This window comes from Endozoicomonas sp. ALB091, from assembly GCF_049310265.1.
GTDB lineage: Bacteria > Pseudomonadota > Gammaproteobacteria > Pseudomonadales > Endozoicomonadaceae > Endozoicomonas.
On the sequence record NZ_JBLYNQ010000001.1, the window covers coordinates 173,014 to 230,684 of the forward strand.

Below are 57,671 nucleotides of genomic sequence, written 5' to 3' on the forward strand. Positions count from 1 at the left end.
AACATGTTCAGGCAGTCGATTCAGTCAAGATCATAACGCCTGACGACCCGTGTAAGATCAACCCTGTATTGCAGATAATGGCTCGTCAGGCACAGCACGCTCTGTGTAATCAGTTGCTGTGTGAGGGTGGCCTGGTACAAGATAACCCTTATCTGAAATTCAGATCCTTTCCTAACAGGCTTTATACATTCGATGAATCCATTCAGGGATCATTTGAAAATAACAAAGGGCAGAGTCACCCGCGAAAGCCCTGTGCATTATGCAATAACGATTCCAGGCTACTGAAAATCCACACCGAGGGCATGACCATCATTTCCAATTTCCGGCCTTACAGTTCCGAATGCTGGTTGATAAAACCCACAGAACATCTTGATCAAAGTAACATATTTGTTAAAAGTTCAGAGCTCTTTGATTTGGCAACAGCCATGGGACCGGCCTATACGTTTGCCCATAGTGGCTACAGGGGAAACTCACAGCCGCATCTTCATATCCATGCAATGAAAGAGAATTTGCCCCTGCGAAAAGCGTTGTATAACGGACAACTCTCTTTGGAGGCTGACCTGCCGGTAATACAGCATGGGAAAACCACGATTCGTTGGATGACCGGTGATCAAGCCCATAACACGGCACATTTTTCAGGAATTCATATCGCGGGTGAGAATCCTGCTGAATTTGCGCAAGTCTTTAATAATACTCTGAAATACTTAAGCAAAAGCGATGTCTGCGGTACTGGCGGCTACAACGTGGTCTATTGGGTAGACGATAATAACTCTTTGCACTCTTTCATTTTTCCCAGAAATCAAAATGCCAATGTTAATCCTCAATATGTGCCTGAAAAGCAGAGTTATGGCTGTCTTGAAATGAGTGGATTGTTAATCATGGCTCCGGTGAATGACAAAAAAGTGGGTGAACCAGCCGCAGAGGAACTTGCCTCAATCCGAGATAAGCCCTACGGGGATTTTGTCGCCAGGGCCAGAAATGAGCTTACCCGTCTTACCCCGGAGCAATGGCAAGAATTGGCTATGCGTCTGGAACAGTATTGAATTAATTTCCCGGTTCAGAACTTGATCTCCACTCACCCTGAAGCGGAGTCGAAGAATACCAGGCACAAACAAAAACAGACCCATCCCGGATCTGTTTTTTTACCTATGGACTCTTGTCGTTAGGCATCCTGCCCGACTAAAGTCCCTGCCCAGCCTTCATCCTGAAAATCCGGACATCCTGTCCACTGGCTCCCTGCCATGTCACATCCCTGATTTGCCAGCCATCCACCTTCCTGGCTGCTTTGACCTCCTGTCTCAACTGACGGCTTCCATTTTGAGGCTTTTACTTATCATTTACAGTCAGGGAATTCCCATACTCCGTGTAAGACATTTGCCACTGGTAACCGCTCCTTCTTTTATATAGGCCCTGAAACCAAACAACCCGGTATTTCAGACGTTGTGCATAAGTACACTCGAAAACCGGAACCAATCAAAATGACTGACAAAAGTAATCAACTACTAGTCGATAAAACGGGTTAATTTGATTTGAGGCAGCTGTTCCTGCGTTGGCGTATCATCGCCTGAATACGGGCACTGCAAGTACCCGTATCACATAATAAAAAACCTTGCCAGAGACAAGGCTGCAAGTGCTGAACCATCAGCTGTTTGCGTTTTTTATTATTATTGGGGTGGTATTTATTCTTAGACAGAGAGTGAGTATTTGGTGTTCTTATTACCAGGCTCCGAAACAATCGTTACCGACTTCGGCAAACACTCAATGATTAAGCTCATGCTACGTATTTACCGAAGCAAAAGAATTGATCTACATCAATAAATACCCACTAATAATGCACGAATGATCGACCAGTCACTGCTGAGACCCGGTTCAGGGTTGACCAGCTTTTGACCAAGCAGAAAATAAGCAGGTCTTTCATCATGCATTAATAACAATACAATAACCTGAAAATATTAAATTTTAGTTAATATTTACCCATCGAATCCGTTTACAGCAGCAATTGATCGAGCTTTTCCTGATTATCAGCCGATAATTCACCTGCAAGACTGAGTTTATGTTTACAGATAGCTTTATGAAGCCCTTTATCGCACGAAAGCAGTTGGTGTAATGCTTCAAACCGATGCTCAAACAGCCAGTCATATAATCTAATGTCTGAATGGTGAATAGAGTTGTTGTTTTCAGAGTCCTCTGTCTCATGGCAATTGGATTCGCCCCAATCATGACTGTCCCGTACGGCAGAATCATCCGACTCTGGATCTAACCCAACCCTGGCAAAATCACTTCTCGGTGCGTTATAGGTAGCTTCCATCTGGCTTATGAAGGAATCTTTGCATGAGTGGGCAAAAGGTTCACGGGGCAGGTAGACGAAAGGGTAAAGACTTATATCCGGACTGTGCATATCTCTGGCTTTTGCCAGCAACGCTGCCAGTGTCATTTTATTTTGCGCACTCAAATTGTCGGCAATGACGTCAGAGGTGTTATCAATCAGATAAAAAACATCCGCATCACTGGTTAACAGTTTTCCAATATCACCTGCCCGGGTTTCTATTAACGTATCTGAAATAGCGCCTTTCAGAGTGTCGATATTTCCCGGAAAATTGTATTTATACGCGGCTTTCAGGACATAAGAACACAATTCCAGCTTGCGAAAATATTCACCATGATCTTCAAAAACACTGAAACATGTGGCAAGCAGGGACTGGCCATTATGATCAAGGCGGTTCAGATGCAACCCGGATTTTATCAAATAGAGAAGCGTGTCAGAAACACGATAGAAGTAATAGGTTTTAATGTTCCGCACCAGTTCATTGAAAGGGAGTTTTCCTTCGCTGGTGTGTTGATTGATATCTAACCCATGGTGGGTCAGCAAATTGATTTTTTCACTGTCGAGAAACCGACTCGCCATCATTGCATGAAGCGGACTGTTTTCGTAACGATTGTCAGCGTTGTCGATACTGGCTCCAGCCCGCAACAGAAGCACAGCAAGACCGACCCATGACGTTAAGCTCAACGTTTCTGACAGTGCTGTCTTCCCACTGCTGTTCACGGCGTCTAGGATTTCCTGACGGCCACCGGCCTTTTCCAGTAACCTGTCCATAAGCGCCAGGGAGGCACCACCAGTTTGACAGGCAACGTGTAATGGCGTGTTACCAAAGCGATCAGCAACCAGTTCGGCACCACGGCTCAACAGCAATTCCACCACGGTATCAGGATTCGTTGTGTACTTTTGTCCACCACTGCGTGAATGAAGACAGCTCGCTCGACAAAACTGGTGCAGTAAGGTTTGCCCCGCCTGATTGATGGGCTGATTGATATCAACACCTTCTTTACTCAAATACCATTGCAGGTGCTCCAGTATTTTGGGATCGGCTTCTCGCGGTGGAGAATTCCAATACACGGTATCATCGGGCCCATACGCCGAAGCTTGGGTTATGTGCTGAACTTTTTTCGCACGAATATCAATACCCCTGCTCTCTAACAGCGTATCCAGTTCCTGAATGTCAGCATTGCCTCGAAAGAGAGTATTGCATTGGCAATCAGGGCTACGGATTAACCATGTACCCGGGGTTTCGCACACAATCACCTGACGTCCATTAAATATCTCTGTCGTCTTAGGCTCCAGTGTCAGGTGGTGACAGACCACGACGGGTAATGCAATGGGCTTGAATGCCTTGAGATCATCAGGGGTGACTGAACGCATAACTGGTCCTCCAAAGCGGCTGTAACTATTAGCTCCCGACTTCTTGTCGTTGATAAATTCACAGTAATGATCACCGTTGTCTGGAAATGGCGAATCATCCCGGATATTTATCTCAACATGGTCGCACTCATTCCCTGGCCTGTATTGATCATCAGAAAAATCACGCCGTTCAGAGCGGGCCGACATATGCAGGCTTTGTATGGCTTGCCCAAAAACAACCCGCCCCGAAAACAATTTGTTACCGGCTTCATTTCGAAGTGAGTTGGCAGCCATTGCTGAAAATTGGCTGTTGGTGAGTTGTCTTGTATGTTTGAGAATGTTTAAAGCCTGTGTGTACATTGAATACCTCTGGAAATTTTTTACGATATTCGTTGCTCTCCAACCGTTATGGAGAGACTTCTGCAAATCACCCTGAAAACATTCATTCAAGTACATGACCATTTCAGACAACTCTCAAACCCTGCACTGACTGAGGACAAAACAGTAGAGAATTTTAATGGGTCTTAACACTCACCAACCAAGGTAGTCTCCCTGAGCAATTGATCAAGTTTCTCTTTATTGTCAATGGATAATTCACCCACGAGCTTGTTTCTATACTGACTGATAGTCTTATGAATTTCTTTATGTGACAAAAGCAGTTGACGTAATGCTGCAAACCGACAGTCAAAAAGCCAGTCATATAAATGAATATCTGAATATCGTACTGAATGATTGTCCTGATGGTCTTCAGTATCATCACAATCAGATTTCTCATTAATCTCTAGCTCTAGTGCTAATGATTCAAAATAATCCAGATCTGATTCCAGTAACCCAACCCCGGCAAAATCGGTGCTTGCCGCATTGTAAACAGCGTCCATATGACGCATGAAAGAATTTTTACAAGAGTGCGCAAAATGTTCACAGGGCTGGTAGACAAAAGGACGAAGGCTCCTATCCGGAGGATAAATATCTCTGACTTGTTTCAACCACCCTTCCAATTTCTTTTTATTTTGCTTACTCAAGTTGCTGGCAATGATTTCGACGGTGTTATCAATGAGATAAAAAACATCCGAAAAACTTGTTAACAGTTTACAGATATCCTTTGCGTGTTTTTCCATTAATGCATCCGAAACCGCGCCTTTCAGAGCATCAATATTTCCTGGAAAATGGTATTTATAGGCAGCTTTCAAGACAAAAGCACACAATTCAAGCTTTCGATAATAATCGATATTTCCGGCAAAAACATCGAAACACATGGAAAGCAGGGACTGACCATAACGATCGAGGCGGTTCAGGGCCAGCCCTTCCTTTAACAGGTAAAGAAGTACATCGGAATCAAAGTAGAAGTTACAGTAATACATATCCCTGACAAACTCATTGAAAGGGAGTATGCCTTCACTGAAGCAGTTATTGATATCTAACCCATAGCGGGTAAGGAAGTACAGTTTTTCACTGGTAAGCTGTTGATTTTCGATCATTGCATGAAGCGGACTGTAATGATACCGGTTGTCGGCGTCACCGATACTGGCTCCCGAGCGCAACAGAAGCACCGCTATACCAACCCATGCTGATGAACTGAGCGCCTCGGACAGGGCTGTTTTCCTGTCGTTGTTAACTGCATCAAGGATTTCCGGGCTGCCATTGACCTTTTCCAGCAATATTTCCAAAAGCTCCGGGGTAGCTCCAACATTGCAGGCGAGGTGTAATGGTGTGTTACCAGCGCGATCAGGAAGCAGTGAGGCCCCACGGCTCAAAAGAAATTTCACCACCGTATCAGGATGCACAGGGTGCAGCGTTTCCGGCTCCCTGTGATAGAGACAGCTCGCTTTACAGAACTGATGCAACAGGGTTTGCTGCGCCTGGTTGATGGGCTGATTGATATCAACCCCCTCTTTACTCAGATACCATTGCAGTTGCTCCAGTATATTTGGGTTAAGTTCTTTCAGCGGAGAACGCCAATACACCATCTCTCGGGGCCCAAACGCTGAAGTCCGGGTTATATACCGGGCTTTTTTCGCATGAATATCAACACTCCGGTTCTGTAACAACGTATCTAATTCCTGAATGTCAGCATCATCACGAAACAGCGTATCGCATTGACAATCAGAGGAACGGATGAGTCGTGTATTGGGGTTTTCGCACACGACCAACTGACGACCATTGAATACCTCGGCAGTGCAAGGCTGCATGGACAGGTGGTGACAGACCAGAACGGATGAAGCAGTGGGCGTGAATAACTTGAGATGTTCAGGAGTGACGGAAGTCATAGTAAATATTTTAAAGTGCGTTTTTTATACATTTCATTTAAAAATGTTCACTCATAAAAGTCCGTTAAAAAAATACTGGCTGTCTCCCGAATATGACCAGAAACCGAGTCTGGTATAAAAACGGAAATAATCAAGTCTTTCCTGTTTACTGACTCATTCTGATTTTTCCTGCTAAACAAGTTTCTGCTGCATTTCAAGTACTTCCTGTATTTTATCAGCGCCAACTGATGGGTCTGCTACAGCCGCCAATTGCTGTTGGGACTGCCGGAAAGACAAGGGATGCCAGAGTGATCGTGATAATGCTTGCCCTGTTGGTAATGTCGGAGCAGCCCGCTTAATGGCCTTATAGCTTGCGTAGGCACAAAGGGCATACGAGCCGACTCCCACTGCCAAGACAGCGGGTATAGCGAACAAGGCATAGGCTGAGAGTTCGCTGGAGGCGTCTGCCGGGTGTTCAAATTCTGTATAGTTAGAACTGGTTTCAAGAATGGTTTGTGTGGGGGTTGTGAATTGTTCCGACGTTGTGAGTTGTTCCGGTGTTGTGAGTTGTTCCGGTGTTGTGAATTGTTCCGACGTTGTGAGTTGTTCGGGCGTTGTGAATTGTTCCGACGTTGTGAATTGTTCCGACGTTGTGAGTTGTTCCGACGTTGTGAGTTGTTCGGGCGTTGTGAGTTGTTCGGGCGTTGTGAATTGTTCCGACGTTGTGAGTTGTTCGGGTATTGTGGTTTGTGCTGGTGTTGTAAAAGTACTGCACCCCCGCTCATCCGAGTGATCAGCACAATCGTAATCTCCATCGCATATAACATAGGAAGGAAGACATTCACCGTTATTGCAAATAAACCGCCCTAACTTGCTGCATACATCCTCTGTGCAGTTATCTAGATGGGAGCCATCATCACATTGCGTGTTCGCACCAGAAAGTCCACTACATTGAAACCTTAACGAAATACATTTGGTGCCGTCAGCACAAATAAACCGCTTTAATTGGTTACATACATCCGGTGTGCAGTAGTCTTCATCGGAGCCATCCTCACAATCCATATAACGCACTCCCTTACTTCCATCACATTGATGCTCCTTACCGATGCACTCGCCATTGTCACAGGTGAATTGATCATCTGCGCATGCCGCCTGAGGCTCTGTGGTTGGGTCGGGCGTCGGGGGAGAGGCAGAAGCTGTCATTGCTTCTGGCGTTGTTGTTTGTGCAGACGTCGTTGTTTGTGCAGACGTTGTTGTTTGGCTGGATGTCGGGGTTTGAACGGAAGCTGTTATTGCTTCTGGCGTTTTGGTTTGGCCAGGAGTTGTAAAGGTTGAGGGTGTCAATTCCGTATCGATAGCAGTAGTTACAGGGGTAGTTGTTGCAGGTAAGGTTGAGTGAAATTGACTGGATCTGGATGCCGCTTGAGCCATCTGCTGCTGATTATACAAAGCCGCAAAAAACAGCATTGATTGTTTTAGCCCCGGTGCCACAGCACCAACATAGGGTGAATTCATCACCTCGCTGAAAGCAAAACCTGCCGCACGGCGCATCAAAATTGTGCCTGCCTTCAGGGCAACACCGGCAAGTTGCCTTACCTGATAGTCAACGATCGGTTTGTGTTCATGCTTCTGCGCCAAATCATTCCCACACAGGATATACCCCTGGCAAACACTGAGACCTGCCTTCTTAGAGGTTTGTGCGGCCATGGTTTGAGGGTTGAATGCGTTTGGTAAGGAAGAATCAATTTTCATTTGATAACCTTTTGGATAGACAGATCATCCCTCCATGCAAATATACCCATGGCATGATGTGCAGTTACCAGAACAGGACTGTTGATTATTGAGCGCCTTTCTGGTCAGTCGCCAAAGGCTAACCAATCCATGGGTTATGGCAGTAAAATAGATGTTTTTCTAATACTTGCCGCAAATATTTAATATCGTTAAAGCTGAGCACGCAGCGAAGCATCAACAGGCCCTGACAACACCCAATTTTTATCTTCAATTAGTCTCTGTTTATACGTTGTATGGTTGGCATGTGCAGAGTTATGGTTCTGTTGCTGTATCCTATTCCTCCTGTATTTATCCGATAAGGTTCGCTCAGAGAATCTCCATATAATTTGGCCAGGAATGCACCTATCATACACCCTTCAACCGCATGCCCTGAACAGCAACCAATAACACCACCAGCAGCAGCGCCAACTAATTCGGGCTTGCCAACACCTGGATAGATAATATCAAAACTGTAAACGTTATTATTTTGAGGTTGCATATCAACGGACTCTTTGATTGGGTTCCTGGAGGCTTACAGTTTCTCTATAAAATAACCAACAAAGCGGAGTAGTCATTTTTCTGAACCTGACTGCTGGATAATAATACACTGTAGATTTCCATGTTTTACCAGCCTCCGGCAGTCAACGAGAAACTGAGTTGATAATATTGACCGTTGAATCATTGAATAGTTCAATCTTTGCAAGTATGGAAATACAGTTTTCAAAGACCCTCGGGCATTTGAGCATTCGACTACTCAAGTCCAAACGGAATATACTCGGCCCTTATGACAATCTCATCATTAAATTTATAAATAGGTTTGCCAAGATCCTTTTGATCCTCTTTAAGCATCATTAAAGTAAAGAAATCTACAGTTACCGTTCGTGCTTTATGTTCGTCATAACAAGATTGAACTTGTACCACTCTATTTTTCGACTTCACTGGTATAACAGTTGATATGTCCTTTTTTTGATGGTCTTCGATGGTATGTCTTCTATCCAGTAGTGAAACCTTTATTCCTCCGGATACCGGCCAGGTCAGTTTTTCGTCATGCTTGCCTGGCATAACCTGTGCACAAACTGTCGCCCTGGTATGATTTGATTGGTAGGTACCTTCGAAATCCAGAATGAGTTTGAAGCAGTATCCTTCATCTGACGTATAAAAAACCGGGCTATGTAATACATGATCACTGTGTCGGGTACCGTTAACTAATTGTTTGCAATTTCGGATGGGCCAGCTGATCAGGCCGCTACCTTCGATCACGTCGTATGGTGAATTTAAAAAATTGGGTTTAATCTGAGCGGCTGACAGCACATCTATCGTTGTTTCGCTATTGGAATCCAAATAGCAGGATTGATAATCCCACTTCGGGGGTTGTAAACTGGACAGACTGCAAAATTCTTTAAAGCCTACGAGAGGATGTGGGGTCTTCCCCGGGGATCTTCGGCACTCACCCGGAGCTCTTGATAGATGAATCGTCCTTATAATGTCTTTCTTATGTTTGCTGTGATCTTTCATAATAAATTTCATGGATTCACTGCAGGGCCATTCGGCTTTGCCATCATTGCCTCCGTTGATCACACGAACATACAAAGACAGGTATTCATGACTTTGTTTCACTAATAACAACTGAAAGGTATGGTTGTTGATTTGGAATGGCTCACTCTTCTGTATTACCCCACCCGTTTTATTTAAGTTTTCAGCATGATCAAATTGCCATGAATAGACAACATCCCCAACTCCTGCTGATGCAGATGGTTGAGCGACAGTTGCCGGTGGAACCACCTTTGATACATTATCCATTTTGACCTTCGGCGGTCCGGCTTTCGTTTCGATGTTGGAGGTATGGCTGTCATATCCGGAACGTACGGACAATTGTTGGTCATTAACAATTGTGCTTATGACGGTTGACAATGAGCAATTCTCAGATTTAGCTGTTTCCAATTCCACATCAAGTAATTTGATTTTCTGGCTTTGTGACTGGACTTGCTCTGTCAGCCTCTTATTTTCCTGAATCGTATTCTCCAGTTCTTCCTTTAAGGCGTCTGAATCAGTGTTACTTTCAGGCTGTATTTTTATGTTGTGTTTATATCGCTCTTTTAAGTATTTTATTTCTTCTGTCAGATACTTTTTTGATGTTGGTCCATTACAATTATAGACATGAACTTTCTGATAATTTTGAAACTCCCCTTTCCAGCTGCATTGTGGTTCCAGGCACTCGACAATAAGACCATTGATCTCCCTCGCATAAGCTGCATCGACAAAAATATCTTTTATATTTATGCGGCTGTTACATTCAGCCAGGGGGCAGGTTATCTCTCTGTCTTTAATATTTTTTTCTATGCATGGCTTACAAATAATGTGTCCGCATGGCAGCTGATAAGGATCGGAAAGAATATGTGGCCTTGGCTCTGAATATAAACAGGCAAACTTTTTTTGCTTGGAAGGATCCAGAATCAGAGCCGGTGGATACGGATAGACACGTTCAAATTCAGGCATTGGTGTATCACGATTCAGTGTTCCTGATAATGTGTTCATATTGAAATACCTGAGTTCAATGTCAACGTGTTTGTTTGACCTGTTTTCTTCAACCAGGTTCCCTGTATTTTTATTCCAATCGATATCGCCATCACAGCTCTTGCAAAGGCTATTACCATTGAACCCTGGTCATCACGCTCCTTGTTCCGTGTGTACGAGAATGCAGCAAGTCCGTGTATTTGGACGTTCATTAATAAGTCCCATCTTTTATTGCATTTTGAACATTAATAGCTTGAGACATTAACTTTAGCATCATAGACTTTGCGCGAACGCTTTATTTTATCATGATGCTTTTCCGCCCAGGAAACCAACTGATACAGGGGTTTTACTAAATCTTTGCCCATTCTGGTAAGCTCGTACTCTACTCTTACTGGCACTTCAGGGTATACAGTTCTGGTAACATAACCTTCTCGCTCAAGGTCTCGGAGTGTTTGAGTAAGCATACGCTGTGAGATGCCTACTACTCTGTATTTAATAGAGTTAAACCTGTCAGGACCCTCGACCAGTGCAAATAAAATGAGTACTGACCATTTGTCGCCTATCTGAGCCACAACATTACGAATAGGACAGTCTTCGGTGTTATAAAATACCCGCTTTTTGTCTTTATCTCTGTTTTCGCATTTTACAGTCATACCACAGCCCTTTTGCCAAGATAGGTCAGAGGGTTACCAAAATGTGCCTAGATGACATTTTGGTACCTTCTTGTAGAGCAGGTTACTAATATATACCATGATATTCAAATAACATGCTGAACAACCAACGACATTGGAAGGAGCACTATATGTGGAAGACCATTGCATCAACTCTGCTACTGTTGGTAAGTCTTACTGCACCTGCGGGTAATGCAGACGAGTTGATTATAAACCTGCAATCTTTACAAAAAAATGATTGGACAGAGCAAGAGTTGGCTAATGCTACTTTAATTACGGACTTCGTACAAAATCTGATGAATAACCATAATTTTGATTACATTCTCGAGAAGTATAACGATAGCTCGTATGTTCAACACAATCGTAATTTACCTGATAAAGTCACTGGCCTGGTTGGCTTTTTAAAAGAGTTTGTTGAGGATTATCCCGATTACACCTATGACGTGAAGCATATTTATGTTGATGGTAATTACGTAATTTTTCACTCACATGCTACTTTGAAGAAAGAAGACAGGGGTAATGATAAAAAAGGAATGAATATTGTTGATACTTGGCGGCTTGAAAATGGCAGGATCGTTGAGCACTGGGACTCAATTCAAGCACTGGACGGCTTTATGCGACTTTACTCTCTAATTAACGGTGGCGATATTAAGAACAATAACGGCGTCTTCTGATTTTACATTATATAGGTGCTTACTGTTGCACATTAAGTACCTACCCCCGCTTGTTCGGCGCAGTCCACACGAAGAAGTTGTTGTTATAAGAATTTCACTCGGAGTACTTTCGTAAATTGGCAGGTAGAAATTTATCCATCTCTTGACTAGAAAAGTCATTTTTCCATTTGCTGTAATACAGGTAAATATATGCAAGCCCAGAGCTCACTAGCGATAGCAAAATCACCCATTGGAAGCAGTAGAGAAGTTAATACTTCCCAGGAAAGTCAAGCACTCGAATTTAAATTTTCAAATTACAAGGTGATGCATTTAATCGGCTCAGGAGCAAATGGCAAGTGCTTTGTTGCTAAAAAACAGGATGCCGATGAATATATTGCAATAAAAAGAACGAAAAAAGATATAGGATGCTATGAAGTTGAATGTTTGAAACAACTTAACCCCCATACAAACATAGTACGTCTTTTAGGTTTTCAGGACACAGCAACCTCATATTATCCATATAATATCGCATTAGAGTTGGCTGACTGTGACTTGGCTGACATGATAGGTTTATTTGGTATAGACTCTATCACCCTGAAACCTGATCAAATTGCTCACATTTTCAAAAACATTATCGCAGGATATTTATATATAAGAGAGAAAGACCTTATAGATTATGTGGATCTAGATGATTCTAATACACTGTATTTTTCTAAAGATTGTCATTTCAAAATATCAGATTTTAATAATAAAATAAAAATAGATAGTGATCCAGAAAGAATAAGGTCACTTTCTTACATACTTTATAAAATAGCATCAAAATTTTCTCATAAGTGCAAAGCAATCCAATCTGCAAATCAGAGAGCAGTATGTCAACCTTTTTGTCGTGAAGCCAATACCTCCACTCCATTATTAAGCAAAAATAATTGGCAGAGTGTTCTAACAAGACGTGAAACGGAAATTATTTTAAAGATGTTTGAGTTAAAAACAAGCTTTAGTGAATTAAATGAATACATATTAGAGTTAGAAGGTAGATCCTCACCCTTTGAAAAACCACCATCGTTAAAGCCAATGCGTATGATTTGATGCTGCCTTATAACCGGGATAGAGCAGAGCTTTATGACTCTGCTCCTTTCACACTATGAGCCATATAGATCACGTAGCATCGTGGTTCAAATTACTTTGTTTTCATCTTGCTGCCAGTTATGGCAGCCCAAGATTATTGAAATATCTGTTTGACAATGAACGGGTTAACACCGGACTGCTGTAATGCAGTGATCGGGAGACATTCATCCTGTATAAAATAGCGTTCAGCAGAAGTGCTCTGATTTAAGATTATGCTTGAGTAAGTGATTAATATTTCAAGCGTATCTGAACCACTTCCAGTTTTGAATTTATCTTTTACTGAAGAAGCAATAAAACTTGGCGTTCCATTTACAGATGCATCCATTCTTTGAAAACCCCTTGGAATATAGAAAATCTTTGAGAGAAAATCTATAAAAGGTCGGCGCTTATGGGCTTCTTCATTAGATAGCACCAAGCAGGATGGTCTCAGTGGCTTCAAATTAATGATCGTTGAGCTGATCAATCCCTGCGAGCAGGAAATCGGCCAGTCACTGGTGGCCGTTGATACCGTTGGTGTCGGCATAGGTGACCTCGTCCTGGTCGCCAGAGGTGGTGCTGCCCGAAAAGCTATAAACCCTTGCGAAGGCCCGGTTGACGCAGCGATTGTTGGCATTGTCGATAATATGGAGGTGAGCCGCCTGATTACCCGACAAAACCTGCACGACTTCGTTTCTGATTGATTTCCCCCATGATCCGTGAGATATACCTACTCGTATAAACAGAAAAGTTTTAAACCTTGATACTATCAGGTTTAAAAAACATAAAAGTACGATGAGGTACTCCCATGTCTGAAAAACCATTCGATTCTGAAAAGCGTGGCCCCACCCGGCGTCGGTTTTTACAACTGGCCGCAGCCTCCGCGCTTATTCCCCTTCTTAATATTCCCAGCCGCCAGGCCCGGGCTGATGCGCTCCCCGCACTTGATGAGTCCAACCCTACCGCAATAGGGCTTTCCTATAAGAAGACACAGGCAGACGCTAAATCCATAGATGGCTACCAGGAAGGACGAAAGTGTGAGAATTGCGCGCTCTATACCCCGGATAACCAGGGTTGCAGGCTTTTTCCGGCAAACTCCGTAGAACCGGAAGGATGGTGTAAAGCCTGGGTGCCAAAACCTGCCTGATGCTGTTGAGTTAGTAAAGAACACCACTAATACCCACACCCTCGTTCCTTCAAAGAAACCCGGGAACGAGGTAATTCTCTGCTATTCTCAACGCATCAAAAATAATCAGAAGTTGTCCTTATGAACCACGATAAAGACAGTGATGCGCTCTGGAATGCTATTCATCAAATAGAGATCAGCGTTAAAAACTCACAGAATGATATTAAAAAACTGTTCCTGCACAGTGTGCGGCAAGAAATAGCGATCGAAACACTCAACAAAAAGGTGGATGCCCACCAGCTGGAAAACCGTGAACGCTTCAACAGGATTGAAAATCGTCTGGATACGGTTGAAAACCGACTCGATAGAGTTGAAAGCAGGCTCGACAAGATTGAAAGCCGACTCGATAACATTGATAACCGACTCAATAACATTGATAACCGGTTTGACAAGGTTGAAGAGACACTCGCCATTATTATGAACCACCTCAAGCCATGATCTGTAGTAAGGAATTGCCCCGAAATAATTTCCACATTTTGGACTCGATCTCCGTTCATCCTGAGTGCTGAGCTTGTCGAAGTATCGAAGGGTGATTGGCACAATACATGAGGCCGGAGTTCACGCCCTTCGATACTTCGACAAGCTCAGCACTCAGGACGAACGTAGTTTTGAAACTCAGAAATGTGGAAATTATTTCAGGACAGCTCCTAACCAGGATCTGGTTCCCACGCTCTTGGGTCCTTCACTCCATTGCCCAACAATACCCTACCGATAAGCCTCCCTCAGCGGCGGCTCTATCAGGCTATCAAATGTTTACAGCGCGTTCAGATGATTAATACACCACCGGGCCCGCTTCAGGATGGCATTCCTGTCCGCTGAGCCCTTTTTGTCCCACCCTTTATAAACCAGGGCGGTCCGTGGATTGCTCTGCAACATCTCCCGGTGTTTCTCCATAAAATGCCAGTAAAGACTGTTTAAAGGGCAGGCACTTTCTGTCTCTTTTTCCTTCACCTGGTAAACACAGCCTGGGCAATAGTCACTCATTTTCTGCACATAATTACCACTGCCTGCATAGGGTTTTGATGCCACCATGCCGCCGTCGGCATACTGCGACATGCCCCGGGTATTGGGCAGCTCTACCCACTGAATCGCATCGATATAAATGCCCAGGTACCACTGGTCGACCTGATCAGGATCAATACCCGCCAGCAGGCAGAAGTTGCCGGTAATCATCAACCGCTGAATATGATGCGCATAGGCATACTGCAATGACTGAGTAATGGCATGGCGCATACAGTTCATTTGTGTCTGACCGGTCCAGAACCAATCAGGCAGATCGCTGGTCGCTTTCAGGTAGTTCATGGACTCGTAGTCCGGCATATTGCTCCAGTAGACACCCCGAATATATTCACGCCACCCCAGGATCTGACGGACAAAGCCTTCTATTTGCGCCAGTGAAATCGCTTCAGGGTTTTCCCGCCAGGCGCTGATCGCCTTATCGATCACCTGTTTCGGGTGGAGCATTTTGGTATTCAGGGCAAAGGAGAGCCGGGAATGGTAAAGACTCCACTGATGGTCACTGTTCGCGGTCATGGCATCCTGGAACTGACCAAAATGCGGCAAGCAATGGGTGCAGAAATAATTGAGTAATGTTAATGACTGCTGGCGTGTAATCGGCCAGAGCAGATGAGTGCTAATATCACCAAAGCTCTGTACCTTATGGCGTTTCAGCCGCTCCAGTACTGACGCGGTTGAACTGGCAAACATTAAGGGTTCCGGGATCGCATCAATATCAGCAGCTTTGAGCTTACAGCGATTATCTGCATCATAATTCCATTGCCCGCCTTCCGGCTGGCCATCATGCATCAGGACATTATGCTGCTGGCGCATCTTTCGGTAGAACGTTTCCATTCTGCCGGGCTTACCGGGCTTGAACCGTTTGCCAAGCGCCTCAAACGGAACCAGAAAGTGTTCGGTATCCCACTCTTTTTTAAAGAGGGCTTTATCGGGTTCAAAATCTCTTAACTGTGCCAGCAAACGGTATTCATCAGGCCTCTGGTATTCAAAACGGGTCACTGCATATTGCTGGCACAGGTGAAGAATCAATGATGGCAGGTCGGCAAAGTCTTTGGTTTCATCCAGCGTCAAATGCAGAACCTGATGCCCCGCTTTCTGCAATGCCATGGCAAATTGTTCCATGGCGAGAAAAAAACCACAGATTTTTTGTACATGGTGCTTAACGTAACCGGTTTCCTGAAGCAGTTCGGCAATCACATAAATACACTCGTCATCCTGCTTGCTGAACCAGCTATGGCGGGCGTTGAGCTGGTCTCCAAGAATCAGCCTTAGGGTAGAGTAGTGTTTATTGTTTTTCATCAATCACCCGGTTTCGTTGAGATCGGCAGCGCCTTGAACAGTAGCGAACCTCCTCCCAACAGCGCTCCCACTTTTTTCGCCAGGTAAAAGGACGATGGCAGACGGGACATTGCTTTTGTGCGGTTCGATCAACCTTGTTGTCAGCAGTTCTTGCTCTTTGAGAGTGCTTCATGCCTACTTTACGTTAAATTGACCGGTCCGGCTCAGAACAACCTCATCGTTACTCTCCATGTCCAAAGAATATTCAAGGCAACTCAACACCGGGTATTCAGTAAAAGTCAGGGCATTGTTATACCACAGAAACATCATATTCACCGGCAGAGGCATTGACAGATCAGGATTCATAAACTTGACTGGACAATTCGTGATCTGGCTATGGTGGCTGCCTGGCCAGACATTCTCAATCTCTTTTAATAAATCAAAAATTGAGGACAATTGATGTCTAATCCTCTGAGTCCCAACTTTTGTGGTCATACCCCGAACAATACTCAGCCGATACCTGACGCAGCAGCAAATCCCTGCTCTGCAGGATTTGGTCCCCACCGTATCACCAGCACTGACGGCGGGACAACCGGATGGCTTGATTCCGGACTTGAACTACCTGAGGGTGGTGATGTCAACAAAATGCTGGGAGACTCTCGGATTACGACAGTGTCCGAGGCTGACTGCAGGCAACAACTCAACCCGTCACATTCATTGCCCCTGCCCGCATCCGAAATCCTGAGTGTGCCTGCTAATGCTGCTTCAGTAACGTGCTGTGAAGGCGAAGACCAATCTCTGCAACCCGCCCAGACAGCAGCAGAAAATATTCGTGGGACCGGTTCAGATGCCACGGCCTCAGGCCCTGAGTCAGAGGCAACCGGACTGGATCATAGAGGCTGCGACCACAGGCACACCGACGCATGCTGGAAGGATACCCGATGGATCGAACTGAACCAGAAAAGGTTTGATGAAGCCGATCAAAGGGCGTGCTCCCGGTTGTATTCATACTTACCCTTGGCAACGGTAACGCGGCTGGATCAGAAATATCAACTGGAGTCAGGTTTTTACCTTCCGGTCATAAGAGATGATCGGGAGGAAACAAGCCACAGCCGCATCAAAATAACACGGTGCAGTGACGGTCAGGTCCTGGTGGATCTCATTCGGCATGGCTTGAACCCAGTACACAATTTCTTTCAGTGCAAGAACCAGGACTGGGTTTTGACGGGTAAGTCAGTATATTCAACGCTTCTGGTCAATCTATCCACTGGAATACATTACCCACAACGGGGCGATCATTTCAATTTGCTTAATTTTTGCTGGGGCCAGGCCATTCCCAGTCCCGATGGGAATACGCTGGCCGTCAATGGACAGTTTCCGCGTTACAGTAGTAGTGTAGCGCTGCAGTTTTTTGATTTCTCCAATCCTGAAGAAGGCTTCAGAATGCTGAAATCAGAACGCTACTTTTATCCACTCCTTGCAGAGTACACTGTGCCAACCTGGGACTTCAGCCGTGACAATGAAACAGTCATTACCTTTAACGCGGAGGAAGAGGAATACGTTGACACGGACGATTTGAGAAAAAGAAGAGCCTTCACCGTCTACTCGGTCACTTTACGCCGGGCAGGTGACCGGATGGTCGAAGAACGGAGAGAACAGATCAAGAAAAGTTGACTGTAGAATTGGCTACTGACTGAAAGTGATTATATTTGATCTCGTGATCGTTGACAGGCTCTACCCCGTTTGAATTTTTCATTAACAAGCTGGTCAGAGTCGCTAACTAAAACTAATCTCTTCATTTAACCGGTTCTATTTCAAATGCTTACATTGCGAAAACTGCTATCCCAATGGATAAATCGCCGTATGCCGGTTATCCCCGAAACCTGTTAGATTCCCCCCTTTCAAAAGGCACGACTTCCACCTGACCCAGGGCTTTCAGATCCCATGCTGAGCTATCAACACCACTACCACGCGGGTAATCAAGAAAATAAAGGGCACCCAAAAATTTGCTCAGGCTCAGGTTGTACTGAAGCACAGTACTTAATTCAATCACTTCTTTCTCGGTCAGGCCTTAATTAGAATAGTGCCTCATTAAACCGGCAACTACTTTACACGTCGCTTGTATTATATGTAGAATCGAATCACAAAAATAAATAAAAGTTCATACTGGAGTTGACGTTGTCTTTTAGGGATGAGTTGTTGAAGCGAGTTGGCAATCGAGCAGTACATCTCTTGATTCTGTCGGCTATGATTCCTTTACCAATGTAAGGCTACGCTAATACTCCTAACCCCACCAATGAAATCCAGCGCCAGCAAGAGCGTGAAGAGGTAATTCGTAAACAACAAATCCCTGAACCGGATGTTCGCCTGCAAATTCCACAGGCCGTCGCTGAATCCTTACCTGAAGAAACCAACTGTTTCATGATCGACATTATCCGTTTAACCGGTGATGAAGCAGATCAGTTCCAGTGGGCTCTTTCCGCTGCGGATCAGCCGGGTGACGAGGCCCTTGGCCGCTGTCTTGGTGGCCAGGGCGTCAACCTGATCATGAAACGTATCCAGAATGCCATTATCAAAAAAGGCTATGTAACTACCCGGGTGCTGGCGAAGCCTCAAGACCTAAATAATGGTGAGCTTGAATTATTCATAGTGCCAGGCCGCATCAAATCTATCCGTTTCGATAATTTTTCCCAGCGCGGCACCAATCTATGGACAGCATTCCCAGCATCGCCCGGAGACTTATTGAACCTGCGAGACATTGAACAAGCCCTGGAGAACTTACGACGCCTGCCCACTGCAGAAGCGGATATCCAGATTGTGCCGGGAGCACAACCGGGAGAAAGTGACCTGGTCGTCTTATGGAAGCAAAGGCAACCGCTTCGATTCAGTCTCTCCGCTGATGATTCCGGCAGTGAAGCGACAGGTCGCTACCAGGGATCTGCCACTCTCTCTGTCGACAATCCCTTCCTGTTGAATGATCTGTTCTATGCCTCATTCTCCAATGATCTGGGCGGTGGCGATTCAAGAGACTATGGAACAGAAGGCTACTCACTGTATTACATGATTCCCGTGGGGTATTGGACACTGAGTTTTTCTTTCGGCAAGAGTGAGTATCATCAGACCGTCGCTGGTGCCACAACCGATTATATCTACCGTGGTGACAGCGAAACTGGCAGCGCCAAATTATCTCGTTTGGTTTATCGGGATGCCTCCCAGAAACTCACTCTCGGTCTTGAAGGTTGGCTCCGTCGCTCCAGGAACTTCATCAATGACACCGAAGTATTGGTTCAACGCCGCCGCACCGCAGGATGGGCTGCGGATATTCAGCATCAGGCGTTTATTGGTCAGAACGTTCTCAATGTCTCAGCGGCCTATCGCCGGGGAACGGGTGCCTTTGATACCATGCCCGCACCGGAAGAAGCCTTTAACGAAGGGACCTCCCGTTTTACCTTGATTACTTTAAATGCCGGCTTACAAGTTCCCTTCACCTATTCCGGACACCAGTTCAGCTACTCCCTGGGTTACCGTGGCCAGTGGAACAAAACCCCTCTGGTACCACAGGATCGATTCTCCATCGGTAATCGTCAAAAATAAAGGACACCCAAAAATTTGACTAATCGGCCACACCGTCTATTTTTCTTCTGGAGCCTCTTATGGCATTAAGCACATATACCCAGTAACCAAAAAAAATGACATGACGACCGCCCGAAAAAACCTCATAGATCCAGCCAGTACGCCCTACTACCACTGCATGGCACGCTGCGTTCGCAGGGCTTTCCTGTGCGGCCAAGACAATTTCTCAGGCAAAAACTATGAGCATCGCAGGCAGTGGGTGGTTGATCGGTTGAAAGCGCTCTCTGGTATTTTTGCTCTGGAAGTCTGTGCTTATGCGGTGATGTCCAATCATTATCATGTGGTGCTCCATATTAATAGTCAGCAAGCCAAAAAATGGGACACTAAAGAAGTCTTACAACGCTGGACGCAGCTGTTTTCTGGTCCACACCTGGTTCAGCGTTATCTTGCCGGCGACCAGCCAGGCAAAGCAGAGCTGCTGCGCATCGAAGAATATGCCCAGGAGTACCGAGGTCGTTTAATGGATATCAGCTGGTTCATGCGCTGTCTCAACGAATACTTAGCCCGGCTGGCTAATAAAGAGGATGAGTGCAAAGGACGCTTTTGGGAAGGTCGTTACAAAAGTCAATCCCTGTTAGACGAGGCAGCATTGCTGACTTGCATGGCCTATGTCGACTTAAACCCCATCCGGGCAAAAATTGCCGCAACGCTGGAAACCTCAGAACATACCTCTATTAAAGAGCGCATTGAGTCATACGACAGTGCAAATGGAAAAAAACAAAAGCCGCACTTGAAACCGTTAAAAGCTCAGGGTCAAAACCCTGAACAGGCGATTCCATACCCACTCAGTAGCTACTTTGAACTGGTTGACTGGTCTGGCCGAATTGTCCGCAAAGGCAAATGTGGCCGTATAACTGACGATGTACCACCTATCCTGGAACGCTTGGGTATTGACCCAAATGAATGGCTGGAGACTATGCGATGGCAGAATCGTTTTCACCGAGCAGTCGGCAAGCTGGCTTCACTGAAGGCTTATGCAAAAAGCACCGGAAAATGCTGGGTTCATGGGATGTCTGTGAGCGGTAATCTCTATCCTGCCTGATCAACACATTTTCATTTACTTTAATGTGACCAGAGTTTTCTGTAGGGCTCTTTCTTATATTGTCTCGATAGTATCTTCCAGGCTCTTCCTGCTTGGTATGAATGAGGATTTCTTAAAACGATCAATACTATCATTTTAAAAAATGGATAAATGACGCACCCTCTCTTCACTTTTTAAAAAGTGGGTGTCCTTTTTTGCTCTTAAAAAGTGGGTGTCCTTTTTTGCTCTTCTCTTCACTTTTTAAAAAGTGGGTGTCCTTTTTTGCTCGGTGTCCTTTTTTGCTCTTGTCTTTTTGTCTTTTTGTCTTTTTGTCTTTTTGTCTTTTTGTCTTTTTGTCTTTTTGTCTTTTTGTCTTTTTGTCTTTTTGTCTTTTTGTCTTTTTGAACCGCTGGATCTTCGTTGGAATTCCTCGCAATACCCGAGGGCACAAGTAGCCCTGCTATTACTCGTCATTCCGCCTTGCCCAGCGGTCCAAAACGACTTGCTCGTTATCATATTTAGAAGGCGGAGTTGGTATGATCACGGCATAATAGGCCAGTCAGCCGCATCAACACTGTCGAGAGGGTAGGTTTTATGCCCTCCCCAACGGTTGATATAGCTGCCATCAGGATCGAACTGCTGAGCCTGTTTATCCAAATTAAAATGGCGACTCCCTCTCGGGTCAGCACCCACGCCCGCCAGATACTGCCAGTTGCCCCAGTTGCTGCCCACGTCATAATCCACCAGTTGCTGCTCAAACCAGGCAGCCCCGTAGCGCCAGTCCATCCCCAGTTCATGAATAAAGCAGCTGGCCACTATTTGCCGCCCACGGTTGGACAGGTAACCGGTGGCCTGCAGCTCTTTCATGCAGGCGTTCACAATGGGCCAGGGTGTATTACCAGCGCACCATTTCTGAAACCGTTCCGGGTAAAAGCAGGACAACCGACACTTATCCCGGATGCCTCTGGATGAAAACAGCCGAACACCATGCTTCAGGGCGTACCATTGGAAATATTCACGCCACAGCAATTCAAATTGAATCCAGTAGGTGGATTCATTGGCCATAATCAATGACTCATAATGCCGGAGTGCCTGGAAAATCTGCCGGGCGGAGAGACAGCCATGGGCCAGCCAGGGTGAAAATTTGGTTGAGGTCTCCCAACCCTGCAAGGCGTTTCGCGTCTCTTTATAGGTGGTTGGCAGCAGCGCTGAGAAATAGTGCTTCAGATGCTCTGCCCCTGCCGTTTCACCACCGGTAAACGGGCTGTTGGTTTTGGCCTTTGCCGGCAACCTGTCGGAATGGTAATTCAAACCGGGCATGGGCCCTGGCATGATATCCGGTGCGGTAGCGGCTTCGGTAATGGGCAGATTTTCGACGTGCTTTCGGAACTGAGTAAATGTTTCCGGCAGCTCGTCCAGGGCAAATGGCAGATCGTTCTGGTGGAAGAGCGTAAATGTTTCAACTTCATTGAAGGTGACTGCCGGGAAGTTCTGCTTAAGACTTTGCCAATAGGCACTCTCCTGAAAACCCGTATTACGGCTGCGATAGACTGCATCGATTTTATGGGCTTTCAGCATTTGTTCGATTGCTTGATACGGACTTTGCAAACGCACCAACAGTTTTTGCCGTCGCTGTTCAAGCTGTGATTCAAGCTGTTGAATACTCTCCCACAGGAAACGCCAGCGATGCTCGCCCATTACCCTTGACTGGTAATGGCCTGGCTTAAACCAGGCAGGGTCAACACAATAGACACACACAAGGTGTTTACAGCTGGCAGCGGCCTGCATCAAGGCCCGGTTATCACTCAGCCTCAAATCGTTGGTAAACAAAAACAGCGTTATTCCCTGCAAGAGCGATACCCTCCAAACCTTTTAGCACGAATACCCTTTTGTACGTTAATTTTCACAAACCACGGCAAACAGCCACCAGCGGCTGATAACTCCATGTAATTTGTAAAAATTTAATCTTTTATAAGTAAACACATCAAATCTGTTTTGGTTTTAAGCCCTCTCAGGTAAAGTAGCCTGTGCTGCCAAATGATTGTTGTATTCCTTCCAGCCATAGACCGAAATGTTCAGACACTTTACCGGTAATCAGTCTGTAATGATGATTGGCCTCGACTTTGGTTCTACCACCAGCCGTGCCATGATCGCCTCTGCATACCTTGAGTGAAATCCGATAACCGAGCGGATGGAGCTGGGCAAACCAGAACTGATCTATCGCTCCGACGCCGTACTGACACCCTTTGAAGAGGGTGAACTCTGCACGGAGGCCATTAATAACTGTCTTGAACAATGGTTAGAAGAAAGTGGCATTGATTGTGATCAGCTCTTTTCCGGTGGCGTCATTATCACCGGCCTTATCGGTGCCCGCCACTTTCAGTTTGAACCGGGGACCTACCGGTTGCTGGAAGTATCCAACCATGGTCAACAACTTCTGGAGCAACTGAATCTGCAGTTAACCATCGGTGACGAGTGCAGCCAAAACGATATCGACCAGATCGTCCGCTATTATATCCGGGCACTGGAAGCCATGGTCACCGGCGATCATCACTGGTTCGACCAGGGCGATGGACAGCAGCTCTGCCAGGTAGCCTTTCAACCGGATGCCAAAGCCGGGTTTGTCAGCCTCGGTAAAGTGAAAAACTTTGTCATACTCGTTTACTTTTATGGGATGCATTAAGTAGTTAAAAAAGAAGGATGCAACGCTTTGAGAACGATTAAAATTCTGTCCCTGATCGCACTGCTTACTGGCTGTACAGGAATCCCGGAAGGCATTACCCCGGTAAAGCCATTTGAGGTTAATCGCTATGTGGGCAAGTGGTATGAGATAGCCCGGCTGGATCACCGCTTTGAACGGGGCCTCTCCCACATCACTGCAGAATACTCAGGCAACCCTGATGGCAGCCTTCGGGTCATCAACTCTGGTTACTCGGTTGAAGCAGGTGAACGCAAACAGGCGGAAGGCAAGGCAAAGTTTGTCCGGGAACCCGACGAGGGATATCTGAAAGTCTCTTTTTTTGGTCCTTTCTACGGCTCCTACATTATTTTTGAGCTTGATCAGAAGGGCTATGAATACGCCTTTATCTCCGGGAACAACAAAGACTATCTCTGGCTGCTGGCCAGAACACCCACCGTCAGTGATCAGGTTAAATCGGACTTTATCAACAAAGCCAAAACACTTGGGTTTGCTACTGAACAATTGATCTTTGTTGACCAGAGCAGTCCTCAATAGCCCGCCACCATTCCGTAAATAAAGAGTGTATATTTACGGAATGTAATCCCCCCCATTTGTAGTCTTATAGCCCTTCCTGACGTTTTTTGACACAGACGATCATCACTTAGGTGAATCAATCCCCCGGCAACAACATTCTATACCATGCCGGATTCGATACCCGCTGGAGTGTGAGCGATGCCCAAACCAACGATGCCCCCACTGGACCAGATTCTGGTGCCGACAGCAAAAACGGATGAAGTTTACCGTTCAAGGGTCATTGGACAGAGTTTCTTCAGCTTTACCGGGCTCAAGGCTCTGCTGGGGGCTGCCGGTTTCCATACCAGTGGTGATCAGGTTGCCGGGCTTGTTGCAGTTAACAAAAACCTATCTATAGTTACTCGAACCTATTCAAAATGAGTAAGTTCTGTTGTGAATGATCGATACTCCATCTCCCGGGCCGCTGACCATTTAGGGGTATCCCCTTCTACTCTGCGTCGCTGGGAGGCTTGTGGAAAACTCGTGCCTGAGCGTACTGCCGGTGGTAAACGACGTTACAGCGCCAGTCAGTTAATGACGCAACAGACTCCACAGGTACAGCACAAAACGGTAGCGTACAGCCGGGTTTCCAGTCATGACCAGAAAAAAGACCTGGAGCGGCAGCAGGAAGTGTTTATAAACACTATGGTCAGGCACTGTCCTTTCGGTTTGCCCGCGATAAGAAGGGGTGTCAAAGAGATCCTGCTCAGTCAGAGAACCATTATCTCACCGCTGGCTGGGGATCTGCTGAAACAGGAAGGCATTAAGCTGCGGTATAATGATAATACCAACTCCACCTTCTAAATATGAACTGCGCAGCCATTTTGAACCGCTGGATCTTCGTTGGAATTCCTCGCAATAGCCCTGCTATTACTCGTCATTCCGCCTTGCCCAGCGGTCCAAAATGACTTGCTCGTTATCATATTTAGAAGGTGGAATTGGTATAATTTGGCAAAATAAGGCGCAATTCTTAACCACCTGGTACGTTGGCAGGAATTTTCCAGAGTAACGCAATGCCAGCTTCTGAATGGAAAGGCTCTTGCCGAACATCGTTGCAATAAATCACTAAATGTTCACTATCAGGGCTAAATTTGGCATGTTGAATGGGATAATCCACTATTATCTCCTCTTTTTGTTTCCATTTGCCATCATCACCGATGCCCCAGAGTTGCACAAGGCCAGACTGGTCTGTGTCTTTCCGGTTTATTTTGTTGCCATAGGTCAGAAAATGGTTTTCCAGTGCATTGAAATGGGCACCATGGATGCCATAGGCACCAGGTTCTGTCACGGCCAGTGTCGTCCACTTGCCATTGTCATCGCACCCCAGGATGGCAGCAGTGGTGTCCTTGCTAAAGGTATAGGCAAAGCGCCCTGAAGTAGAAAACCGGGCTTCACGAATTTCCAGCAGATGTTTAAACGCCAAAAGCTCCTGCCATTTGCCCTGGCTGTTGAGACCATGAATTTTTACGGTCCAATCACAACCGCGGGTCAGCACACTGTCCTCCTGAGCGTTGAAGGCAGCATAGTCAATCCCCGCCAGGTGATACACCCTGGCTTTCTCAACCAGGTTACCTTCCTCATCATCCCCCCAAATGCAGGCGAAATTCGATTTATAGCCATAGCTCAGAAGAAGATTCTCTGAGGGGCTAAAAAGCGCTTCACGACTGGCGTGATGGACAAAGGTCTGGCCTTGATCCAGGCGATCATCAGGACTTTTGCAGTCCAGGAGTTTAAAAGAGCCACCGCTTTCAAAACGGGCCAGTATTTTACCCCCGGATGGGCTGAATCTGGCATCTGAACAACAACGAATTTCTGCTTTTCCTTCCCAGACACCATAAGCATTGTAGCCAGAAACTATAACTGTGTTGTCTATATCTTTGGTCAGCGCATAGTGCCCGGTGGCATTGAACAAGGCTCTGCAAACCAGGTTGGTAATATGTTGGTTGTCGTCGGTTATGATCGTCGCAGGATGACAGATTTCCCCGATCTGTGACCAGTTCCCATCGACATCACAACCCAGAAAGATGGTCTGGTTACCCCAGGTGAAGATCACAGCGTGTTGCTCATCATCACTCAGCTGGGCACTGGCAATGTTCCCACCGCACTCAAAGACCTTTTTCTCCTCCAGGCAGTTGCTTTCATCATTACAGGCCCAGATGGTCACTTTTGAGCCCTGGTAAGTCAGGAAATAATCGTTTGTGGCCTTAAGAGGTGGTTGCTGTGGCCCGGTTTCCTTATAGTGAAGGATCTCTTTAGGCTGGGTTAGCGGGATCCACCGACCGTTGCTATCCTGGCGCAATACGTTGATTTTGCCGTTCTGTGGGTCGTAGGACATAATTTTGTTCTGCCCGGGGCTGAAGCCTGCCTCCATCCGTGGATAGTCTTCATCATAGGGGGTAAGCGCAAGCACCACCGCCTCCTCCCAACGGCCATCGCTGTTCAGCGTACTTACCTTGACACTGCCATCGTAGCTGCTGCTCAGAAGCGTATTTTCAGACCTGTTGAGCTCGTAGCGATAGATAGAAGCAGAGTCTTCAACATCCCCTTTTTGCAACCAGTTGCCATCCGCACCTTGTCGCCAGATCTTCAGCCTGAAATCGCCCCCATCGTTGCAACCACGTATAAGCAGGTTCTTGCTCATTGGGCTGAAGCTGGCTTCAATAATATGGTGATCGAAACAGGCCGCCAGTTGAAATTCCAGATAATTTTCCTGGCATTGGAAAATGTCAGCCTTCGCTGGATCGATATTGCCCGCATGCTTGTTATTCAGCGCAATATCCTGTAACAGCCCATCATTAACGGCTGCGATGCTAATGAGCTGTTCATGCTGATGTGATGCATCTCCCGGAACAGCGTCTGAGGATGGCATCATGGAAATCTTAAGCCCGATAATTTCCAGCTTACGCTGACCGATAGCAGTGATGATCGACAACTCGGGAGGTGCATTCCGTTTCAACCGTTCCAGGGATTTGAGCTGCTCCGGTTCAGAGACTTTTGAAGCATATTTGTTATAGGCAGCCACTGATTCAAAAAGGGGTTTCAGGTTATTAAATAACTGCCATTCACCGGTTTCGATTTTGCTTGCGGCTGCCCTGCTCAGCACACGACCAAAAGCAATCACCTTTGTTTGTGCTTGCGGACTTTTCCAAGCTTGGCAGATGTTCAGACATTTTTGCGCTATTGGTCCCATGATAACTCCGGTCATATTGGCACAGGGATTAAATTTACACCGCCATGAACCGGTAGCATCCTGTGATTGAGTAAATCGTCCACCATTACTGGTCGGAACATTCAGTATCTGATCAATAGATCAGTCAATTTGGCAAAAGTTCCTCCCACTGAAAAAATAACGACCAGCTCCTGACATTTTTGGGACTTGCAGTCCGAAAATGAAATAAGAAAATATTACAATCCGCCAACTTGTTTTTTTATATTGTTCTTTATCTTGTTTGTTTTAGTTTCACTAAAAGGGTACCCCCGCGAAACTAAAGGGGGGTATTTGTCTTGCATACCCCCCGTTTTGGTCTATCTTTTCCACGCAAGAAAAAACCCGGCTCAAGCGGAGTATGCAGCTCCTCACCGGGTTTTCCTATTCATACAGCGAACCATTACTCCGTGTGAGTGATAGCTCAGGGATCAGTATAGACATGATTTCGTTTGCGTACACAATCGGGATAGGTATCTTGATACGGGTCAAAATTAATACCAGTGGTATGGATAAGCTGAACATGACACAGAAGTTTCTGCTGGTCGTTCTGGCGACGTTCGCTAACTCTGAAGGGGAGTGTTGGCCGAGTCAGGGGTTACTGGCTAAGCTTCTTGGCGTGACCACTGGCACAATCTGCACAAGCCTGAAAAAATTGGAAGAAGAAAAGTTTATTGAGAGCTTCCCGCGCAAGACAAAACACGGTGGCACTAACACCAAGCTATACCGGATGCTGTTTGAGCCGTTTGTGTTCAAGCAGGTCAAAGAGCAACATTACAACTGCTTTGGCCAACAGGTCGACGATCCCCGTATGCGTGATACGACATGGGCAGATGGGCTGGATTGACAACAGAGATCAGCATGGACGATTTGAATAACAACACGATAAAATTTATTTGCCGTTACCTCTTTGCAAAAAAGGAAAATATTCAGCCCTCATTCCCAGGGCCTGTTGACGTTTCGTTGCGTGCTCGCAAAGAAACGTCAACTTCAGTAACACCTCAAGTGTCAGCTGTTTCCACCAGGCTGCCAGGAATTTTCCAGAGTAAAACCGTACCACTTTTTGAACGAAAATATCCCCGTCGATCATCGTTACACTTGATCAGTAAATGATCGCTATCAGGGCTAAATTTGGCCTTTTTCACGGGGTAATCCAGTTTTAACTGCTCTTTTAATGCCCATTTTCCATCATCATTTAAGCCCCATAGTTGCACAAGGCCTGGCTGGTGCTTGTCTTTTATGTTTATTTTTTTGCCATAGATCAGAAAATGGTCATCCAATCCATTAAACTGGGCGCCTTCAATGGAGTAGCCATCAACCAGATTTGTCATCGCCTGTTTCATCCATTGGCCATCGTTGTCGCGTCCCAGGATACACGCGGTTCCGTCCAGGCTAACGGTATAGGCAAGGTGCCCTGAATCGGAAAAACAGCATTCGTGAATCTGTCTTTGATGTTTAACCACCAACTGTTCCTGCCATTTGCCCTGGCCGTCCAGGCCCTGAATTTTTACCTCTTGGCCAATACCCCTGGTCAGCACACTGTCCTCCTGAGCGTTGAAGGCCGCATAGTAGACCCCCCCTCGGTGAAATGCCTTTGCTTTCTCAACCAGGTTACCTTCCTCGTCATACCCCCAAATACGGGCAAAATTCGACTCAACACCGTAGCTCAGAAGAAAATTCTCTGACGGGCTGAAGATGACTGTTTTACTGCCGCTGTGCTCACAGGTTTGAACTTTATCCAGCCGACCACCATTACTGCTGCAGTCCCAGAGTTTAAAGCTTTTATAGGTCCGTCTTATGTAGCCCTCGCAACAATTGTCGCTGTGCTCATCAGGGGTCTGACCTTGATCCAGCGGGTCATCAGTCTTGTTGCAAGACAGAGGTTTGTAGAGTTGGGCCAGTAATTTGCGCCCGCAGGCACTGAATCGGGCATCGGAACAATCCTGAATTTCAGTTTTTACTTCCCATGAACCGTTTTCGTCATAACCAGAGATAATCGCTATATGATTTGAATCAATACTCAGTGCATATTGTCTGGAGGCATTGAAGGATGCTTTGTGAATAAAGCCTGTGATAGGTTCGTTACTGGCCTTTGAATAACTTTTAGGATGACAAACCTCCCCGATTTGCGACCATTCGCCATCGCCATCACACCCCAGAAAGATGGCCTGGTCCACACCGAAGATCACAGCATACTGCTCATCATCACTCATGTGGGCACCCCAAATCCACTTACTGCGCTCAATGACCTTTTGCACCTCCATGCAGTTGCTGTCATCATTAAATGCCCAGATGGTCGCTGTTCCACCCCGGTAAGTCAGTAAATTATGATCCGTGACTTTGAAAGACGGCTGCTGTGGCCCCCTTTGCCGACGGTGACTGATCTCTTGAGTCTGGGTTAGCGGAGTCCACTGACCGTTGCTATCCACCGGCAGTACCTTGATTTTGCCGGCCCAATAATCATAAGTCATAATCTTGTCCTGCCGGGGGCTAAAGCCTGCGATCACCGGCTCATAGCTTTTGCCTCTACAGCAGGGGCTGTGCTCAAGTACCACCGCCTCCTGCCAAAAGCCATTGCTGTTCAGCTTACTCACCGTGACTATGCCTTCGGAGCTGGTACGCAGTAATGTATTTTCCGACCGGTTGAATTCGAAACGAAAGCTATGCTCCCTGAACTTCCCGTTCCGGGACCAGTTGCCATCCGCAGTTTGTCGCCAGATGTCCAGAATACGATCGTCCTGACTGTCTAAAGCATCGATAACCAGATGCTTACTCGAAGGGCTAAACCTGGCTGCACTGACATAATGACCGAAGCTGATCACCTTTTTGAGTTCCAGATAATTGGTCTGACATTGGAAAATGTCAGCCTTCTTTGCGTCCATTTCCCCCGATTGACTGTTAAGAAGGGCTGCGCCCTGTGACTTATTAAAAGGTACTATCGAGTCGCTATTTGCAGTAGTGCCGGAAACCCGTGCTGTCGATGCTTTTTGGGAGGCGGATTCGGTGTCTGAATCGTCCGTCGATGATTCGGTGTCTGAATAATCCGATGATGATTCAGTGTCTGAGACGTTCGTTGATGGCCTGTTGAGTGAGGCAAATGCATTAACACTGTTTGCTGGAACAGCACCTGCTGGCACCGTGGCCTTATCTGCTGATTCAGGCTCGATACTACTATCATTATTATCATTATCATACGTATTATTATCGAACGGTGTATTCGATTGGTCATGCTGTTGCAATGCACCGTCCAAACCAACGTCTGACGGCTGCGGCATCGTGGAAATATTCAGCTCAATGCTGCGCTCGTCAATGGCGGTGGTTAGCGTCGCGTCGGGTGGTGAATCCAGTTTCAGCTGCCCCAGGGATTCGACCAGCTCCAGTTCCGGGATTTCTGAGATTTGTTTGTTGTAGGCAGCCACCGATTTATGCTGTGGCTTCAGATCATCAGAGAACTGTCGTTCATCGGTTTCTATTCTGATTGTGGCTGCACTGCCTGACGCTATTGGTTGCATGGTAACTCCGGTCATATCAACACAAGGATTGAATGTATGCGGCAATGGATTAGTAGTACTCTATGTTGGTTTATGGTGGTTTAGCCGTCCTCTATTACTTGTCTGACCATACAGAATTTGGGTTATAGATCAGTTAATTCGACAAAAGTTCCTGCCCTTAGGGATTTTTATACCGCTCAATTTTATTGATTAACGTCAATGAATTGAGTGAGACTGACTTGCGTCAGGTCATAAGTATGCCGTCCCGCCACTGATAGCCTTCGCACACTGATACGCCGCCTGGAAATAACCTGCTTTCTCCAGCTTCCGGGAGCTATTTCAGAATCAAAAGCAATCGCAGTTTTGAAGTCTTCGGTAAGGGTGTGGTTATTCTGATCACTGCCGGCCTGGCTGCCGCAGTGATTGAAGCCCTGACCGGTTTTGTCGTTATTCCGGGTATGGCACCATTCTCTGATGGTGTTGCCACCGTTGGTCACATTGCCATTCTGGTGACCAAAAATATGGCTGAGCCACAGGCTAGCCTGAAAGCGAAACACGCTTAATCCCCGATGCAGGTCGGCTTCTGCACAAGCCTGCCTGCCCCATCAAGCTTTGCAGTCTCAGCAGGCGGCTTTCTTCGGAAACCGGCCTTCGCCTAATGCCTCTGAACCGGAACAGCCATGCGCGAAGAAATTCTCAGTGCCGGAACTGATGCTTGGCATGCCTGCCGGTTTAACGGCCGCAACCGGCATGGATGCCCTGACCCACGCCATTGAAGCCTTCCTGTCCACCAATGCAAGTCCTGTTACCGATGCCGTAGCCAGTAAGGCGATCAAGCTGGTTGCCCAATATCTGCCCCGTGCGGTCCACGATGGCTCTGACCGGGAAGCCAGAGAGCAGATGGCCTACGCCCAGTATATGGCGGGTATGGCGTTTAACAGCAGCGGTCTGGGTTATGTTCATGCCATGGCGCACCAGCTGGGAGGCCGCTATGGCCTGCCCCACGGACTATGCAATGCCATTCTGCTTCCCCATGTTATGACCTTTAACCTGCCGGCATCTGCTGAGAAGCTCTCGGATATTGCCCGCTATCTTGGCTGTGAGGTGTATGGACTTGGCGCTCAGGAAGCCGCCATACTCGGGATTAAAGAAATTTGTCGCCTGCTACTAGCCATTGGCGTACCAGCCAGCCTGACTGAGCAGGGCGTCAAGGCAGAAGATATACCGGAGATGGCCATTAACGCCCTGAAAGATACCTGTGCAGCAACCAACCCCAGGCAGGGAACTCTGGCAGACGTTGAACAGATCTTTAAAAATGCCCTTTGATGTGACATTTATTGATCAATAACAGGGTCTCCATGAGGCCCTGTTCATTTTCCAGTCAAATTTACTGACCAGCACGATGCTATAATTTTCAGATCATTTAAGGATTACGGAAGATTATTATGAGCAGCAACGGATTAGGTTCGCTTACCCCATCACAAATCCATCAAATCAATAAGTTAGCATCCAATCAAGATTCTGAAAAAGATGTACTGGTGGCTCAATTCAATGGTAAGGAAATTGCGTTTACTGCCATAAGACCAAGGGTCAACTCTGAAGCCAACAAGGAAAAACCTGTGGAAGGTTCTGATTTAGCGGTAAAAACCCTGGGTTTAAAGGATCGTAAAATCTCACCAGCATTAGCAAAAAGGCTCATTGAGGCCTATAAAAAAGTATCACCGCCTGATGTAATCTTCGTCGATCCGAACGATGTTCGCCTCCTTGTGAATCACGTCGATAATAGCGTTAGTACTCAGCCACCAGACGAGGATGCAACATCCAGTCTTGATAGCATTAGAAATCGAAGAAGTTCAGCCAATACACTGCATTCTGGCTGGGGGTCAACCACCAGTCTCGACAGTGGCTACAACAGTGTTTATGGCAGTACGGAATCTCTGTACGATGATGTGGCATTGCCCCGGGACATAACAACGTCAACTCTCTCAGAAAAAGTGACCGAATTAATTAACAGGAAAAATTATCCGGGCGCACATTTGCAAATGCGTGATGAGAGTTTGGCGGCCATTAAAGGTAAACATATTACCAATGGACGCTGGAGTAGATTTGGCTTTAGCGATGAGTCAGTATCAAAAGTACCTTTGCCGAAAAAAACAGCCTTAACAATTGATGGCAATCATATTCCCGCCAATAATATCGAGTTGACCAATGCCAAGTATGTCGCCATTCAGGCACCTCGAGCTAAAGCACAAATGTCTGGAGGCGATATCTGGCGAGCAGCCCTTGACTCGGAGTGCAGTGTAATTTGTGATCTGACCAGAGAAAGAGAAAAGTTCGAGGTAAACAAAGGAGGACCTATTGCTTCGTATTACCCAACCGGAGAAATACTCAATGACGACGGCAAAGTCAATGGCAAGGTCGATGGCAAAGTCGGCGACAAAGTCGACCGTGAAATCGTCTTTGATAATGGGATTAAAGTGAGATACCAGTCAAAACAACAAAAAGCTGGGTATTCAAAAATAAGATATGAGGTGACTGATCTCATTACTGGCGAAACCCGCCTTATACGAAGATATCATTATACTGGCTGGCCGGATCACGGAGTTCCCAATGAAACAAACGGTCAAGACTCTCTGCTCAAGTTTGTAGAAGCAGTGCGCAAACATCAGACCGGGGACGACTATTCAGACAAAACAATGGTGCATTGCATGGCAGGCGTTGGCAGAACCGGAACGCTGATTGTGTTAAATGAAATCTACCGGGACATACTCTCCGGAAAATATCAAAATAAAAAGGAACTGGATCAGGCAGTATTCAAGACTATTCAACAAGGCAGAAAAGACCGGGGACCCGCCTTTGTTCAAGCAGTGGATCAGATCAAACTTATCATGGATACCGTTCATACATGGTGGGATAAGCGAGACAGGGGAGAGAACATTATTCCCGTGATCTAGCACTAATCTCTTCGTTCAGCGCCATGAAGTAATCAGCAGCCAGACGCAAATGGCTGCCGGTCCAGCAAAACATCTCACCATCCACCAGCCGGGTACTGGCAGTCACACCCAGCTCGGCAAATTCCTGACAGTGCCGGTCTTTAAACGGAAAGGGCTCTGAAGACAAGAGCAGCAAATCTGGCCCGGCTGTTTTTAGCTGTTCGATGGTGATCTCCGGGTAACGCTCCAGATCAGCAAAGACGTTTTCCATCCCGCAAAGCTTCAGCATCTCATTGATAAACGTATTACCGGCAGCAACGCGATAGGGCTTCCTCCAGATAAAATAAGCCACACGCAGCGTCTTTCCCGAAGCCAGTCGTGCCATTTTGCACCTGATGTCGTTGACGATTTTGTCGGCATTGTGTTCTTTGTTGGTCAGCTGACCAAGGGAGGTGATCATGGCCAGGGCATCATCCAGGTTGTGAATATCACAGACCCAGGTTGGGTATTGCTGTTGCAGCCGCTCAATGCCCTCCCGGTAGTTCTCCTCCTTGTTACCGAGGATCAAATCCGGCTGCAAGGCATCTATCGCCGCAAAATCCAATGTCTTGGGACCACCGACAATCTTTTTTTCCTTGCGTGCCCGCCCGGGATGAACACAGTAGCGGGTTACTCCAACAATCCGGTCTTCCAGGCCAAGATCAAACAACAGCTCTGTCAGCGATGGCACCAGAGAGATAATTCTCACTGGCTTGTCACTGACGTCTACTGAATACTGCATCTGATCAATAAACTGGCGGGACATTTTTGAGGCCTCAATGTTTCAAGACAGTAAAAAGCCCACTTACCATAGGCAAATGGGCCTTGCTGTATCAAGTAAAAGCGCGTTTTAAAGCAGCTTCTGGAAAAACTCTTAATGATTCAGGAATTGCCTGTTTTTACCGTTGAGAAGACTTTATCTGGATGGATTTTGCTTTTCAGCCTGCATATAGGCAATTTTAACTGCCATGAAGTGAGCAACTCCGGAAAACTCTGTTTTCGCCACTTCCAGCATTTTTTGCCGCTCTTCTTTGAGCTTTTGCTTTTTTGACTTAAGCCTGAGAAAACGACAGCTGTCTTTTGAGGTTACTGACGGTAATAAGTCAGGCTCAATTCCACGCCAGATACAGTCAAAGGTTGTTTGATGAATTGTTTTAAGCTCATCATTAGCCAGGGTTCCCAAAATTGGATCTATCTGATCATACAAGTCAATCAAAAACTGCATATAGAAATTTCGCAGTTTTTCCCGCTGAGAATCTGACGTTATTATGGTATCCGAGGGCAGTACAGCCTGTTCACTGGATTTGGGAAATCCTTCTTTGTCCTTAACATTATTAACAATCTGACTGGCCAGATCTCTATAGAATATCAGTGGATCCTTTTCCTTCATGCCTGATCGAAGTTCTAAAAATGCCTTTTCTACTGAAAAATCCAAATCCCATTGATCCTGGCTGACTCTAACACGTGGTAACTCTTCAGGGTCAAGCTGAAAGGAAGGATCTGCTATTACTAGCAATTTCAAAATACCCTGATGCATTCTTATTATTTTCCTGCTTTTAGTATCACTATCACCCACCAGAACATCACCGAACATTGTTTTCAAAACGACCTTAATAGAGCTATCAGGAAGCTGTTTATAATGACAATAAAACTCTGAGAACTTATTCTGTAACTGTTCAGCCATTTTAACAAGCTGAAGGACTTCACCCTTTTCGTTTTCGGTAAGCGTGCTTTTCAGGTAAAACTTTTGAAACCTCTTTTCAGCAATTCCAAATGCCAGATTAAATTTAGCGACAGCCTTTGTATACGCTAATGGAAAATAGTGCTCACGCTTCTGAAACTCAGGCATACGTTTTACCGTGCTTTCCAGAGAGCCACACTCATCAAGAAATTTCCAGAAGTTTTCTGCAACAACAGGCCAAATGGCATCTCGCAAGGCCTCTCCTCTCAGGGTTTTAAACCTATCTTCCCCAAGAACCAGTTTCATAACATCCGGAACCTGCTCCAGATCCATATTCACGTCTCTAATCAAATTGTACGGTTCAGACAGCCTGACAAAAGACTGTATATCCGTGATAGCCCTCATGACAAAGCCCGGGTTCAGGGTACCATTCTGGTAGGGCTCAACTTCATGAAATCTTGTTGCCCGATCACTCAGAGCAGCTCTGAAGGAAAATATTTGCGTTAACTGGCGTTGAATCTTTTTCTCTGGATTGATCGATTCAGAGCAAAGTTCCTGACTTAATTTGGCTGAGAGTAAAACGATCTTATGATTTTTCTTCTTTCGTATCGCTTTACGTGTAAACCGGCTTCTATCAAATGGAGATTTGGCAGGCACCTTAACTTTATCTTCTGAGCAAGATTCTTCCTGGTCGACTTCAGGAGAAAAATGACATTTTTCAAATTTATCAACCACCTCAGCCACTGCAACTTCATCATCATTTTCGGGAATGGGAGCATTTTTCAATTCTGTTATTTTTTTCTGGCCAGCCCTTTCTTTAAAGGACTCAATACGTTCCGGGACAGAAATACCAACCTTATTCAGATTCAGCCCTTTATATTCATACAAAGCTTCATCGTCATTTTCTCCAGCATTCGAAATATAACCGGAATCATTAGAAGCTATTGAAACACGCCACTGGTTTGATCGTACCGATAAATTTTCCGCATGGTTATCATTTAATCTGACTGCCTCAGAAAGATGGTGAATTACTTCATTACTTTCTGAAACGGACATACCTGAAAAACTATTATCTTTGACACTTTTACTCTGGCTTTCCCTGCCGGGACGACCATCATCATATGATAATAAGCCATTATCATTTCCTTCTATTTTCATAGCAGCCTCCCGGTCCCTTCATTAAAAATTTTACCGGATGCCGGACAGTTAAATAAGAGTTTCATATGAATCTATTTTCAATCAATTGTAAGAAAATCAATACTCTATAATCAATAATCAATCAGCAGGCTATAAGAGTCCAGCATAAAATTGCACAGCAATATGAACCCTTATCTCCATAGGACAGCCAAAAAGACTTTTAATATGAAATAGATAGTAAAAAAGATAGAATACCCGCAAAATCAAATTAACTGAACAAAACAATAAAAATAGTTTGGAGTCTTACATGAGTGCCAGACATGAAAATCTCGACAGCGTCCCTACTCCTCAAGGGGAAATGACCTTGAAAGTTCTGGCGGATCACCGTTCCGTCAATAGCAGTGGTGATGTATTTGCTGGCTGGGTAGCCATGCACCTGGACCAGGCTGGGGAAGTCTGTGCCCGCAAGGCCTCCAATGGTGCCAGGGTGGTCACGGTCAGTATTGGCAGTATGAGCTTTCTCAGGCCAGTTCAGGCCGGTGACCTGATCGGGTTCTTTACCCGGGTAACAGAAATCGGCAAAACATCGATTAAGGTGGTTGTCGAAGGCTGGATAGAAAACCACCATGGCTGGGAGAAACTGACAGAAACAACCATGGTGTTTGTTGCCATTGATCGGGGTGGACGAACCCAGCGGGTCAGGAACTTCTAGGATTTGAAGAGGATCAGGAGCCTCTGATCCTCTCAACCCACACTGAGAGTGAATGTCTCAGCCACAACAGAACCGGCAGTTAGCTTATGAATGGCTCGTAAAACGTGTCTTCAGAGACACCGCGTCCGGGTTGAAAAAATCCCATTCATGGACAACTCTAAATCATCCCCCGGCTGCAGAGGCCCAACACCTTCCGGCGTTCCGGTCAGCACGATATCTCCCGGAAGTAAGGTGAAATGCCTGCTGATATAGCTCAACAGCCCGGGAATGGAGGTCAACATATGTGCCGTTGTCCCTTTCTGCCTTGGCTCTCCATTGACCGACAGAGAAAACCCGAGATTGGCAGGATCTTTAATATGCTCGACGGCCACAAACCCGGATAACGGGCAGCTGTTATCAAAGGCTTTGGCAACTTCCCACGGCAGCCCTTTTGACTTTTGCCGTTCCTGAAGATCACGCAGTGTCAAATCCAGTCCCAGACCAATAGCCATGATCGCCTGGTTAGCCTCATGCTCACTGGCATCGGTCAGAGGCTCCCTGATCAGCAGGCTCACTTCTGTCTCATGATGGACCACTCCACGATTACGGGGTAATTTCACGGGCTGCTCAAGGTTAACCATGGCGGTACCGGGCTTAATAAACAGCACCGGATCATCCGGCAGGGGATTATTCAGTTCCTGGACATGTGCCGCATAATTCCGTCCTACACAAACCACCTTCCCAACAGGAAGGTCAATACGGTCGCCACTGATCCAGCGGTGCCTGTACTTCATAGCGCATCCCTTATTAACGCCGGTGATGAAAAATGGAACGCACAATACGCGCCAACATCATACGGATATTTATTATTCAACTGAGCCAGAAGCCTTGTCGGGAAACAGACAGTGTTTGCCTGTCATTCCCCGGGTAGACTATTGTCCCACGGCTCAACTCACAGTTAAAGCATCTCACTTTCACATACACTGTAGTAGTATCATAAAGACTGGCCGCACAGTGGAAGGAGCATAGTATGTCAGAAGAGCTGCAACTCAATATCCAGAGCCTTCATGATATTCTTGAAAACTCACCCGTCGATGAATGCACAGCAGGAGCCTTAAAACAGATAACCGAAGAGATCAACATTGCCGTTGCCCAGGCAGAAGGAGAAATCCCCATTCAGGGCTACAACGATCAGCTGGAGCAGGAGGCCATTCGCTTCAGTGAAGACCACCCGGCCCTGACACAGGCGATCCGGCAATTAATGTTTACCCTCTCCAGCATGGGTATTTAAATACGGTCGCTATGACAAAGCTTACCACCAGATCGGTTTCACTGATGTGAGGCCGATCTCCCTGCAGTAACGACCCACCGCCTTTTAGCAGGTACTATCACGCACAGCCTATGCTATGATGTGCCGCCTGACGCAGCCGGGAGCAACCGGTGATGCGCCATGAAAACGATGGGTGGATCAATAACAGCCATAAATTGAAAGCACTGCTGCTGTTGTCCGCCTGCACAATAAAAAACAGTGCTTTAATGTAAAACAGCCTTGAGCCAGTCCGCCATGAGCTAACCAATAAAGAGACTGATATGCCCGAAATATCGCTGGATAAGAGCAAGATTCGTTTTCTCCTGTTGGAAGGTGTCCACCCGTCTGCTGTCGAGATTCTTAAAGCATCGGGCTATACCAATATCGACTATGTCACCACCTCCCTGCCTCCTGAGGAACTAAAGGAACGTATCGCTGATGCCCGCTTTGTCGGCATCCGGTCCCGGACCCAGCTGACCGATGAGATTTTTGCGGCGGCAAAAAAACTCTGTGCTGTTGGCTGTTTCTGCATTGGTACCAACCAGGTAGAACTGCCCGCAGCTACACGACGGGGGATACCTGTTTTCAACGCACCTTATTCCAACACCCGCTCAGTGGCTGAGCTGGTGCTGGCTGAAGCCATCCTGCTACTGCGTGGAATCCCGGAGAAGAATGCCATGGCACACCAGGGAGGCTGGCAGAAAACAGCAGCGAACTCCCATGAAATCCGCGGCAAAAAACTGGGTATTATCGGCTACGGAAATATCGGCAGCCAGCTCAGCATCATGGCAGAGTCTCTGGGCATGGAAGTCTATTTCTATGATGTGGTGACCCGGCTTTCCATGGGCAATGCGACCCAGATCAGTGATCTGAACACCCTGCTTGGCATGTGCGACATTGTCAGTCTGCATGTTCCCGAAACCCGGGATACCCAGTGGATGTTTGGTGAAGCACAGTTTGCTGCCATGAAGGACAACAGCATTCTGATCAATGCCTCCCGTGGTTCTGTGGTGGTTATTGAAGCGCTGGCCGAGCACCTGAAGAACGGGAAGCTGCTGGGTGCCGCCATTGACGTATTTCCGGAAGAGCCACGGGGTAACGATGATGAATTCATCAGCCCCCTGCGTGGCATGAAGAATGTTATCCTGACTCCCCATATTGGCGGCAGTACCCAGGAAGCACAGGAAAATATTGGCCGGGAGGTTGCCGAGAAGTTCGTTATGTACAGCGATATTGGTACTACATTGTCGTCGGTCAACTTCCCGGAAGTCGCCCTGCCTGCCCACCCCGGCAAGCACCGCCTGCTGCATATCCACCAGAATATTCCCGGTATTCTGGGTCAGATTAACCAGATACTGTCTGAAAACCGTATCAACATCAGCGGTCAGTACCTGCAGACCAATGAGTCCGTTGGTTACGTTGTTATCGATGTTGATGCTGAACACAGCGATATGGCCATGCAGAAGATAAAAAAGATTGAAGGCACCATCCGCTGCCGCGTTCTTTACTGATATACATCACTGGCACCTCGTTCCCACGCAGAGCGAGGAAACGAGGGTGTGAGGTTGTATGGGCACTGGATTTTTAACCAGACAACAGTGCTCTTTATTATTAAAAAAACATCTAAATAACGTCGTTCAGTAATTAATCAGGTGTGCGTATGATTCCCGCGTTTTCCTCAAAGGAGAGTCCATATGTTGTACCCACGCTGGTTGTTATTGTCTTTCCCCATCCTGCTATTGCTCAACGGTTGTGCTACCGATACTGGGCAATACAGAGAACCTGCGCTGAAAACGCTTAATTTCACCATCATTCACACCAATGACAACCACGGAAAATTCTGGCGAAACCGTGACGGTGAAGTAGGCATGGCGGCCCGCAAAACATTGATTGATCGTATTCGTGCAGATGTAGAAGCTGAAGGCGGCAAGTCTCTGGTATTGTCTGCAGGCGATATAAACACGGGGGTGCCCGAGTCCGATCTTCAGGAAGCTGAGCCTGATTTTATCGGGATGAACCTTATTGGTTATGATGCCATGACCGTGGGTAACCATGAGTTTGATAACCCGCTGCCTGTTTTGCTGAAGCAGGAAAAGTGGGCAGACTTCCCGTTCCTGTCAGCCAACATCTTTTACAAAGATACCGGTAAACCAGTGTTCAAGCCCTGGGTAATGAAAGAGCTGCAAGGTGTGCGGGTCGCCATTCTTGGCTTAACGACAGAAGATACAGAATCGCAGGCGCTCAAGGAAAACATTAAAGATATTCGTTTTGATGATGCCATAGAGACAGGAACAGTTTGGGTACCAAAACTGATTCGGGATGAAAAGGCTGATATTGTTATTGCACTCACTCACATGGGGCATTATCCAAACGCCAGACATGGGCACAATGCTCCGGGTGATGTCAGCCTGGCTAAAGAAGTGGATGGTGTGGATATCATTGTCGGTGGCCATTCACAAAGTAAACTACACCGGCCTGATATTAAAAACAGCACCTATGTACTGCAAGCCTGGGAGTGGGGTAAATATGTTGGTCGGGCTGATTTTATCTATCAATATCTGGACAGTGGCAGAGGACACAGTCATGGCTTGCTGAAAATGGTGAATTACCGCCTGATTCCGGTGAATCTCAAGAAAGAGAAAATCATTGATGGTAAGAAAGAGCTGATCACTATAGAACCTGAGATTCCAGAAGATCCGGCAGTGCTGAAGGCATTAAAGCCTTATCAGGATAAAGCGAGTGAACTAATGAATCAGGTTGTCGGTTCCATCAATCAGACCCTGGATGGTTCACGGGAAAAAGTTCGCTCAGGCCCAGCGGCCATAGGCAATCTGATTGCCCGGGCACAGATGGAAAAAACCAAAGCTGATCTGGCTGTCATGAACAGTGGTGGCGTTCGCACTGGCTTGCAAGCAGGCAAGATTACCGAAAAAGATATTCTCAAGATTCAGCCTTTTGGCAATATGGTGTGCTACCTGGAAATGACGGGCCGTGAGCTGCGGAACTACATTGAAGACATTGCTGCTATTCAACCGGTCAGTGGCGGCCTGGCGCACTTTGCCAACGTCAGGCTGACCATGGCCGGCGATAAATTAATGTCTCTGGACATTGGCGGAAAGCCTGTGGATAAAAACAGGAAATATCGAATGGCAATTAATGCCTTTTCTGCTGCCGGGGGTGATAACTGGCCGGTGGTGGATGATAACCTGACGTTTGTTAATACCGGTTATACAGACGCTGTCGTGTTGAGAGATTACGTCAAGAGATACTCACCTCTGAAGAGAAGTGAGTATCTGCCAAAAGGGGAGATTGTGAGGAAATAGTCAACATGTCTTCGGCAAAACCACCGGTGTTTAAATCCCGGATACCTTGATATGCAGTTTGCTAACACTATAAAAAGTACCCCATATTCTGAAAAATATATGAGGCCCCAAGGCTCGCCTTTTATTAAAAACAGGGCTTCTTTTAAGGGTCAACTATGACGTACATACAACAAAATTAACGTTACTTGATGCGTTTTTGGACGGGAACTATCAAAAGGTTAAAAAACATGCGAACGTTAACCTCTGCTCTGTTGATTACAACACTTCTGCTCACCGGCTGCTCAGACAATGAGGTAGGCAATGTCAGCCTGGGTTTGTTCACCACTAAAGATATCAAGATCGACACCTTTACCGACCCGGTGGTCAGCGGTGTCACCTGTCATATCTCTCACGTAAAAGGCAATCTTGACCTGTCTGACCCTTCCGATATGGGCATCTCCTGCCGACAGACAGGGCCGATTACTCTGGATATGGTCAACAACATCAATATGTCCAAAAGCGGCGAAGTGGTGTTTAAAACCTCGAAAAGCATCCTCTGGAAGCATCTTAAAATACGACGTATCTGGGATGAGAAAAACAAAACCCTGATCTATCTCAGCTACTCCACCAAAGAAACGGCCGGCAGTGCCAAACACTCCATGACCACCGTGCCCCTTTGGGGAAACCCCGTCTGGGATCAATTAAACCAACCTGATACAACTCAATAGCTGACCGCAGTTTTCCAGTCCACTCAGTTGATGTGATATTAATCTGAGTACCCTGAGCAATTCCCGGACGATCCAGCTATCCTTTGCCAGGCAGCACTGTCGCAAGAAGAGTGAAACAAGGAATCCGCTGCCAGATCATTGGCTACAGTACGGTTCTGGTGTAGTTTCACTTTTTACTTTTTCACCAGGGTGATGTTCACTCCACCCTCTGACTGCCCGAAACTTAAGACACCATGCGTATTCTTCACACTTCAGACTGGCACCTTGGCCAGCATTTTATGGGCAAAAGCCGGGAGGCAGAACACCAGGCCTTTCTGGACTGGCTGATCGAGCTGGTACAAGAGCAACGCATCGATGCCCTGATTATTGCCGGTGATATCTTTGATACCGGCACCCCGCCCAGCTATGCCAGGGGACTTTATAGCCGCTTTATTGTCAGCCTGCAGAATACCCACTGTCGGCAGCTTATCGTGATTGGTGGCAACCATGACTCGGTAGCCACACTGCATGAATCAAAAGAGTTGCTGGCCTGCCTGAATACCTTTGTGGTGGGTGGCGTCAGCCAAGACTCCCGGGAGCAGGTTCTGGTGTTGAACAACGCTCAGGGCAACCCCGGCGCGGTGATCTGTGCAATTCCGTTTGTCCGCCCACGGGATGTTCTGGAAAGTCAGGCGGGAGAGACCGGTGAGGATAAACAGCAGGCACTGCAACAGGCGATTGCTGCCCACTATCAGACCATTTATACAGAAGCTGAAAAGCTGGCAGGGGAACGTCTGCCCATTATTGCAACGGGTCATTTAACGACAGTTGGCGGACAACTAAGCGAATCCGTGCGTGAAATTTATATCGGAACCCTGTCGGCATTTCCGGTAGCCGCATTCCCCAAGGCTCACTACATTGCCCTCGGCCATCTTCATCGGCCACAGGTCGTGGCGAAGCAGGAACATATTCGCTATTCAGGTTCACCAATCCCGCTGAGTTTTGATGAAGCCGGATCCGATAAGCAAGTCATTATTGTGGACTTCAGGGAAAACGAGCTGAATAAAATTGAGTCCGTCATTGTTCCTGTTTTCAGGCCTCTGATCAGTCTCAAGGGCTCCCTGGACAGCATTGACCAGCAGCTGGCCACTCTTGCCAGTGAGCGGGCCAATGAAAATGAGCAACCGCAGGCTGAACTCAATCCATGGCTGGAGATTGAAATCACCACCGAAACCTACCTTCACGACCTGCAAAGCCGGGTCGAACAAATGGTGCTGGCAAGAGAGGAGCTGTCCTCATGTGAGCTGCTGAGGGTAAGAAGAAAACGGGAAAAAGCCGCCGCATCCCTAACCGTTGCTGACCAGGAGAGTCTGGCCGAGTTGAAGGTTGAGGATGTTTTTCAGCAACGGCTTAAGCAGGAAGAGCTGACCGATGAACAATTACAGCAGCTGACCGGCGCGTTTCAGGAAATACTCGAAGACGTGTTTGCAGCAGACAAACAGCATCCCATGCTGGCGCAGCATGGCCAGAAGGACAACGCCTGATGAAAATTCTCAGCCTGCGCCTGAAAAATATTAACTCCCTCAGGGGCGAGTGGAAAATAGACTTCCAGAGTGAACCGTTTACCAACACGGGTCTCTTTGCCATTACCGGCCCGACCGGTGCTGGCAAAACCACGCTGCTGGATGCCATCTGCCTTGCCCTGTACCACCAGACTCCCCGCCTGACCACAATCTCCGCCTCCGATAACGAGCTGATGACCCGGCATACCGCCGAGTCGCTCGCCGAAGTTGAGTTTGAAGTCAAAGGTCAAGCGTATCGGGCCTTCTGGTCACAACGCCGGGCCAGGGGCAAAGCAGACGGCAAGTTGCAGGCACCTCAGGTCGAGCTGGCCGACAGTGATGGTACGATTATTACCACCCGTATCAGCGATAAATTGAAAAAGGTCAGTGAGCTGACCGGGCTGGATTTCGGACGTTTTACCAAATCCATGATGCTGGCCCAGGGCGGTTTTGCCGCTTTTCTGGAGGCCAGTGCCAATGACCGGGCTGAGCTGCTGGAAGAACTGACCGGTACCGAGATCTACGGAGAAATCTCCCGCCGTGCCTTTGAGCGCATGCGCACCTCAGAGCAGCAACTCGACCTGTTAAAGGCCAGAGCGGGCGGTATTGCTCTACTGAACGACGATCGACTGACAGAACTGAGAGAAGAACAGAGTCAGCTTGCCGGGCAACAGGAGGAAACCGGCAATGAACGCCTCTCCCTGAACCAGCAGAAGCGTTGGCTGGAGGAGCTGGCCAGCAGAGAATGTGAACAGAAAAAAGCCCGGGAGTCATTGGATAATGCTCTTCAACACAAATCAGCACACAGCGAGCAGATAAACCGTCTGGAGCAGGCCCTGCCCGCCATGGAGCTACTGCCGGACTGGGATCGGTTAAGCGAACTGACACAAAAGCATCAACGGATACAAAAGGCACTGGCCGATCATCAGCAGGAAAAACAGGTCACCACCGAACAGGCGGAAAGCGTTCAGAAACAGTGTCAGATTCAGTTAAATGCCTGGGAAAGCTATCAGCAGGAACAGGAGCAAACCGAATCCCTGTTGGTAGAGCAGGTCATCCCTCTGGATGCTGATATACAGAGACTGACCAATGAACAACAGACCATCAAAGGCAAATTGCAGGCCGCTGAACATGAGCAGGGCACGCTGAACAACAGCATTGCCGATGACCAGCACTCCCGGGAACAACTCACTGGGCAACTTCAGGTAGCCAACCGTTATCTGGAACAGAATGCACACCAGCAAACGCTGGGTGAACAGTTGCCGGTATTACAAACCCTGTTTGAGCAGCGGGAAACCGCCAGCCAGGGTGAACAACAGTTTGCTCAAGCCATTCATCAGTTAGAGCAGGAACGCCAGAACCTGGGCGCACAACACCAGACACTGGAAGAGTATATTCAGTCGCTGGCCAAAACACGGGAACAACGCGCCAGCCAGAATAAAACACTGCTAGAGAACAAAACAGCCCTGTTAAATGGCCAGGAAGAAGAGCAGCTACTGACCGATCAACAGCAGTGGCACGATCAATACCCGATATGGCTGCATCTGAACAACCTCAGCCAGCAATTTGCCAACTGCACCGCTGACTTACAGAAAGAGCAAACCCTCCATGGCAACCTGCAGCAATCGGTAGCACAGTACACCGACAACATTGAAAAATGCAGGACAGAGTACCGGAATGTCAGGCAACACTGTCATGACCTGGAGCAGCTGTTAGCCCGGGAGCGGCAGATCACCAGCCTTAAGGGCTATCGCAACCAACTGCATGCCGGAGCAGCCTGCCCCCTTTGCGGTGCCACAGAACACCCGGCCATTGAACACTATCAACAGCTGAATATTTCCGATACCGAACAACGTTTAACCGCCAGACAGCGGGAACTGGAGCAGCTGCAACTTCAGGGCGAGAAGCTGAACAAAGAGGCTGCCCGTTTACAGGTACAACTGGAATCCTCAGAGCAGACCATTAGCAAGCTGCAAAATCAGATTGCCCAGGTCACATCAGACTGGTCCGCCACCAGCAATGCCCAGTCTCTTTCCCTATCGATCAATAACACAGAGGAATATCAGAGCCACTTCAAACAGTTTTCCGAGACCGGGGAGACCCAAAAAAAGCAGCTTGACCAACTGAGCCAGCTTAATCGCCACATTCAACTTGAACAGCAGCAGCTGGACCAGCTGAATAACGACATGACCCAACACACCCATCAACGGGAGGTTAACCAGCAACAGCAAAGGCAGATTGACCAGCAGCTGTCTGAAAAGCGTCAACAGCTTGAGCAAAGCCAACAGGCCAACCGGGCGCTGGAAGAGAAGATCAGGCAGAGAATCCAAACTGCGCTGCATCTGGAGATTCCAATCCTGTCAGAGCAATCAACCTGGCTGAGTCAGCAGGAAAAAAACTGGCAACAATGGCAGCACATCACCGCCGAACAACAAACGCTGAATGAGAAAATCCAGGCCATTACCCAGCAGCTGAATCACAAGCATCAAAACCGGCAAAAAGCCGATGAACTTATCCGTGACATTCAGCAAACGCTGGATCACACCAATGCTCGGAGACAACAGCAACAGCAGCAACGACAGGATCTGTTTGGCCAGAAAATCGTGGGTGAGGAGCGACAGCGACTCAAGTCACTGGTGGTCGAAGCAAAGGCACACCATCAACAAAGCCAGAGCCAGTTGAAAGCCATTGATGACAAGCTGGCTCAGCTGACTGGAATCGTTCGCCAGCAGACCATGGAACAGGAAACATTGGGCGAAGCACTGACAGCCGCCGGAACAACCTGGCAGACATTGTTAAACGACAGCCCATTCCGGGATAGCGAACATTTCCAGCAGGCACTGCTGGACAGAGAAGAACGGAAGACACTGACAGAACTGAAACAGACCATTGAACAACAGCTGCATGAGGCCAAAGGCAAGCTTGCCTCGGCGGAGGCCAACCTGAAAGCACATATTGAACAGCCAGCGACTAAACTAACTCTGGATGAAGTGACTGACAGACTGACCGAATTGGATAACCGCATTCGTTTAATCAATCAACGACAAGGTGAGATTACCCAGGCGCTGAAAGACGACGACGAAAAACGTCTTGGCCAGGCCAGCCTGTTCAGGGATATCGCAACGCAAGAGCATCAATATCAGGTTTGGGCGCAACTCAGTGGCCTGATCGGCTCCAGCAAAGGCGACAAGTTCCGTAAATTTGCCCAGGGCCTGACGCTGGATCATCTGATTCTTCTGGCCAACCGACAGCTGGAACAGCTCCATGCCCGCTATCTGCTCAACCGCAAAAGCAACGATGAACTCAGCCTTGAAGTACTGGACACCTGGCAGGGTGACTCCGCACGGGATATCAAAACCCTGTCCGGTGGAGAAAGCTTTCTGGTCAGCCTGGCGCTGGCACTGGGGTTATCTGACCTGGTCAGCCATAAAACCCGTATCGACTCGCTGTTTCTGGATGAAGGGTTTGGTACACTGGATCAGGAAACACTGGAAACCGCACTCAGCGCCTTGGATAGCCTGAATGCCAGTGGGAAGATGGTCGGTATCATCTCCCATATTGAGTCCCTGAAAGAACGGATTCCCACCCGGATAGAAGTGATAAAAGAAACCGGACTGGGCTACAGCAAACTGGGTAGACGCTTTGCCTGTATCTGATCACTTTTATTTTGAGGGTTTATGAATCAACTACTGACGGTTGGCGCGCTTGAGTCATTTCTCATCGCCATTTTTGTGCTATTTCTGGGGCATTTCATCAATGCCCGAATTCCTCTATTAAAGCAGTTCAATATTCCTGAGCCTATTGTTGGCGGACTGATCATTGCCGGTGTTATTGCCTGGCTGCACTTCAATGGTGTCGAGATTGACTTCCACCTGCCCCTGCAAAACACCTTTATGCTGATGTTCTTTGCCACGGTTGGTCTGGCCGCCAGCTATACCCAGCTGATTAAAGGTGGGGTCAAGGTGCTTGTTTTCCTTGCCGTGGCGTCTCTCTATATCGTGCTGCAAAATGGCCTGGGGATGTCACTGGCCACCCTGCTGGGGCTTGACCCGCTGATGGGATTAATTGCCGGGTCAATCACTCTTTCCGGAGGTCACGGTACCGGTGCGGCCTGGTCTCAAACCTTCCAGCAAGTATACGGCATGCACAATGTACTTGAGATTGCCATGGCTTCAGCCACCTTCGGCCTGATCATGGGCGGCATTATTGGCAGTCCGGTGGCGCAGCGACTGGTGGATAAATATGGCCTGAAATCCAGATACGGCAACACCAACAGAACCCATGAACAGTTTCCTGAGCTGGTGACCTACAACGAAAATGAGGAAGACAATGTCACCTCAAAAAAGATGATTGAATCACTGTTTATGATTCTGATCTGTGTGACCGGTGCCAAGTACCTTGAAATCTGGGTCAACAACTTCGAGATCAAATGGCTGATGATTCCCGATTTTGTCTATGCCCTGTTTATCGGCGTTATCATCACCAACACGCTGGAAGTCACCCGGGTGAAAAAGCTGGATATTGAAACCATCGATATTCTCGGCACGGTGTCACTGGCCCTGTTTCTGGCCATGGCCCTGATGAGCTTAAAACTCTGGAATATTCTCGATCTGGCCATCCCGATCCTGGTCATCTTGCTGGCACAGTCCGTTATGCTGGCAATATTTACTTATGTGGTGACCTTCCGGGTGATGGGCAAAGACTACGATGCGGCCGTTATTGCCAGCGGTCACTGCGGCTTTGGTCTTGGCGCAACACCCACAGCGGTCATGAACATGGGCTCCGTCGTTAACCGCTTTGGTCCTTCACCCCAGGGGTTTATGGTTGTGCCTATTGTCGGTGCCTTCTTTATTGATATTGTTAACCTGATTATTCTGCAGGCGGCATTGTCGATTTTTGGTTAATCAATCATCAACTCCTGGTACATCTCATTAATGAGTTTGATGTGTACAATCTCCGTTCACCCTTAGCGGAGTTTGGATGTCAATGAGAGAAGGAGCCCATCAGTTGTACTGAATAAGAGAGACGGGCTCTTTTGCACTCCTCTGAATAGCGGGCCATTGATCACTTGAATTTTATGTCAGGCACGCTTTCAGAATTATTAGTTTAAAAAGCGAATTTCTATTCTAATATCAAATCTAAAATACAGTTTTAATAAATTGTTAATAGCCCTCGAGGACTATAATGCAACCATCGGTATCAGCAGGTTCAAGTCTAACCATAACAGCTCAAAAAAGACCAGCAAATTCTACATGCAATCCTCTAAAGCCCAGTAAAACCGCTAAAATGACGACAGAAACTGAGGTTTTGCCAGTTAAAAATGAGAAGTTACGATTAAACAGCAATTTTATCGAATCACCAGAAAACAAGACGGGTGTATTTTCATTACATTTAGCCAGAAAATTTGATTTCGGGTTTTCATATTTTCCAAAGAGCAAAGGGTTTTATACAACAACTTATATAACCATCAACTCAATACCTATTAAAGATAGATTTGTTTTTACTTTTTATACTGATGAAAATTATCCTAACCTCTGGGACAAATCTGATAATGTAAAATTGCTTTGTGAAAAAGATATAAAGTGTCATTTGCCAAGATTACATAAAAAAGAAAAGCCTAAAGATGACCATTATCATGCTTTACTTTTAAAAGATGCTGACCCTGATTCTTTTTTAAAAACCACACTAAATGAAATAGGATTGGCGGATCATGATGAAAAGAATATTTTGCATTCAGCAGAATATTTTATCAAAAACCCCACTCAGGATTGTATTAATTTTACTGAAGGAGCATTATCCCAAAATGGTACATCTGAATCCCTGGAGGAGATGATGATTTAAGTAACCGCTGTTGTATTCCATAGTGAGCTAACATATCACCAGAAATTCAACGTAAATTCATCCTGATTCGTTACAAGCATGTTTTGCTATTATCAGTTGTCGAGAGTTCATGCAGTGCTTTCAAAGCATCTTCCGCCTTATCTGACTGAACAAATATATGGTCATGGAAGAAAGCTGCAATGTTACTGTTCAGCACCCCTCAAAATTTTCTGGAAATTCCTGAATTATCTGCCAGCCTGAGATGCAATGAATCTCAGGTTCATATCCAGCATGGGTTCTGAAACGTCGTCAACACCTTCAAGCGACCAACTCCTGGCAGAGGAAGTTGTACAACTACGCATGAAGGTTGCCTACCTTGAAGAACGGTGTCGTGAGCTTGAGGGGATGGTCAGTAAAAACAGTCAGAACAGCAGTAAACCTCCATCGTCCGATGGCTATCAGAAACCCAATAAAAGCGACAGTCCCCAAGATGATTCCACTAATGGAAAAAACTCCGATTCACAGCAGGAGTCTCCAACTCCCAAAAGCCTGAGGCAATCGTCTGATAATAAAGCCGGTGGTCAAAAGGGGCATAAAGGTAACTGCCTTAAGTCAGTTGATAATCCTGATTATGTTGTCTATCACACACTTCTGGAATGTCATGATTGCCATACTTCCCTTCTTGATGTTGAGCCACTCAAGCATATTGAGCGTCAGGTGTTTGAATGGGGAAAGCCCGGTTGCCCCGAGGTAACCGCTCACAGGGCAGAGGTGAAGGTTTGTTCCTGTGGTCACCATAATCAGGCAGCTTTTCCCAAGGGAGTGACCGCTGCCGTACAATATGGGCCGTCAACAAAGGCCATGGCCGTCTACCTGAACCAGTATCACTTTATTCCTTACAAGAGAGTGTCAGAATATTTTCATACCGTTCATAACATGAGCCTCAGTGCAGGCAGTGTTGCCAACTTCGTTGCAGCAACTTACGAAAACCTCGCCTCTACTGAACAGGTCATCAAGGATGCTCTAAAGGAGACGCCTGTTGCTGGCTCCGATGAAACGGGTATGAGGGTGGACGGTGACCTCTGGTGGCTACATATCCTGCGGGATGATCAGTGGACACTCTACCATCTTGCACAAAAGCGTGGCTGCGAAGGCATGGATGCCATGGGTATATTGCTCACGTTTACCGGCGTGCTGGTTCATGACCACTGGAAACCCTACTTTACCTATGCGGCAGTACACGTATTGTGCAACGCCCATCATCTGCGCGAGCTTCAGGGTGTGGTAGACAGGGATGCCAACCAGCTGGCTCTGCGCTTAATGAAACTGCTGCGGCTCAGCTGGCATTATTGTAAAGGGTTTAACACTATTGGAATGCTACAGATGCCGTCTGTTCTGCAAGAGCGCATAGAAGATATTTATGATCGTATACTCAAGCGCGCACTGGCGAAAGAAGCCGCTTATATGGAGAGGCAGCGGCAAGAGCTGGGACGAAAGAAGGTAAAGAGAACCAAGGCTTATAACCTGTTCAAGAGGCTCATTGATTACAAGGAAGAGACACTGCGTTTCATGACGGACTTCACAATCCCTTTCGATAACAACGGCAGCGAAAGGGATGCCAGGATGGCAAAGCTGAAGCAGAAAATCTCAGGCTGCTTCAGGAATGATTACGATGGTTCCATGTTTACACGGATCCGCAGCTACGTGTCGTCTGCGAAAAAGCAAGGAAAGAATATATTCCACTCCATTTATAGAGCTGTAGAGAATTACGGCAATCTTCCGCTTCTTGGGGCTGAATAGTTACGAAAAATCCTTTTATGGTTCGGTTTTGATATGAATAGTGCTAAGGGTCTTGAATGTGCAATATGTTATGACTCAATATGTTGTGACTCAAAAAAATACAAAAGCATCCAGCTGACATGCGGACATGTTTTTGGTAAATCATGCATGCGGAAATGGGTGGAAAGTTCCAACCAAAAAAAATGCCCTGCCTGTACCAATCAATTAACTGATAACAAGATAAAAGAGATAAAAAATATCCCATTGCAGGAGCGTGTGGTCATTTTTTTGCAAAAAACGAGTAAACTTATTGGCCGAACTATTGTGAAGTGCGTCCCCGCGCTTGCTGTCGGGGGTGCTGTCTTTGGGGCTGCTGCCGGGGCTGTTGGCGGGGCTGTTGACGGGGCTGTTTCCGGGGGGATCATGATTGCTGTCGCGACCGTCTTGATTACTGCCGGGGCTGTTGCCGGGGCTGTCGCAGCTGCTACCGGGGCTTCCAGAAATATCGGGACTGCTGCCGGCGCTGCTGCCGGCGCTGCTGTCGGCGCTACTGTCGCGGTTGGCGGGCTTGCTGTCGCCGCTTCTGCCGGGGGGTTCGGGGCTGCTTCCGGGGGTATCAGGGATGCATGTGTTGTCGGGGCTGCCGGGGGGTGCGGGGCTCTTGCCGGGGGGTTTGTTGGGGGGAATACGGCTAATATCCTATATTTACAACAGGAAATGAATCCAGTAGTTGTGTGAAAAAAAATCTTTCAGGCCCGCTAACGGGTTGAATTGAATAAATCATTATAATTATTTAAATGATTGTAATGATCTGCCTTTCACCACCCCTATCAGGAATACGCCGACTCGTAAAAAATGCCCAAAATTTGAATGACCGTCCATTGTCTTTCCTTCAAACCGACTACATGTTTCTCCTGATTATTGACCGTTAAGACATTTATTCCCTGGAAACAGAAAAAAACCCATCTCGCTGTTGGATTCTGGCAGGGCTTCTTTTTCTGGTTTGGAAATACCCGGCTCTGCTTTTTCAGCTCGTTGCGTATTCTGTGTTGGATAGCAGCATAGACCATCAGACACAGTGTCATCACCATTAACAGTGCTTCAATACGCTCAGCTTTCTTCAGATAGAGTGAAGAGACCAGAAAGTCCGGGCTTTTCAGGAACCGAAAGCCGCCCTCAACCTGTTGTTGTGACTTGTAGGTAGACAGCAGCTCCGTGGCATTCATGACATTCTGATCCAATTCATTGGTGCCCAGGATAAAGCAACCCAGTGAGGCCTGTGCATTCTCCCTTTTCTGACAAGGAACAAAGCATTCAGCCTGCACAAAGTATTCAAAGTGATCGGGCTTGCTATCTGGTGATGGCCGTCCCTTGCCCGAATAGCAAGGCTTACCGGTAACCTCAGGCTCCGTTGCACTCTGGCAGAGTTTCGATTGTTTCTGCCATAAGGCAAAAGCCTTCAATGCATCGTCCCGACACAGAAAGGCCTTTTTTCCCAGCTTTTCCAGATCACGGGCTTCTTTCAGTGACTGCTTCTGCATCTTTCGGGTCAGTGTTTTCTGTTCAACCAGCCTGCGCTTTTTGTTGAGAAACAAGGACCATCGTTGTTTAACATCTCCATAGCAGGAAGGCACTTCAGCAGAGTAATAATCTTCATAACCTTCAACCGGCTCCAATGACATGGCTGGCGCTTTGCCGACCAACTCCTTTGCACCCTTGATATTCAGGGGTACCCGGGAGATAAACAGCTGCTTTTGCTCGTCAAGCAACTGAAGGGTTTCAGCAACGTACATGGCAGCGTCAGCGACCAGATAGCGGCTATTCAAAGCCGCCTTAAAGCACGACAGATGGTTTTTGATAATTTCCTGAAAACAGGTTTTGTCGTTTACATTACCGCTGGCAGGTGCCATAAACACTGGAATACCTGCCTCATTTTCGGTCATTAACTGCAAGACCACCTGATTCAGGTCAGGTCGATGGTCACGGCTGTAACCGCGACAGATATGGATACAATTCAAGTCATCAGGATTTTCATGACTGTTATAGATTCCATCCACATGAAAGCTGGTGCCATCCAGATTCAATGCCTTGCAGGGCAGCTTCAGATGGTTGACAACCTTAACGGCAAGGTTCAGGTACAAGTCACTGACGCCAGCGTCGTACAGGCTATCAAGGGCCCGACCAAGTACCTTGTCGTTCAAGTGTTCGGGCTGTATGCCTTCCCCGATGAGGCGATCAATCGGCTTGTCCTCAAAAAACTCGGGGAACATATACAGAGTTTGCCCTGTAAACCCCAACCCATTGATGATCATTGCGACCATCGCTTGTCCTATAGTGACATTACGCACATCGGAGTCATTAGTTATACGCGCATTGATGTATTCGGCTATCCTTAGCTCCCGACACATAGCGGCAACCAAGCCAAGGTGGTTCAGGTTCTTAAACTGGTATTGAACTGGCAACATGTCGATGTTCCTGAATATCTGATCAATCCTTTGACAACAGATTTCAGGAAAATATCAATCGGGGTGGTGAAAGGCAGATTCAATGTAATCGTGGCCCCACGCAAGAACGGCCATGCTATTTGCTCAGGATGTCAGCAACCAGCTCCGGGCTATGACCGTCTTGCTGAACGACGTTTCGAGTTTGTCCCTCTCTGGGGAATCAGGGTTTTTCTGCTCTACAAAATGCGTAGGGTTGAATGCAAGACATGTGGCGTAAAGGTTGAACAGGTTCCATGGGCTGAAGGCAAGAAGGAACATATTCTGGATCGCTTTCATATCGTTGCCATGCTGAATAAGGCCATTGATGAAGTCAGGGCCACGGAACACAAACAGCTTCAGGCAGATGGTTATGAACCGGTGCTGAAAAAGACACGTTGGTGTCGGCTCAAGCGAAAAGAGAACCTGACCGAGAAAGAAGAGATCAAGCTGAACACAGTGCTTCAGTACAACCTGAAAAGTGTCAGAGCCTATCTTCTCAGAGAAGAGTTCCAAGTGTTCTGGGACTACATCTCACCACACTGGGCAGGAAAATACCTGGACCGGTGGTGTACAAGGGTGATGCGATCAAAGATAGAACCAATGAAGACAGTTGCTAAAAGTGTTCGACGACACAAGCCACTTATCCTGAACTGGTTCAAGGCGAAAAAGGCGTATTCCAGCGGTATCGTTGAGGGTCTGAACACCAGGATAAAACTCACTACGAGAAAATCATACGGTTTCAGAACCTACAGATGTGCGGAAATCGCGTTATATCATACGCTTGGCAAGTTACCGGAACCGGAAATGACCCACAGATTTTACTGACGAGGCAGTTTTCTTGACCCCAGTTTACTTTGCAGTTTTCTTTGCGGAACTTCTGGAAGTGGATCCCCCGGGAACCAAAACCAAATATTATTATCCAATGTTCTATTGAAAAATCTTTTTATGGTTCGGTTTTGATATGAATAGTGCTAAGGGTCTTGAATGTGTAATATGTTATGACTCAATATGTTGTGACTCAACAAAATACAAAAGCATCAAGCTAACATGCGGACATGCTTTTGGTAAATCATGCATGCGGAAATGGTTGGAAAGTTCCAACCAAAAAAAATGCCCTGCCTGTACAAATCAATTAACTGATAACAAGATAAAAGAGATAAAAAATATCCCATTGCAGGAGCGTGTGGTCATTTTTTTGCAAAAAACGAGTAAACTTACTGGCCGAGCTATTGTGGAGTGCGTTCCCGCGTTTGCTGTCGGGGGTGCTGTCTTTGGGGCTGCTTTATGGGCTAATGTCGGGGCTGTTGACGGGGCTGTTTCCGGGGGGATCCTGATTGCTGTCGCGACCGTCTTGATTACTGCCGGGGCTGTTGCCGGGGCTGTCGCAGCTGCTACCGGGGCTTCCAGAAATATCGGGACTGCTGCCGGCGCTGCTGTCGGCGCTGCTGCCGGCGCTACTGTCGCGGTTGCCGGGCTTGCTGTCGCAGCTTCTGCCGGGGTTTTCGGGGGTATCAGGGATGCATGTGTTGTCGGGGCTGCCGGGGGGTGCGGGGCTCTTGCCGGGGGGTTTGTTGGGGGGATTACGGCTGATATCCTATATTCCCAACAGGAAATGAATCCAGTAGTTGTGTGAAAAAAATCTTTCAGGCCCGCTAACGGGTTGAATTGAATAAATCATTATAATTATTTAAATGATTGTAATGATTTAAACCGTTGCAGGCCGTCCCTTCCGCACCGGCTCCAGCCCATCACTCAACGCCTTAAGCTGCTTGTCCGATTGCTTCTCCAGGGCCTTCAGGGCCATCCTCACCACTTCCGTTTTGCTGCTTGGGTAACAGCTAATAACTGTTCAACCAACAAACCAACAGGCGCAGCCGTCTGTTTGTTTTTCTTGGTACGCCCGGCATGGGCATGAACTGATGGGGTGAAAGTCCCCTGTGGGAGAACCTACATCTGACTGGCGGTAAAGACGCCTGCTGATGGCAACCACTAGCTTAAGGCAAGTGCAGTCCCGCGAGGGGCTGTGCGGAGGCAGTCTGAGTGCAAAGGTGCGAGCCGACGTAGACTCGGCGTCCCCCAGAAATCGCATATAAGGCTGAGTCTCTGGGCGAGTGAGCCAAGGATCACAAAGCCCTCTGGTTCGTGAGACACGGTAAATGCGGCGGTTGTGTACTGAAAGTTCATGTTCCCTCTTGTTTATAAAGAGTGGGGAGATCTGTCCAACATGCGATTGGTAAGTTCCCAGTTCTCAGCCACTGGTTACAACAGGCTCGGCGAACAGTGACTCATCATCCTGTTCGAGCAAACCCGATGGCAACCAATAGCGCCAGCAGAGGTAACTCCGCGTGGTGATTGGACAGAAGACCGAAAATTGCTCCTGCATTTTCAGCATACAGGCCATCCATGGCCTTATCAGCAGAGGCCATAGTAGATGTACGACAATGTCATTAATGGACGGGAAGTCGTCAGCGAAGGGCCGAACATCGATGACAAAGAGGAGACTGATTCCCTCAGGGCGATGCAGCCGTCCGGCGACTCACCGTACCTGGCGACAGAAACTTTAACCAGCTTTGAACCATGATCTACTAAATTGCGTACTTGAACCGGCTAATCTGGCAAGCGCATGCGACTATGCAGGAGGTAGTGCGAAGCAGGAGCCAGAGCCGGGAAACAGGTCAGAAGCAACAAGGGTGCTCCGGGTATCGATGGAGTCACCATTGAAGCTTATCCAGACTTTGCCAAACAGCATTGGCCTTCAGTGCGTCAAGCCTTATTGGACGGAACCTACCAGCCATCACCCGTGCGTCGGCATGTTATAGAAAAGCCTGACGGCGGTGAGCGTTTGCTGGGAATCCCTACCGTGATGGATAGGGTCATACAGCAGGCCATTGTGCAGGTACTGACCCCTGTCTTTGATCCGGGTTTCTCTCCAAACAGCTTCGGCTACCGACCGGGACGGTCAGCACACGACGGAGTCCGTCAGGTTAAGCAGTTGATCAACGGGGGGCTACATTACGCCGTTGACGTTGATCTGAGTAAATTCTTTGGCTGGTTTTTGCTCCTGCAAAACCAGACTTCCCACCTTCCATGGCGGTCATACGGTTAATCACGACGTTTGATGTCGAGGGTCTCCCGTAAGATCCACGACAAACGCCTTCTGAAACTGATTGGTCGCTACCTGCGCTCCGGTGTCATGATTGAGGGCAATGTCTACCCGACCAGGGTTGGCATGCCACAGGGTGGGCCTTTATCACCCTTGCTGTCTAATGTGGTCCTCGACGAACTCGACAAGGAGCTTGAATATCGGGGTCATTGCTTTGCAAGGCTCTTTTGTAAGAGAGTGTGATGACTTCGTTATTCTCGTCAAAAGTCAGCGTGCAGGGGATCGGGTGATGCACAGCATTGCCCAATTCATCGAACGCAGACTGAAACTGAAGATTAACTCCCGGAAAAGCTCTTTATGATGAGAAGGTTGTGAAAGCAACAGAAAGCGAATTCCTGAGTTTCACC

The 57,671-nt window shown here is 47.1% G+C and carries 52 protein-coding genes and 1 pseudogene (2 of these 53 only partly in view); 34 read left to right on the forward strand and 19 right to left on the reverse strand.

The genetic code is table 11. The annotated features are described in order from the left end of the window. Nucleotides 1-1,043, forward strand: partial view of a hypothetical protein gene (locus ACO6UX_RS00670; RefSeq protein WP_422443925.1) — the 3' portion only. The gene continues 94 nt to the left of window position 1, outside the view; only the last 1,043 of its 1,137 coding nucleotides appear in the window; its start codon lies beyond the left edge, outside the window; it ends in the stop codon at nucleotides 1,041-1,043. Between the two features lie 944 nt (nucleotides 1,044-1,987). On the opposite strand, the gene ACO6UX_RS00675 is transcribed toward ACO6UX_RS00670, so the two are convergent. The 6 genes from ACO6UX_RS00675 to ACO6UX_RS00700 all read right to left on the reverse strand — a co-directional run bounded on the left by ACO6UX_RS00675 (nucleotide 1,988) and on the right by ACO6UX_RS00700 (nucleotide 10,862). Beyond that, nucleotides 1,988-4,039 carry an ankyrin repeat domain-containing protein gene (locus ACO6UX_RS00675; protein WP_422443927.1) on the reverse strand — a complete coding sequence of 684 codons (2,052 nt, stop codon included), beginning with the start codon at nucleotides 4,037-4,039 and terminating at the stop codon, nucleotides 1,988-1,990. Between the two features lie 164 nt (nucleotides 4,040-4,203). Further along, the gene (locus ACO6UX_RS00680) at nucleotides 4,204-5,946 is read right to left on the reverse strand and encodes an ankyrin repeat domain-containing protein (RefSeq protein ID WP_422443929.1); all 1,743 of its coding nucleotides are present in this window, start codon (nucleotides 5,944-5,946) and stop codon (nucleotides 4,204-4,206) included. A gap of 171 nt (nucleotides 5,947-6,117) precedes the next feature. Next, nucleotides 6,118-7,677 (reverse strand): LDL receptor domain-containing protein, encoded by a 1,560-nt coding sequence (locus tag ACO6UX_RS00685; RefSeq protein ID WP_422443931.1) that lies wholly within the window; start codon nucleotides 7,675-7,677, stop codon nucleotides 6,118-6,120. Nucleotides 7,678-7,927: 250 nt separating this feature from the next. Then, a complete protein-coding gene (locus ACO6UX_RS00690; RefSeq protein WP_422443933.1) occupies nucleotides 7,928-8,194 on the reverse strand; it encodes a hypothetical protein in 267 nt (88 codons plus the stop codon). A 251-nt stretch (nucleotides 8,195-8,445) separates the two neighbouring features. Then, the gene (locus ACO6UX_RS00695) at nucleotides 8,446-10,230 is read right to left on the reverse strand and encodes a hypothetical protein (protein ID WP_422443935.1); all 1,785 of its coding nucleotides are present in this window, start codon (nucleotides 10,228-10,230) and stop codon (nucleotides 8,446-8,448) included. A gap of 224 nt (nucleotides 10,231-10,454) precedes the next feature. Continuing rightward, nucleotides 10,455-10,862 carry a winged helix-turn-helix transcriptional regulator gene (locus ACO6UX_RS00700; protein ID WP_422443937.1) on the reverse strand — a complete coding sequence of 136 codons (408 nt, stop codon included), beginning with the start codon at nucleotides 10,860-10,862 and terminating at the stop codon, nucleotides 10,455-10,457. A gap of 149 nt (nucleotides 10,863-11,011) precedes the next feature. Here ACO6UX_RS00700 and ACO6UX_RS00705 point away from each other — a divergent pair, with 149 nt between their 5' ends. Beyond that, nucleotides 11,012-11,554, forward strand: coding sequence for a nuclear transport factor 2 family protein (locus ACO6UX_RS00705; RefSeq protein ID WP_422443939.1), 543 nt, complete (start codon nucleotides 11,012-11,014; stop codon nucleotides 11,552-11,554). A 189-nt stretch (nucleotides 11,555-11,743) separates the two neighbouring features. Beyond that, nucleotides 11,744-12,619, forward strand: a complete 876-nt coding sequence (locus tag ACO6UX_RS00710) for a protein kinase domain-containing protein (RefSeq protein WP_422443941.1) — start codon at nucleotides 11,744-11,746, stop codon at nucleotides 12,617-12,619. A gap of 133 nt (nucleotides 12,620-12,752) precedes the next feature. On the opposite strand, the gene ACO6UX_RS00715 is transcribed toward ACO6UX_RS00710, so the two are convergent. Next, nucleotides 12,753-12,983, reverse strand: a complete 231-nt coding sequence (locus ACO6UX_RS00715; protein WP_422443943.1) for a hypothetical protein — start codon at nucleotides 12,981-12,983, stop codon at nucleotides 12,753-12,755. Nucleotides 12,984-13,029: 46 nt separating this feature from the next. Between ACO6UX_RS00715 and ACO6UX_RS00720 the strand changes: the two genes are divergently transcribed. The 3 genes from ACO6UX_RS00720 (at nucleotide 13,030) to ACO6UX_RS00730 (ending at nucleotide 14,258) form a co-directional block, all read left to right on the forward strand. Then, nucleotides 13,030-13,338: a EutN/CcmL family microcompartment protein gene (locus ACO6UX_RS00720; protein ID WP_422444726.1), complete on the forward strand. Its 309-nt coding sequence runs from the start codon at nucleotides 13,030-13,032 to the stop codon at nucleotides 13,336-13,338. Nucleotides 13,339-13,442: 104 nt separating this feature from the next. Beyond that, nucleotides 13,443-13,781: a high-potential iron-sulfur protein gene (locus ACO6UX_RS00725; RefSeq protein WP_101746178.1), complete on the forward strand. Its 339-nt coding sequence runs from the start codon at nucleotides 13,443-13,445 to the stop codon at nucleotides 13,779-13,781. Between the two features lie 120 nt (nucleotides 13,782-13,901). After that, entirely contained in the window at nucleotides 13,902-14,258 is a 357-nt protein-coding gene (locus ACO6UX_RS00730) for a hypothetical protein (RefSeq protein ID WP_422443945.1), read from the forward strand. A gap of 315 nt (nucleotides 14,259-14,573) precedes the next feature. On the opposite strand, the gene ACO6UX_RS00735 is transcribed toward ACO6UX_RS00730, so the two are convergent. Genes ACO6UX_RS00735 through ACO6UX_RS00745 form a run of 3 tightly spaced genes read right to left on the reverse strand, consistent with a single transcriptional unit; the run spans nucleotide 14,574 to nucleotide 16,481 of the window. Next, nucleotides 14,574-16,136, reverse strand: coding sequence for a cryptochrome/photolyase family protein (locus ACO6UX_RS00735; RefSeq protein ID WP_422443947.1), 1,563 nt, complete (start codon nucleotides 16,134-16,136; stop codon nucleotides 14,574-14,576). Continuing rightward, nucleotides 16,123-16,308 (reverse strand): DUF2256 domain-containing protein, encoded by a 186-nt coding sequence (locus tag ACO6UX_RS00740; RefSeq protein ID WP_422443949.1) that lies wholly within the window; start codon nucleotides 16,306-16,308, stop codon nucleotides 16,123-16,125. The genes ACO6UX_RS00735 and ACO6UX_RS00740 overlap by 14 nt, the downstream gene beginning before the upstream one ends. A gap of 2 nt (nucleotides 16,309-16,310) precedes the next feature. Continuing rightward, nucleotides 16,311-16,481 carry a hypothetical protein gene (locus ACO6UX_RS00745; protein WP_422443951.1) on the reverse strand — a complete coding sequence of 57 codons (171 nt, stop codon included), beginning with the start codon at nucleotides 16,479-16,481 and terminating at the stop codon, nucleotides 16,311-16,313. A gap of 93 nt (nucleotides 16,482-16,574) precedes the next feature. Between ACO6UX_RS00745 and ACO6UX_RS00750 the strand changes: the two genes are divergently transcribed. From ACO6UX_RS00750 to ACO6UX_RS00760, 3 genes are all read left to right on the forward strand, one after another. After that, nucleotides 16,575-17,789: a hypothetical protein gene (locus ACO6UX_RS00750; protein ID WP_422443953.1), complete on the forward strand. Its 1,215-nt coding sequence runs from the start codon at nucleotides 16,575-16,577 to the stop codon at nucleotides 17,787-17,789. A 747-nt stretch (nucleotides 17,790-18,536) separates the two neighbouring features. After that, nucleotides 18,537-19,709: a ShlB/FhaC/HecB family hemolysin secretion/activation protein gene (locus ACO6UX_RS00755; RefSeq protein WP_422443955.1), complete on the forward strand. Its 1,173-nt coding sequence runs from the start codon at nucleotides 18,537-18,539 to the stop codon at nucleotides 19,707-19,709. A 100-nt stretch (nucleotides 19,710-19,809) separates the two neighbouring features. Continuing rightward, a complete protein-coding gene (locus ACO6UX_RS00760) occupies nucleotides 19,810-20,790 on the forward strand; it encodes a transposase (RefSeq protein ID WP_422443957.1) in 981 nt (326 codons plus the stop codon). A gap of 233 nt (nucleotides 20,791-21,023) precedes the next feature. Here ACO6UX_RS00760 and ACO6UX_RS00765 read toward each other — a convergent pair whose 3' ends face one another. Together ACO6UX_RS00765 and ACO6UX_RS00770 are read right to left on the reverse strand one after the other, a co-directional pair. Continuing rightward, nucleotides 21,024-21,218, reverse strand: a complete 195-nt coding sequence (locus ACO6UX_RS00765) for a hypothetical protein (RefSeq protein WP_422443959.1) — start codon at nucleotides 21,216-21,218, stop codon at nucleotides 21,024-21,026. A 91-nt stretch (nucleotides 21,219-21,309) separates the two neighbouring features. Continuing rightward, nucleotides 21,310-22,599: a DASH family cryptochrome gene (locus ACO6UX_RS00770; protein WP_422443961.1), complete on the reverse strand. Its 1,290-nt coding sequence runs from the start codon at nucleotides 22,597-22,599 to the stop codon at nucleotides 21,310-21,312. A 361-nt stretch (nucleotides 22,600-22,960) separates the two neighbouring features. Between ACO6UX_RS00770 and ACO6UX_RS00775 the strand changes: the two genes are divergently transcribed. The 4 genes from ACO6UX_RS00775 (at nucleotide 22,961) to ACO6UX_RS00790 (ending at nucleotide 24,826) form a co-directional block, all read left to right on the forward strand. Continuing rightward, entirely contained in the window at nucleotides 22,961-23,452 is a 492-nt protein-coding gene (locus ACO6UX_RS00775) for a hypothetical protein (protein WP_422443963.1), read from the forward strand. Between the two features lie 27 nt (nucleotides 23,453-23,479). Beyond that, a complete protein-coding gene (locus tag ACO6UX_RS00780) occupies nucleotides 23,480-24,004 on the forward strand; it encodes a lipocalin family protein (protein ID WP_422443965.1) in 525 nt (174 codons plus the stop codon). Nucleotides 24,005-24,181: 177 nt separating this feature from the next. Then, on the forward strand, nucleotides 24,182-24,403 hold the full coding sequence (locus ACO6UX_RS00785; RefSeq protein WP_422443967.1) for a hypothetical protein: 222 nt from the start codon (nucleotides 24,182-24,184) through the stop codon (nucleotides 24,401-24,403). A 12-nt stretch (nucleotides 24,404-24,415) separates the two neighbouring features. Beyond that, nucleotides 24,416-24,826 (forward strand): MerR family DNA-binding transcriptional regulator, encoded by a 411-nt coding sequence (locus ACO6UX_RS00790; RefSeq protein ID WP_422443969.1) that lies wholly within the window; start codon nucleotides 24,416-24,418, stop codon nucleotides 24,824-24,826. A 166-nt stretch (nucleotides 24,827-24,992) separates the two neighbouring features. On the opposite strand, the gene ACO6UX_RS00795 is transcribed toward ACO6UX_RS00790, so the two are convergent. Continuing rightward, nucleotides 24,993-27,212, reverse strand: a complete 2,220-nt coding sequence (locus ACO6UX_RS00795) for a hypothetical protein (RefSeq protein WP_422443971.1) — start codon at nucleotides 27,210-27,212, stop codon at nucleotides 24,993-24,995. Nucleotides 27,213-27,669: 457 nt separating this feature from the next. Between ACO6UX_RS00795 and ACO6UX_RS00800 the strand changes: the two genes are divergently transcribed. Continuing rightward, the gene (locus ACO6UX_RS00800) at nucleotides 27,670-28,074 is read left to right on the forward strand and encodes a helix-turn-helix domain-containing protein (protein WP_422443973.1); all 405 of its coding nucleotides are present in this window, start codon (nucleotides 27,670-27,672) and stop codon (nucleotides 28,072-28,074) included. 154 nt (nucleotides 28,075-28,228) lie between these two features. Here ACO6UX_RS00800 and ACO6UX_RS00805 read toward each other — a convergent pair whose 3' ends face one another. Then, a complete protein-coding gene (locus tag ACO6UX_RS00805) occupies nucleotides 28,229-30,739 on the reverse strand; it encodes a hypothetical protein (RefSeq protein WP_422443975.1) in 2,511 nt (836 codons plus the stop codon). 323 nt (nucleotides 30,740-31,062) lie between these two features. Here ACO6UX_RS00805 and eutH point away from each other — a divergent pair, with 323 nt between their 5' ends. The 3 genes from eutH to ACO6UX_RS00820 all read left to right on the forward strand — a co-directional run bounded on the left by eutH (nucleotide 31,063) and on the right by ACO6UX_RS00820 (nucleotide 33,672). Next, the gene (gene eutH, locus ACO6UX_RS00810; protein ID WP_422444728.1) at nucleotides 31,063-31,281 is read left to right on the forward strand and encodes an ethanolamine utilization protein EutH; all 219 of its coding nucleotides are present in this window, start codon (nucleotides 31,063-31,065) and stop codon (nucleotides 31,279-31,281) included. A 136-nt stretch (nucleotides 31,282-31,417) separates the two neighbouring features. Next, the gene (locus ACO6UX_RS00815) at nucleotides 31,418-32,044 is read left to right on the forward strand and encodes a hypothetical protein (protein WP_422443977.1); all 627 of its coding nucleotides are present in this window, start codon (nucleotides 31,418-31,420) and stop codon (nucleotides 32,042-32,044) included. A 119-nt stretch (nucleotides 32,045-32,163) separates the two neighbouring features. Beyond that, a complete protein-coding gene (locus ACO6UX_RS00820) occupies nucleotides 32,164-33,672 on the forward strand; it encodes a tyrosine-protein phosphatase (protein ID WP_422443979.1) in 1,509 nt (502 codons plus the stop codon). Here ACO6UX_RS00820 and ACO6UX_RS00825 read toward each other — a convergent pair. Beyond that, a complete protein-coding gene (locus tag ACO6UX_RS00825) occupies nucleotides 33,656-34,456 on the reverse strand; it encodes a helical backbone metal receptor (RefSeq protein WP_422443981.1) in 801 nt (266 codons plus the stop codon). The two genes, ACO6UX_RS00820 and ACO6UX_RS00825, sit on opposite strands and share 17 nt — an antisense overlap. Before the next feature lie 150 nt (nucleotides 34,457-34,606). Next, nucleotides 34,607-36,529, reverse strand: coding sequence for a hypothetical protein (locus ACO6UX_RS00830; RefSeq protein WP_422443983.1), 1,923 nt, complete (start codon nucleotides 36,527-36,529; stop codon nucleotides 34,607-34,609). Between the two features lie 286 nt (nucleotides 36,530-36,815). On the opposite strand from ACO6UX_RS00830, the gene ACO6UX_RS00835 reads away from it, so the two are divergent. After that, entirely contained in the window at nucleotides 36,816-37,220 is a 405-nt protein-coding gene (locus ACO6UX_RS00835; protein WP_269671842.1) for an acyl-CoA thioesterase, read from the forward strand. A 110-nt stretch (nucleotides 37,221-37,330) separates the two neighbouring features. Here ACO6UX_RS00835 and ACO6UX_RS00840 read toward each other — a convergent pair whose 3' ends face one another. Next, a complete protein-coding gene (locus tag ACO6UX_RS00840; RefSeq protein WP_422443985.1) occupies nucleotides 37,331-37,993 on the reverse strand; it encodes a fumarylacetoacetate hydrolase family protein in 663 nt (220 codons plus the stop codon). A gap of 236 nt (nucleotides 37,994-38,229) precedes the next feature. Here ACO6UX_RS00840 and ACO6UX_RS00845 point away from each other — a divergent pair, with 236 nt between their 5' ends. The 10 genes from ACO6UX_RS00845 to ACO6UX_RS00890 all read left to right on the forward strand — a co-directional run bounded on the left by ACO6UX_RS00845 (nucleotide 38,230) and on the right by ACO6UX_RS00890 (nucleotide 52,416). Further along, a complete protein-coding gene (locus tag ACO6UX_RS00845) occupies nucleotides 38,230-38,490 on the forward strand; it encodes a DUF4404 family protein (protein WP_101747242.1) in 261 nt (86 codons plus the stop codon). A 299-nt stretch (nucleotides 38,491-38,789) separates the two neighbouring features. Next, complete coding sequence (gene serA, locus ACO6UX_RS00850; protein WP_422443987.1) at nucleotides 38,790-40,019, forward strand: phosphoglycerate dehydrogenase; 1,230 nt, start codon at nucleotides 38,790-38,792, stop codon at nucleotides 40,017-40,019. 183 nt (nucleotides 40,020-40,202) lie between these two features. Next, a complete protein-coding gene (ushA, locus tag ACO6UX_RS00855) occupies nucleotides 40,203-41,831 on the forward strand; it encodes a bifunctional UDP-sugar hydrolase/5'-nucleotidase UshA (protein ID WP_422443989.1) in 1,629 nt (542 codons plus the stop codon). A gap of 227 nt (nucleotides 41,832-42,058) precedes the next feature. Continuing rightward, entirely contained in the window at nucleotides 42,059-42,538 is a 480-nt protein-coding gene (locus tag ACO6UX_RS00860) for a CreA family protein (protein ID WP_422443991.1), read from the forward strand. Between the two features lie 233 nt (nucleotides 42,539-42,771). Beyond that, the gene (sbcD, locus tag ACO6UX_RS00865; protein WP_422443993.1) at nucleotides 42,772-44,061 is read left to right on the forward strand and encodes an exonuclease subunit SbcD; all 1,290 of its coding nucleotides are present in this window, start codon (nucleotides 42,772-42,774) and stop codon (nucleotides 44,059-44,061) included. Continuing rightward, complete coding sequence (locus ACO6UX_RS00870; protein WP_422443995.1) at nucleotides 44,061-47,735, forward strand: AAA family ATPase; 3,675 nt, start codon at nucleotides 44,061-44,063, stop codon at nucleotides 47,733-47,735. The genes sbcD and ACO6UX_RS00870 overlap by 1 nt, the downstream gene beginning before the upstream one ends. Nucleotides 47,736-47,756: 21 nt before the next feature. Continuing rightward, nucleotides 47,757-48,983, forward strand: coding sequence for a sodium/glutamate symporter (gltS, locus tag ACO6UX_RS00875; RefSeq protein WP_422443997.1), 1,227 nt, complete (start codon nucleotides 47,757-47,759; stop codon nucleotides 48,981-48,983). Nucleotides 48,984-49,263: 280 nt separating this feature from the next. Further along, entirely contained in the window at nucleotides 49,264-49,920 is a 657-nt protein-coding gene (locus tag ACO6UX_RS00880; RefSeq protein WP_422443999.1) for a hypothetical protein, read from the forward strand. 270 nt (nucleotides 49,921-50,190) lie between these two features. Next, complete coding sequence (gene tnpC / locus ACO6UX_RS00885) at nucleotides 50,191-51,699, forward strand: IS66 family transposase (RefSeq protein WP_422444001.1); 1,509 nt, start codon at nucleotides 50,191-50,193, stop codon at nucleotides 51,697-51,699. A gap of 33 nt (nucleotides 51,700-51,732) precedes the next feature. Beyond that, on the forward strand, nucleotides 51,733-52,416 hold the full coding sequence (locus ACO6UX_RS00890) for an RING finger domain-containing protein (RefSeq protein WP_422444003.1): 684 nt from the start codon (nucleotides 51,733-51,735) through the stop codon (nucleotides 52,414-52,416). A gap of 92 nt (nucleotides 52,417-52,508) precedes the next feature. Here the strand turns inward: ACO6UX_RS00890 and ACO6UX_RS00895 are convergent, their stop codons facing one another. Next, complete coding sequence (locus tag ACO6UX_RS00895) at nucleotides 52,509-54,143, reverse strand: IS1634 family transposase (protein ID WP_422444005.1); 1,635 nt, start codon at nucleotides 54,141-54,143, stop codon at nucleotides 52,509-52,511. Between the two features lie 90 nt (nucleotides 54,144-54,233). Between ACO6UX_RS00895 and ACO6UX_RS00900 the strand changes: the two genes are divergently transcribed. The 3 genes and pseudogenes from ACO6UX_RS00900 (at nucleotide 54,234) to ACO6UX_RS00910 (ending at nucleotide 55,794) form a co-directional block, all read left to right on the forward strand. Further along, nucleotides 54,234-54,986 (forward strand): transposase, encoded by a 753-nt coding sequence (locus tag ACO6UX_RS00900; protein ID WP_422444007.1) that lies wholly within the window; start codon nucleotides 54,234-54,236, stop codon nucleotides 54,984-54,986. A 136-nt stretch (nucleotides 54,987-55,122) separates the two neighbouring features. Further along, a pseudogene (locus tag ACO6UX_RS00905) lies at nucleotides 55,123-55,272 on the forward strand (RING finger domain-containing protein); the annotation flags it as partial. A gap of 120 nt (nucleotides 55,273-55,392) precedes the next feature. Beyond that, nucleotides 55,393-55,794 (forward strand): hypothetical protein, encoded by a 402-nt coding sequence (locus tag ACO6UX_RS00910; protein ID WP_422444750.1) that lies wholly within the window; start codon nucleotides 55,393-55,395, stop codon nucleotides 55,792-55,794. A 615-nt stretch (nucleotides 55,795-56,409) separates the two neighbouring features. Here ACO6UX_RS00910 and ACO6UX_RS00915 read toward each other — a convergent pair. After that, complete coding sequence (locus ACO6UX_RS00915) at nucleotides 56,410-56,553, reverse strand: hypothetical protein (RefSeq protein ID WP_422444009.1); 144 nt, start codon at nucleotides 56,551-56,553, stop codon at nucleotides 56,410-56,412. A gap of 366 nt (nucleotides 56,554-56,919) precedes the next feature. Between ACO6UX_RS00915 and ACO6UX_RS00920 the strand changes: the two genes are divergently transcribed. The 3 genes from ACO6UX_RS00920 to ACO6UX_RS00930 all read left to right on the forward strand — a co-directional run. Beyond that, complete coding sequence (locus ACO6UX_RS00920; protein WP_422444011.1) at nucleotides 56,920-57,267, forward strand: reverse transcriptase domain-containing protein; 348 nt, start codon at nucleotides 56,920-56,922, stop codon at nucleotides 57,265-57,267. Nucleotides 57,268-57,279: 12 nt separating this feature from the next. After that, on the forward strand, nucleotides 57,280-57,507 hold the full coding sequence (locus ACO6UX_RS00925) for a hypothetical protein (protein WP_422444013.1): 228 nt from the start codon (nucleotides 57,280-57,282) through the stop codon (nucleotides 57,505-57,507). A 128-nt stretch (nucleotides 57,508-57,635) separates the two neighbouring features. Beyond that, nucleotides 57,636-57,671: the 5' end (the start) of a group II intron maturase-specific domain-containing protein gene (locus ACO6UX_RS00930; protein ID WP_422444015.1), read on the forward strand. Its footprint extends 438 nt past the window's final position; 36 of the gene's 474 nt are visible here — the first part of the coding sequence; its start codon is at nucleotides 57,636-57,638; its stop codon lies off the right edge, out of view.

Bases quoted from the DNA above. Each gene is read 5' to 3' on its own strand.
- ACO6UX_RS00675 (WP_422443927.1), bottom strand. From the start codon at position 4,039: ATGTACACACAGGCTTTAAACATTCTCAAACATACAAGACAACTCACC.
- ACO6UX_RS00680 (WP_422443929.1), bottom strand. From the start codon at position 5,946: ATGACTTCCGTCACTCCTGAACATCTCAAGTTATTCACGCCCACTGCT.
- ACO6UX_RS00685 (WP_422443931.1), bottom strand. From the start codon at position 7,677: ATGAAAATTGATTCTTCCTTACCAAACGCATTCAACCCTCAAACCATG.
- ACO6UX_RS00690 (WP_422443933.1), bottom strand. From the start codon at position 8,194: ATGCAACCTCAAAATAATAACGTTTACAGTTTTGATATTATCTATCCA.
- ACO6UX_RS00695 (WP_422443935.1), bottom strand. From the start codon at position 10,230: ATGAACACATTATCAGGAACACTGAATCGTGATACACCAATGCCTGAA.
- ACO6UX_RS00700 (WP_422443937.1), bottom strand. From the start codon at position 10,862: ATGACTGTAAAATGCGAAAACAGAGATAAAGACAAAAAGCGGGTATTT.
- ACO6UX_RS00705 (WP_422443939.1), top strand. From the start codon at position 11,012: ATGTGGAAGACCATTGCATCAACTCTGCTACTGTTGGTAAGTCTTACT.
- ACO6UX_RS00710 (WP_422443941.1), top strand. From the start codon at position 11,744: ATGCAAGCCCAGAGCTCACTAGCGATAGCAAAATCACCCATTGGAAGC.
- ACO6UX_RS00715 (WP_422443943.1), bottom strand. From the start codon at position 12,983: ATGGATGCATCTGTAAATGGAACGCCAAGTTTTATTGCTTCTTCAGTA.
- ACO6UX_RS00725 (WP_101746178.1), top strand. From the start codon at position 13,443: ATGTCTGAAAAACCATTCGATTCTGAAAAGCGTGGCCCCACCCGGCGT.
- ACO6UX_RS00730 (WP_422443945.1), top strand. From the start codon at position 13,902: ATGAACCACGATAAAGACAGTGATGCGCTCTGGAATGCTATTCATCAA.
- ACO6UX_RS00735 (WP_422443947.1), bottom strand. From the start codon at position 16,136: ATGAAAAACAATAAACACTACTCTACCCTAAGGCTGATTCTTGGAGAC.
- ACO6UX_RS00740 (WP_422443949.1), bottom strand. From the start codon at position 16,308: ATGAAGCACTCTCAAAGAGCAAGAACTGCTGACAACAAGGTTGATCGA.
- ACO6UX_RS00745 (WP_422443951.1), bottom strand. From the start codon at position 16,481: ATGAATCCTGATCTGTCAATGCCTCTGCCGGTGAATATGATGTTTCTG.
- ACO6UX_RS00750 (WP_422443953.1), top strand. From the start codon at position 16,575: ATGTCTAATCCTCTGAGTCCCAACTTTTGTGGTCATACCCCGAACAAT.
- ACO6UX_RS00755 (WP_422443955.1), top strand. From the start codon at position 18,537: ATGATCGACATTATCCGTTTAACCGGTGATGAAGCAGATCAGTTCCAG.
- ACO6UX_RS00760 (WP_422443957.1), top strand. From the start codon at position 19,810: ATGACGACCGCCCGAAAAAACCTCATAGATCCAGCCAGTACGCCCTAC.
- ACO6UX_RS00775 (WP_422443963.1), top strand. From the start codon at position 22,961: ATGGAGCTGGGCAAACCAGAACTGATCTATCGCTCCGACGCCGTACTG.
- ACO6UX_RS00785 (WP_422443967.1), top strand. From the start codon at position 24,182: ATGCCCAAACCAACGATGCCCCCACTGGACCAGATTCTGGTGCCGACA.
- ACO6UX_RS00795 (WP_422443971.1), bottom strand. From the start codon at position 27,212: ATGGGACCAATAGCGCAAAAATGTCTGAACATCTGCCAAGCTTGGAAA.
- ACO6UX_RS00800 (WP_422443973.1), top strand. From the start codon at position 27,670: ATGATTTCGTTTGCGTACACAATCGGGATAGGTATCTTGATACGGGTC.
- ACO6UX_RS00805 (WP_422443975.1), bottom strand. From the start codon at position 30,739: ATGCAACCAATAGCGTCAGGCAGTGCAGCCACAATCAGAATAGAAACC.
- ACO6UX_RS00820 (WP_422443979.1), top strand. From the start codon at position 32,164: ATGAGCAGCAACGGATTAGGTTCGCTTACCCCATCACAAATCCATCAA.
- ACO6UX_RS00825 (WP_422443981.1), bottom strand. From the start codon at position 34,456: ATGTCCCGCCAGTTTATTGATCAGATGCAGTATTCAGTAGACGTCAGT.
- ACO6UX_RS00830 (WP_422443983.1), bottom strand. From the start codon at position 36,529: ATGAAAATAGAAGGAAATGATAATGGCTTATTATCATATGATGATGGT.
- ACO6UX_RS00835 (WP_269671842.1), top strand. From the start codon at position 36,816: ATGAGTGCCAGACATGAAAATCTCGACAGCGTCCCTACTCCTCAAGGG.
- ACO6UX_RS00840 (WP_422443985.1), bottom strand. From the start codon at position 37,993: ATGAAGTACAGGCACCGCTGGATCAGTGGCGACCGTATTGACCTTCCT.
- ACO6UX_RS00845 (WP_101747242.1), top strand. From the start codon at position 38,230: ATGTCAGAAGAGCTGCAACTCAATATCCAGAGCCTTCATGATATTCTT.
- serA (WP_422443987.1), top strand. From the start codon at position 38,790: ATGCCCGAAATATCGCTGGATAAGAGCAAGATTCGTTTTCTCCTGTTG.
- ushA (WP_422443989.1), top strand. From the start codon at position 40,203: ATGTTGTACCCACGCTGGTTGTTATTGTCTTTCCCCATCCTGCTATTG.
- ACO6UX_RS00860 (WP_422443991.1), top strand. From the start codon at position 42,059: ATGCGAACGTTAACCTCTGCTCTGTTGATTACAACACTTCTGCTCACC.
- sbcD (WP_422443993.1), top strand. From the start codon at position 42,772: ATGCGTATTCTTCACACTTCAGACTGGCACCTTGGCCAGCATTTTATG.
- ACO6UX_RS00870 (WP_422443995.1), top strand. From the start codon at position 44,061: ATGAAAATTCTCAGCCTGCGCCTGAAAAATATTAACTCCCTCAGGGGC.
- gltS (WP_422443997.1), top strand. From the start codon at position 47,757: ATGAATCAACTACTGACGGTTGGCGCGCTTGAGTCATTTCTCATCGCC.
- ACO6UX_RS00880 (WP_422443999.1), top strand. From the start codon at position 49,264: ATGCAACCATCGGTATCAGCAGGTTCAAGTCTAACCATAACAGCTCAA.
- tnpC (WP_422444001.1), top strand. From the start codon at position 50,191: ATGGGTTCTGAAACGTCGTCAACACCTTCAAGCGACCAACTCCTGGCA.
- ACO6UX_RS00890 (WP_422444003.1), top strand. From the start codon at position 51,733: ATGAATAGTGCTAAGGGTCTTGAATGTGCAATATGTTATGACTCAATA.
- ACO6UX_RS00895 (WP_422444005.1), bottom strand. From the start codon at position 54,143: ATGTTGCCAGTTCAATACCAGTTTAAGAACCTGAACCACCTTGGCTTG.
- ACO6UX_RS00915 (WP_422444009.1), bottom strand. From the start codon at position 56,553: ATGCTGAAAATGCAGGAGCAATTTTCGGTCTTCTGTCCAATCACCACG.
- ACO6UX_RS00925 (WP_422444013.1), top strand. From the start codon at position 57,280: ATGTCGAGGGTCTCCCGTAAGATCCACGACAAACGCCTTCTGAAACTG.